This is a genomic window from Bremerella cremea, from assembly GCF_003335505.1.
Lineage (GTDB): Bacteria > Planctomycetota > Planctomycetia > Pirellulales > Pirellulaceae > Bremerella > Bremerella cremea_A.
Genome location: NZ_QPEX01000003.1, coordinates 1 through 57,671, shown reverse-complemented (window position 1 = coordinate 57,671; position 57,671 = coordinate 1). Strand labels below are relative to the sequence as shown.

The following is a 57,671-nucleotide window of genomic DNA, read 5'->3' as shown; positions in this document are numbered from 1 at the left end:
GTTTGCTGCAACACTTCTTCCCTGCGGCCTGGTGGCAGCCGCTGGAAGAATCGAAAGCAGTTAGCCGTTACACCACGGAACTCGACGAGCGCCAAGTGACGATCGAATTCCGCTCGAAAGGGGAAGGCTTTCTCCCGACAGCGTTGGCTTCGATCTACGCGAAATTCCATCGCGAGGTCGCGATGTTAGCGTTTAATCGCTACTGGGCCACCCAGGTGCCCGGAATTGCCGAGACTGCTGGTTACCCCGTCGATGCCAAACGGTTCGCTCAGCAAACCATAGCGGCGCGGAAGCAACTGGGGATCTCGGACGAAATGTTTTGGCGACAGAAATAAAGGAAGCGAACCGCTCGTTGTCGGAATGGGTCTGGGGGAATAAACTAATTAAAGTATGTGAAAAATGTCGAGGCCGTCTCTGGCGGTCGATTTCCCTCAAGCTCACCAACGATTCATGGCCACAATCCAGATGGAATCGCAGTTGGATGTCGCTCGCATCCGTACCGATTTTCCGATTCTCCACCAGAACGACGACGAAGGTCAGCCGCTGGTTTATTTAGACAATGCTGCCAGTAGCCAGCGTCCGCAATCGGTAATCGATTGCCTAAGTGATGTCTACCAAAGGTATTACGCCAACGTGCATCGTGGCGGACACCGCCTGAGTTCGGAATCGACCGAACTGTACGAAGCGTCTCGCCGGGCAGCCCAGCGGTTTATCGGGGCAAGATCGGATAACGAGGTCATCTTTACCTCCGGCACGACCATGGGCATCAACTTGGTCGCCCGAAGTTGGGGAGATGCCAACCTTGCGGCCGGGGACGAGATCTTGCTGACCGAGATGGAGCATCACTCGAACTTGGTTCCCTGGCACCAGTTAGCCGAACGAACCGGCGCCACCATCCGGGCGATTCCCGTTACCGGCGAAGGCCTGCTCGATCTGGATTATCTGCCCCGATTGCTTTCGGAGCGGACCAAAATTGTCGCACTCTGTGCCGTTTCTAACGTGTTGGGAACGATTAATCCGGTCGAGCAAGTGGTCGAGGCCGCGCATGCGGTAGGTGCCAAGGTGCTGGTCGACGCCGCCCAGGCCGTGCCGCACGAGGCGATCGATGTCACCAAGTGGGACGCCGATTTCGTCGCCTTTAGCGCTCACAAGATGCTCGGCCCCTCTGGCGTAGGCATTTTGTACGGCAAAGAGGAACTGCTCGATGCGATGCCACCGTTTTTAGGGGGCGGAAGCATGATCGACCATGTTGCGATCGATCATTTCACCCCGGCCATGCTGCCGTCGAAGTTTGAAGCGGGCACCCCTCCGATTGCCGATGCGATTGCCTTGAAGCCGGCCATCGAATACCTCGAAAAGGTTGGTCTCTCCCAGATTTTGCAGCACGAACAATCGTTGGCCGCGTATGCGCACGACCTGCTGGCCAGTATTCCCGGCTTACGTTTCTTGGGGCCAAGTGTCACGGAAAAGGCTGGAATTGTCAGCTTCACGATCGACGGCTTAGCTGCCAGCGACGTGGCCGCGTTTGTCGATGGGCATGGAATCGCCGTACGCGAAGGGCATCACTGCACTTTGCCGCTGCATAAGAAACTCGGCATCAGTGCCAGCGTGCGGGCCAGTTTCTACCTGTACAACACCCGAGAAGAAGTCCAAAAATTAGCCGATTCGGTGAAAACGACGGTCGCATTTTTTGGGTAGTTTTGTAGGTTGGCTTACCAGACATCCTGTCTTCGATCGGATAGACTGGGATTATCCCTAGCCTGAGTATGACAATGCTCTATTCAGGTCAGGCAGCACTCTGGTTGCCAATTCACAACCCAACAGGCCCCTCGAACATCTCGGTAGGAGAGAGATTGCCCATGGCTCGCAAAGATTACACTCGTCGTGATTTCCACAAACTATCTGCGGCCGCGCTCGGTGGCATGATTTCGGCTGGGGCGATTGGTTGCGGTGGCGAAAAGAAGCCTGCCGATGATGGCGGGGAAGCCCCTCCGGCTGAGGCGACCACCACCGTTGCCAAGCACGCTTGCCGTGGTTTGAACGAGTGCAAGGGGAACGGTGCTAAAGGCAAAAATGATTGCGCCGGGGCTGGCTCGTGTGCTACCATCGAGCACCACGCTTGTGGCGGCCAAAACGAATGCAAAGGGCAGGGTGGCTGCGGTGAAACTCCAGGGGCCAACGAGTGTGCTGGCAAAGGGCATTGCGCCATTCCGATGACCGGTAAGATGTGGGAAACGGCCCGTAAGATCTTCGAGGAGAAGATGAAGGAGAAAGGGGTCGATCTGAAGCCCGCTCCGGAAGCCGCCGCCTAAGAGCCGCTTGAGAGTCTGCACATGCCTCCGCCACAAAATGCCGAGTCTAGGCAAGCCAAGCCTCGGCTCGGTTTCGAGAACCTCGGTCTGGGCGTGGGGCTGCGAGCGCCTCATTTCGGTTATCTGCTCAAGCATTGGCCGGCGGTCGATTGGTTCGAGATCATCTCGGAAAATTACATCGACTCGCAAGGTCGGCCACGCTATGTGCTCGATCAAGTGGCCGAGCGTTACCCGGTCGTCATGCACGGGGTTTCGCTTTCAATTGGCAGTACCGACCCGCTCGATTTCGAGTACCTGGGCAAGTTAAAGAAATTAGCTGGCGAAATCGGGGCACGTTGGATTTCGGACCATGTCTGCTGGACTGGGGTGGCTGGTCAAAACACGCACGATTTGTTGCCGATCCCGTACAACGAAGAAACCTTGCGGCATGTCGCCCGGCGCGTGACAGAAGTGCAAGAGTTTCTTCAGCGGCCACTCGTGCTGGAAGATCCCAGCAGCTACGTCACCTTTGCTGCCTCGACCATGACCGAGTGGGAGTTTCTGACCGCACTAACACAAGAGACCGGCTGCGGGCTGCTGCTCGACGTGAATAACGTTTATGTTTCGTCCGTGAATCACGACTTCGATCCGGTCGAGTACATCGAAAACATCCCCTGGCAAAACGTCGTCCAGTTCCACCTGGCCGGGCACACGAATATGGGGGATTATTGCATCGACACCCACGATGGCCACGTGATTGATCCGGTTTGGAAGCTGTATCAACTGGCCCACCAGCGAACCGGAGGCGTCTCGACACTGCTCGAGTGGGATGCCAATATCCCTGATTTTCCGACGATGCACGCCGAAGTGCTCAAGGCTCGGCAGTTGATTCAGGGAGAGCCGATCGTCGCCGCTCAGCCGCAGGAAAAGCAGCCCAAAACGAGCACGGTTGTGCCGCATCCTGCCCATCATATCGATCACGAGGTGGGCTAGGCGGATGGAAAAACAGACGACCAAGCCCAGCGATTTGCCGGTGCTGCAAAAATGGTTTCAGGCCGTTATTACCAACGTGTCTGGGGTTTCTGGGGGTGTTGCTTCGCCGGAAGCGCGCAGCTGGATCGATATTGCCCCTGACGAGCTGGAAGCCGTCGTTTTGCCCAGCCAAAAGCGGAGCAGCGTTCAGCGGTTGGAAGTTTACGCCAACGCCTACTTCGCTCGACTGTGCGAATGTTTGAAAGCCATTTTCCCGCTCTTCGCCCAAACGGTGGGGGACGAACTGTTTGACCAATTTGCCTTGGGCTATTTGCAGCAGTATCCGTCTCGCTCGTACACGCTGAACCGTTTGGGGGATCGCTTTGTCGAATTTCTCAACGAAACTCGCCCTGCCGAGTCGGGGGACGAGCCTGGCTGGGCGGACTTTATTATTTGCCTGGCCCGTTTAGAGTGGGGGATCGATCAGGTTTTCGATGGCCCTGGCTACGAAGGGCAAGCGGTGATTGGCCCTCTCGCGCTCAAGCAGTTGTCGCCAGAAGATTTCTGGACATCCCAGCTTCAATTGGTCCCTTGCCTGCAGACGTTCGCGTTTTCGTTTCCGGTAAATGCTTACGTAACCGAAGCCAAAAAAGGGACTGTCGAAGTGGCAATCCCTCAGCCGCAGCCTACTTGGCTGGCTCTCTCGCGACGCGATTTCGTTGTGCGACGGATTCCCTTGTCGCATTTTCAATATGTTTTGCTGGCTTGTCTCGGCGAAGGGATGACGGTGGGGGAAGCAATCGACGAAGCACTTCATGAAACGGGCGAGCCGGAAGATCTGCCCCAGGTGCTAGCAGCCACATTTAAAAAACTAGCCACTGAAGAGCTTATTCTCGCGATAAGTAGCGGGGCATAGCGAACTACGGAAAGGCGATCCGCCGAGCGGCAAGGCATTTTCGTTGCCGATTACGGGATCGCGAGAATGGGTAAATCTTATGTAAGAAGCAAGGAAATGGAGGGGGAATGGGGGCCCTGCTGCTTGTGAACGGCGAGTAAGCCCCTACAATCAATAAGTTATATTTTGGTGCCGATTCGTCAGCACCGCCGCTAGGATGGATTACCAAAACGGCAATCCCCTCCCCTTGCCCGATCTAGTTCTTTGAGGGCCGCAATGGCATTGGTTAGCTGGGTTCGAGGTCGCGTCTTTAACTTCGTCCACCGTAATAACTTAGTTTACAATACATGCTGGGAAGACCCCCGTTTGGATCGGGTCGCCCTGGATATCCAACCCCACCACAACGTGATGGTCATCACGTCGGCAGGTTGCAACGCCCTGGACTATGTCCTGGCGGGCGCAAACCATGTTTACGCGGTGGATATGAATCCACGGCAAAACGCCCTGCTCGATTTGAAGAAAGCAGCGATCCAGAACCTGGAGTATGAAGACTTCTTCTCCATGTTCGGTAAAGGCCAGTTGCTGAACTTCAAAGAGACCTATAAGTCACAACTGCGTGGTGCGTTGCCGGAATGGTCGCGCAGCTACTGGGATAGGAAGATCAAATATTTCAAGCCACGCAAACGCAAAAGTTTCTACTTCCGGGGTACCTCCGGTGCGTTTGCCAAAGTGGTGAATATGTACGTCGATAACGTCCTGCGGATGCGTCCGTTGGTACTCGACCTCTTAGATGCCAATTCGATTGACGAGCAGCGCGAAATCTTCGAGGTGATCGACCGCAAGCTCTGGACCGGCCCCCTCAAGTTCGCCATGAGCCGCGATACCACGTGGAGTTTGGTTGGCGTGCCGCGAGCCCAACGCGAACACTTGGAAAAGCAATACGCCAACGGGATTGCCGAGTTCGTCCAAGACAACATGCGGGCCGTCTTTGCTGAGTTGCCGATTCAAGACAACTACTTCTGGCGGGTTTATGTAACCGGTCAATACACCGAGGCTTGCTGTCCCGAATACTTGAAGCCAGAGAACTTCCAGTTGCTGAAAGACGGCTTGGTGCATAAGGTCAGCACCCATACCGATTCGGTGCAACACTTCCTAGAGAAGCACACCGATCATCCGCTTCACCGCCTGGTGTTGCTGGATCACCAAGACTGGCTGACCGACAAGCTGTACTTTGCCTTGGTCAACGAGTGGCAGGCCATTGCCGAACGCCTACAGGGCGAGGAAGATGCGCGTATTATTTGGCGTACCGGTGGCCTGAATACCGACTTCATCGACGAAGTCGAAATCACCCACAACGGCCAGAAAAAGCAGGTCGGCGAATTGTTAACCTACAATCAGCCACTAGCAGACGAACTGCACGTCAAAGATCGGGTTCATACCTACGGGGCGTTTCGGATCGCGGACATCGCGGCCTAGTTCGCATTCGCAACCACCTGAAGGAGCACCTGATGAGCTTGGCCTCGGACCTGAAAGTTCTTTATCACCTGGCAGTCAAACCGGTGCGTGGCAAGAATCACGCCGAACGGTTAGACAGCTTTTACAGTGGCCAAGCCGGCGCCTACGACGACTTCCGCAAACGCCTGCTCAAGGGGCGGGAAGAGATGTACCAATCGATCCAACCGCCGGAAGGTGCCGTCTGGGTCGATATGGGAGGGGGCACTGGCTCGAATCTGGAATTCATTTCCGATCGGATCGAGCGGCTGAAGAAAGCGTATGTGGTCGATCTCGCCTCGTCCCTTTTAAAGGTGTGCGATCAGCGGATCGAAGAACGGGGCTGGCAGAACGTGCAGACCGTGGAAGCAGATGCCACGACCTGGACGCCGGAAGAAGGATACGCCGATGTGGTGACCTTCTCGTACTCGTTGACGATGATTCCGGACTGGTTTTCGGCAATCGACAACGCACTGCGAATCCTCAAGCCAGGCGGCACGATCGGCGTGGTCGATTTTTACGTTTCGCGTAAGTTTCCCGACGAATCGATGAAGCGGCATCCTTGGTCGACCCGCAGCTTTTGGCCGGTATGGTTTGCCTCGGACAATGTTTTTCCGTCGCGCGATCATCTCCCCTATTTGCGACGCCACTTCGATACGACCAAACTAGAAGAGAATCGCGCCAAGGTGCCGTACTTGTTGTGGTTTAAGACCCCCTACTACATCTTCACCGGCACGAAGAAAGAAAGCTAAGCGGCGCGGCTTGGCATGTGGTCGCTCGATCTCTCAGTAACGCAATTTAGAAACGAAACAGCAAAGTCATGGCGAAATCGGTTCTCTCACCATCCTTCCTGTTTCAGTACTCTGTTCCGCTGACCTATCGGGAAAAGATCTGGCACGATCGTCCCCTAGGCTACACCGATGATTACAAGCTACGCGGCTTCGGCGAGTTGGATGGTCGCAAGCAGTTTGCCGATGTGCGTGGCGGCTGGAACGAACGGGGTGTGTCGTTTTCGGTGTTGGTGACCGGGAAACGCCAGCCAGTTTGGTGCCGAGAAAGCCGCGTCGACGAGAGTGATGGCTTTCAAATCTGGCTCGATACCCGCGCCACGCACAACGTCCATCGTGCGACCCGCTTCTGCCATCGCTTTGTCTTTCTGCCGATCGGAGCTGGTCCGAGCTATCGCGACCCGGTCGGCGACCAGATGCTAATCAACCGTGCCCGCGAAAACGCCAACCCCGTTCGCCCTGGCGACTTACGGGTTCGTGGTACGCTGACCAAAGATGGCTACCTGCTGGAATGCTGTGTGCCGGCCACCAGCTTAACCGGCTTTGACCCGCACGAATACGACAAGATCGGTTTCTTTTACGCGGTGATGGACCGCGAACTTGGCTGGCAAACGCAAAGCGTTAGCACCCAGTTCCCCATCGACGAAGACCCTAGTATCTGGACCACGCTGGAACTGGTTCGCCCAGCGAAGAAGTAATTGCTTCGTTAGAAGTCACGCAAGATTTCGACCGCGGCGTTCTTACCACAAGCCCCCATCACGCCTCCGCCTGGGTGGCTGGCCGCGCCGCAGAGGTACAACCCTTTTACAGGCGTCCGATGATCGGCCCAGCCGGCGATAGGACGGGTAGCGAAAAGCTGGTGGAAATTCATTGCCCCTTGCATGATATTTCCCCCTGTCAAACCGTAAACCCTTTCCAGGTCCAACGGCGAAAGTACCTGGCGGTGCATGATCGCCCCTGGCACGTTCGGGGCGTACTCGCCGATCTTGGCGACACAGCGATCGGCGAACGATTCCTTAATGTCGTCCCAGTTGGCATCGCGTAGCTGGTAAGGGGCATACTGCACGAAGATCGACAAGATATGCTTGCCATCGGGGGCAATCGTCTTGTCGACCGAGGTCGGCATCGTCATTTCCAGGATCGGTTCTTCGCTCGGCTTGCCATACTTGGCGTCGTCGTAGGCCCGCTCGATGTAGTCGATTGTGGGCGAGATGTGCATGGTCCCGCGATGCAGCGGGCTCAGCCCTTGCCCTGGGTAAGCGGTGAACTGAGGTGGCTCGGCCAGCGCAAGATTGATCTTGGCCGAGGCCGAAGCATAGTCGAGGTTGGAAATCGCCCGTAGGAAATCAGCCGGCAATTGCTCGGGCTGCAGGAACTTGCGGAACGTCAAATTGGCATCGACGCTCGAAGCCACCACCTTCGCTTCGTACATCGTGCCGTCGGCCAGTTCGACCCCTTGAGCACCGCGCTCGGTCGTTAAAATCTTCTGCACCGGGGCTTCGCGGACGATAGTCACGCCCATCTCTTCGCAGGTTTTGGCCAGCGACGCGGCAATGCCCCCCATGCCACCTTCGACAAAGCCCCACACGCCCCGCTTGCCGCCAGCTTCTCCCATCACGTGATGCAGCAGCACGTACGCCGTGCCAGGAGCCGAGATGGAAGCGAACGCCCCGATAATCGCGTCGGTGGCCAGGGTGGCGCGAAGGGGTTCGCTTTCGAACCAGCGTTCCAGGATCGGCCTGGCCGCGCCGGCGAGAAGTTCGATGGCCTCGGGGATTTCGTTTCCGAGCTTGCCGAAGTCTTGGTAAAAACCCCACAGCCGCGACATATCGCGGACCTTCTTGGTAAGCGGGATGCTCCGCCAATCTTTGGGCATCGGCAGCGGATCTGGGGCCGTCTTCATCAAGATCGGCTCGACCACTTCCGCAATCCGTTCCAGCAGGGCGTTGTACTGCGGGTACTTCTCCGCATCGCGTTTGCTGAACTTCGAGATCTCGTTGGCGTTCGAGGCCACATCGTGCCCCAACAGCAAGTATTGGCCATCTGGCGTCGGGGTGAACGAAGAGGGATCGCGCGGCAGGATCTTCAGGCCGTTTTGTTTCAGCCGCAAATCGTGAATGATCTCTGGCAGAAGCAGACTCACCACGTACGAAGCGGTCGAGACCTTGAAGCCAGGCCATAGTTCTTCTGTGGTCGAACAGCCACCCAGGACGTGGCGACGTTCTAAGACCACCACCTTTTTGCCCGCCTTGGCCAAATAGGCAGCCGTGATCAGGCCGTTGTGACCGGCGCCGATAACGACGCAATCGTAATTGCCACCGCGGGATGCCATGGGCGAACCATTCCTTGTTCAAGCAGCCGATCTGAGAAAATCAACAGACTGCTAGGTGAAAAGTCGAGAGTCAATCTGCTATCACCTATTGGTTCGCCCAGCACGGTAGGAAAAGTTTACCGAGATAACGTCAATCGGCGTGACCCGAACAACCAGAACAAGTGCAGCCCCCAAAAGGTAGCCTGCGTCCTGTTTCGTTCCAGACAGGCCGGTTTGAACTGCGTGCCCCGGGCATCTTGCCCGGGTGAAGTAGGTACCAGGGACGCCCGGGCAAGATGCCCGGGGCACACGGAGAAAGATGCCCGGGCACCCGCTGATTCGGCTTGGTGCTAGTTGCTGACGAACAGGCGGCCAATTTGCATGCCGGTTAAAATGGCGGCGATACCTAAGGTCACGTTGAGCAAGATGTTGGCCGCTGCGAAATAGATTTTGCCGTGCGGGGCGTTTTCGTACAGCAGGACCGTTTCAAAGCCGAAGGTCGAGAAGGTGGTAAACGAACCCAAGAGGCCCGAAAGAAGAATCGTGCGCCATTCCTGCGGGATCAGCCCGTGATGGTGCCCAAGATAGCCCAGGCAGCCAAAAATCAAACACCCTAACACGTTGACGGTGAGCGTACCCAAGGGAAACTTGACCGACGTTTCTTCCGGCATGAAGCCTTGCACGAACCCGCCCAGGTAAACGCGAGCCAAAGCACCCATCGCACCGAACAGGGCGATGCTTAGTATCAAGAATACCTTCGTCATAGGACGGCTCGCGCTTCCTTCCTGCATTCACATTCATAACGTCGGCACTCAGCCTAGCCGATTGCTTGCTCTCTGGCGAGTGTAATCAGCATCGACGGTGGCAACGACTCGACCCCACTGTGCCGCAGCATGTTCACCGCTTGAGCGGTGGTGTACTGGGCGTGTGTGCAAACATGCAGTAGCACATCCATCGCCGAGGTCGCCGGGATCTTACCTGGGGGATTGCTGGAGCTCTGCTTATAGATCGTTTCGGTTAGTTGATCGGGGGTCAGCTTGCCCAGATAATCTTCCCAGCGTTGGTCGAGTTCTTCCCAGCGTTGGAAGAGTTCCTGCACGGTTTGGACAGCCCCTTCCCCTTCCTGATTACCGGACAGCTTGCCAGGGGCATCCCCAGGGGCGAGGGCATCGGCCACACCGCTTAACGCTTTCAACCAAACGTACTCCGCCGCGTACATGTGACACAGCGTCTTCCATAAGCTGCCTTGCCCGATGGGGTGCTGTTGTCGGAGTTGTTCTTCGCTCAGTAAGCGGCAAGCTGCCATCAGGTGCTGATTGGTCCAGCGACGATGTTCGTGCAGACGTAAAATGGGGGTAACGGCGTTCATTGGTTGTCCTTGGGGGCACAAAAAAAAGAACGACCCTGAATTCCAGGGCCGTTCTGACGATTGTAGGAGGTGTTGGTCCCGGAGCGAGCGATTACTTATCGTCCAGTACGTCCACGGCTTTGAACGCCTGACCTTCCAGCATCGAAAGGCTGGCCCCACCGCCGGTCGAGACGTGAGTGACCTTGTCGTCCAAACCAAACTGACCGATCGCTGCGGCGCTGTCACCACCACCGATGATGCTGATCGCGTCGGAAGCAGCAATCGCGTCGGCAACGGCCCGGGTACCGGCGTCAAACGGAGGCATCTCGAACACGCCCATCGGCCCGTTCCAAACGACTGTTTTGGCGTCGGTCACCAGTTGAGCGTACATCTTGGCCGTTTCGGGGCCGATGTCGAGCCCTTCGAAGTCGTCCGGAATTTCGCCAGACTTCACCGTAACTTTATTGCAGTCGCCGCTGAAGGCATCGCCGCAGTGGGTATCAACCGGCAAAACGAGCTTGTCGCCGCCAGCTGCGATCAGCTCTTTGGCCAGATCGACTTTATCCTTTTCGACCAGGCTCTTGCCGACTTTGCCACCTTGAGCGAGCGAGAACGTGTAGGCCATCGCCCCACCGATCAGCACCTTGTCGCAGATGCCCAGCAGGTTCTTGATGACCATGATCTTGTCGGAAACCTTGGCACCGCCGAGGATCGCGACGAAAGGACGCTTGGGGTTGCCGATGGCGTCGGAAAGATAGGTGATTTCTTTTTCGACCAGAAAACCAACCACTTTCGGCTTGCTGCCCATCGCTTCCGGCACGGCCACCATCGAGGCGTCGGTCCGGTGACACGTACCAAATGCGTCGTTGCAGTAGATATCGGCGAACGCGGCCAACTTGCCAGCGAACTCGGCGTCCCCTTTCTTTTCGCCCTTTTCAAAGCGAAGATTTTCGAGCACGACCACGCCCCCATCGGTGAGTGCGGCGACCTTCGCGGCAGCATCTTCACCAACGGTATCGGTCGCGAAAGCAACCTCTTTGCCAAGGATTTCGCCCAAACGCTTAGCAGCCGGAGCGAGGCTGTACTTCGAGTTATCAGCACCTGGCTCTGGGCGTCCAAGGTGGCTCATCAGAATCAACTGACCGCCACGATCAACAACCGATTTGATCGAAGGAATCGCCATTTCAATGCGGCGATCGTCTGTGATTTCGCATTTGTCGTCGAGGGGCACATTGAAGTCGACCCGCATCAGGACTTTCTTGCCACTAACATCGACGTCGGCGATCGATAGCTTTGCCATTTGAATCTCAGCTCCTGGAGTGCGTATTTCTTACTTGCTGGTAAACCGCCAATGTACCGTTTGCCAAGACATCGCAAAAGATGACGCCCCCAGGGAGGCTAGGGGGACTTTGTCCGCAGTAAACGCAAACTATTGGCAATTACTGCCAGCGAAACCCCAGTATCGGCCAAGATGGCCAGCCATAAGTTCGACCAGCCAAACATGGTCAGCAGGACGAAAATTACTTTAATACCGAGGGCCGCGAAAATGTTTTGGCGGATCAGCGATAAAGTCCTTCGCCCATGGCTGATGAGCCAAGGAAGTTTTTCGATCTCGTCCGACATCAAGGCAACGTCCGCAGTTTCGATCGCCGTATCGCTTCCCACCGCCCCCATCGCAATGCCTACGTCAGCCGCAGCCAGGGCTGGACCATCGTTGATGCCGTCTCCGACCATGGCCACCAATTGGTGCTGTTTGCGCAGCCGGGTGACCGCTTCGATTTTGTCTTCGGGAAGTTGTTCTGCCTGCCAAGCATCAACCCCTACTTCCTCGGCGACTTGCCGTACCACTTCGGCTCGATCGCCCGAGATCAGTTCGATACGCTGCACACCCAGACGATGCAATTGCTCGACCGCGTGAACGGCCGTATCGCGAAGCTGATCTTCCAGGTGCACCATCGCCAACAACGAGCTACCCTGCCCCAGCAGCACAACATTGCTGGTCGTTTGGGGTAGTTGGTCTTTGCCGACCCCTTTTTCTTCCGCCAGACGAATACTCCCTAGCCAGATGTCTTGGCCGTTCACCAGACCGGAAATTCCTCGGCCAGGAATTTCTGCCACGTTGGCGGCTTCCACACGGTTGCCGGGAGATTGGTCGGCATAACGCAAAATGGCGCGGGCGATTGGGTGGGTACTGTGCCTTTGTAGACTTGCTGCCAGCGAAACGGCTTCTTCCTCGGCAATACCATGGAAGCTGGTTACTTGCGTCACCGCTGGCGTGCCGGTGGTAAGCGTTCCGGTTTTGTCGAGCACGATCGCTTGGACTTTAGCCAGGGTTTCCAGCGAAAGGCCACCTTTGACCAGCACCCCGTTGCGTGCTGCGGCCGTCAATGCCGAGACGATGCTAACCGGGGTGGAAATCACCAATGCACACGGACAAGCGATCACCAACAAAACCAGCCCGTTGTAAAACCACCGTCCGCCGGTGTCTTGCGACCAGCCAACGATGGTGGGAGGGATAACCATTACGGCGACCGCCAGCAGCATCATGGTCGGCGTGTAGTACCGCGCGAACTGATCGACCCACTGCTCGCTGGGGGCCCGGCGTTGATAGGCCTGATCGATCAATCGCACAATGCGATCGAGCAACGTCGAACCTGCAGTTCCCGCCACGCGGAACTCGAGACTACCGCTGCCGTTGATCGTTCCGGCGTAAACCGGATCGCCGGGCTCTTTCTCGACGGGAACCGATTCGCCTGTGATCGGCGCTTGATCGACCGCCGAGACGCCAGAGACAACAGTGCCATCCAAAGGAACCCGCTCGCCAGGGCGGACACTGCAGACATCGCCGTCGACGATCTCGTCGGTGGACACTTCCTCGTAGTCGCCAGAAGCGGCTTTACGTCGCGCCGTGTCAGGGGCGAGCGACATCAGCGATTGAATCGAGCGGCGAGCCCGGGAAACGCTCCGTTGTTCCAACACTTCCGACAAGGTAAACAGAAAAGTGACCATCGCCGCTTCGAAGGTCTCGCCTAAAAAAATCGCCCCAGCGACCGCCACGGTCATCAGCACATTCATGTCGGCTGTCATCCGCAGAACCGACTTCCAAGCCTTCGGCAGTATCCAGCGAATGCCTAATCCGATCGAGATCAGGTATAAAAACATCGGCAGTAACGAGAGCTCGTGCGCGGAATCGCCGTAGCCAAACAGGGCTGCTGGGGTGCCTGCTTCCCAGGCTTGCACGATTATCGCGACCAACAAAAACGCCCCACTGCGAGTGAGTGCCCGTTCTCTCAGTTGGCCTGTGGGGGCGGGAGACGCGGTGGTCTCTGCGGTGTTTTCTCGCACCGGCTGGGCAGTCATGCCGAGCTTGTCGACGGCATCGATCAAGCCTCGTGTCGACCATTTGGTGGTGTCGTAGTAGACATCCATTCGCCCTCGCATCACGTCGAAGTCGAGCCGCGCGATACCTGGCTGACTGGCCAATCCTTCGGTAAGGATACGGGCTTCCTCGGCGCAGTCGAGTTCCACCACCTGGAGGGTAACCTGAGAGCTATTGTTGAGGGAATCGCTGGATGAGGGCTCAGGCATGCGGAAGTGCTTTTCGTAACAAGGCTTACAAAAAAAAGAGCGTCACCGAATCGTAACGCCCAAAACGTGCCGGTCAAAGCCCGGTTAGCACTTGGCAGGCGAGACAAGTGCATCTAAGCTGAAACGTTTCCCCGCGATTGGCAGATACCATTAGGGGAATTGCTGTTCTTATTGGTGTAAATCGGTTCATGTATTCCATTGCGTTGATTGTCATCTACTGCGTGCTGATCATCGCCGCTTCGCTGCTGGGGGGATGGCTGCCGATGGTCGTCCGCTTGACCCATACGCGAATGCAACTGCTGATGAGCTTCGTGGGGGGGCTGATGCTGGGGGTGGCCATTTTGCACATGCTGCCGCACGGCATTACCGATAGCGGTTCGGTCGATTGGGCCATGGCTGGCTTGCTACTGGGGCTGATGATCACCTTTTTGCTGATGCGGTTGTTTCATTTTCATGAGCATGCCCCGGTGGAAGTGGAATATCCTGGCACGGTCGCCGGAGATCACCACCACGGCGGCCACATGCACTGCGATCATGGTCCGGCTGACGAGCATCCTCATGAACACGATACCGCACCGAGTCATCACCATGGTCATTCCCACACGCATTCCGCTGAGGAATCCCGTTCTGGAATGCGCTGGTTAGGGGTGTTCTTGGGGTTGTCGCTGCATACATTTCTGGATGGGGTCGCTTTGGCTGCTGGGGTAACGGCCGCCGCACATCATTCGACAACGTCGGTGGTGGTGGGGCTGGGGGTGTTTCTGGGGATTTTCCTCCACAAGCCGCTCGATGCCCTTTCAATCACGGTGATCATGCGTCGCAGTCATTGGCCTGTCAGCACGATCACTATTGTCAACTTAGGTTACGCGTTGATGTGTCCCCTGGGGGTTGTACTCTTTTTTATGGGTTACAACGGCCTAGAGACCTCGAAGCAGTTTATGATCGGCATGGCCTTGTGCTTCTCGGCCGGCGTCTTCTTGTGCATCTCGCTGGCGGACATCTTACCGGAAGTGCAGTTTCATTCGCACGACAAGGGAAAACTGACGATTGCGCTTTTGTTGGGAGTTGGCTTGGCATACCTAATCGGATTTACCGAGCCAGGCATGCACAAGCACGACGATACCCCGCCTGCGGCAACCGTGGAAGCCGAGCAGATGCCCGCCGCGCAGCTGCCAGCGGCATCTTTGCGGAAATAGTTAGGGTGTGCGGCGAATGCGTTCGTCGACCCCTCTTCGCTTGCGTGGTTTCGGGTTTACCGGCATGGTCATGAAGACAATCAGCATCACGCCAAGCAGGATGCCGACAAAAACCATCGTCAGAAACGGAAACGGCCAGCTGAGCGTTTCAAGGCCGTGCCGCATCGAGGTGCCGAAGATGGTGGCCAAAGTTACCACCGGGAAAAAGAACGCGGCCATCACGTTCAAGCGGTGTGCCGAGATCGCCATGCGGTGGCTGCTGGCCGCTTGTTGTTCGGTTCGCTGAGCGATTAAAAAGTCGAGCTCGTTTTTCGCTTCATTGAACAGCAACTCGGCCGAGCGTTCCAGCTCGTAAGCACGATCGCGATAGTTAATTGCCGCTCGGTCGTTGCCGATCAACTCGCGGGCTTTTTGCAGCGTGCTGTGCAGGTTACGCGTCGCCCGCAGCAGTGGCGAGAGCTCGCTGATGACACGAAAGTAATCTTCGCTCGATTGGGCGTCGGCTTCGGCCTTTTCTAACTTGTTGACTTCCGTGGTGTACTCTTCCAAGTGCTTCAGCATGGCATTGGGCCCTTGGCCGAGGTCGCTGCTGATCCACTTTCCTTCTGGGGTTCGCCAGAAGTAACGCCCGCTCCGGACCCGTTCGCCTTGTCGAGGCGGGCGATGGGTAACCAGCAGCACGTGCCCATCGGCCTGCATTACCCGCTGGCGACCAGGGCCATCCCCCAATCGCAGACGAAAGATTTCCGGCACTTCCCAGCTTAGCGGCAAGATCGAGGCGTTACTCATGATCTGGGGGCTCCACGCCTAAAAGGCGAACATGAAAGGGTAAATTGAGAATCTTTCCAAGAGTCGATTCGTCGCAGACCTAAAAAAATAGCGGAATTTCAGCCTGAATCCACAAAAAGAGCGCACGAATCCAGAGGAATCTTGTCGGCGTGGTTCGCTTCAACCAAAATCGGTGGTTACGAAATAGCGTTTTCCTGACCGGAAGGTGGAAGCTATTCGGTTGGATCCCCCGTGAACGCATTCGTTTTATCCATTGGGAAGACGAAGCTTAAAATTCAAAAAAAGGAACACTCCATGTTGAAGCGTTTGACTGCTGGAGCCGTGGTTGGTTTGTTGTTGGTTGGTGTTGTCTCGGCGGCGGAAGGTGAATGGAAGCCGTTGATGGATGGCAAGACGTTCGACGGCTGGAAGATCAGCGAGAACCCTGAGTCGTGGTCGATTGAAGATGGGGCGTTTGTCGCCAAGGGAGATCGTAGCCACTTGTTCTACGTGGGGGACGACAAGCCGTTTAAGAACTTCGAGTTCAAGGCCAAAGTCAAAACCGATAAGAACAGCAACGGTGGTATCTACTTCCACACCAAGTTTCAAGAGAAGGGGTGGCCCAAGTATGGTTTTGAAGCCCAGGTCAACAACACCCACGGCGATCGTAAGAAGACCGGCGGAATCTACTCGGTGAAAGACGTGATCGATAACTCACCTGCCAAAGATGGCGAGTGGTTCGACTACTACATCAAGGTCGACGGCAAGCACGTCGTGATCAAGATCAACGGCGAAGTTTCGGCGGACTACACCGAACCGGAAGGGGCCAAGCCTGGCAAGGACTTCACCCGCGTCCTCGACGAGGGAACCTTCGCCCTGCAAGCCCACGACCCCGGTAGCACGGTTTGGTTCAAAGATATCGAAGTCAAGCGTCTGCCAGAGTAACCTTTCCTTGGTGCAAGCCAAACAATGAAAGGCCGCGATGTTTGTCGCGGCCTTTTTCTGTTTCTGTAAGGAGTGCCGGTTACGAATACTCGGCCGCGTCTCCTTCTACCAATCGCCGGAGCGTGTGCGGGAAGTCGGGGATTGCGCTGCGGACGCGGGTCCAAGTGGGCATCTCGTGGGCGATGATCGGGTTTTCGAAGAACTCTTGCCCACACTGTGTAATCAGGCGGGCGAATCCTTCGACCGATTGCTCTTCGCTGTGACGGTCAAAGCTCAAGCCATTGATCACGGCATCGGCATGGTACTGACGAATCGCATCCTGGGCGGCCCGTAAGTAGGCCGATTCCAGCGTGTTAAACATTCCCATGCTAAACACGATTCCGCGGCTAGAGAGGGTGCGGAAGATGCTGTGCAGGATATCGGCGGTCATCTTCATCAAGCCTCGCTGGGCATCTTCCAGCGAAATCGGTTGATGCTTGTGTTCGTAGGGATGCCCCAGGTCGATCTGGCAAATACGCTTGGGGGATGTATTGCGAAACACTTCGGCCAGCGTACCAACTTCCAGCCCCCAATCGCTCGGGATACGATTGGCCCGCACCAACGTCGAGGTGATCGCGAACTCGCCCGAAAGTGGATAGCGGAAGCTGTTGAGAAACACCAGGAAGTCGTCGTTGCCGATCACTTGGATCAACGAACGCAGCAGAGGTGTCATCAGCAAGCGAACGACACGACCATGCATCTTGTCGGTAACCCGGGCGTAGTACGCTTTGCAAAAATCGAAGTCAAATGCCCGGTGAGCCATGGGCAGGCAAAGCCGCATCAGCATGTCGCGGTGGTAGTTGACGATGTCGCAGTCATGTAGCGCCATCGCTTTGATGTCTGGATCGGCCAGCAGGTAGCCGAACGCGGCCCACACAGCCCGCCCCTTGCCAGGGACTGAAACATTGAAGCCCGCGTCGGTAAGCTGTTGCAGCGCCGCCTGACCGCGCGGCCCGTCGGTCCACAGCACGCGGCAGACGTTGCCTAGTTTGGCCGTCAACTGCCGACACTCTTGATAGTCGCTGATTTCGGGTGCACGATTCAAAACAACGACAATCGTTTTCAGAAACTTGGTGCCTTCCAGTTCATCCATAATCCGAGCGAAGGCCGGGGCACGCATGTCTCCGGCGGTTACCGGCAGGATGAGCCCCATCGGGTATTCGCTGGTCGCATCAACCAAGGCTTGCTCTAACTGCTGGGAATCGACGGTGCCAAAATCGTGCAGCGTGGAAATGGGACCATGTTGGATAAAATCGGACAAGCTGTGGGCTCCTGCGGGGGTTAATAAGTAGGAGAGGGGGGGGCGGCCTAAACAGGAACGTCGCGACTAGTCAGGCTCGGTCAGCCAGACAATTTGATAAGGATCGAGCGTGAGCCCCTGACCTTCGACAACGTACTGATCGCTGATCAGATCGTACGTCAGGGTGTGGCTTTGCGATTCGCTCAAGGACAACTGCTGCAAACGATCGGTTAGGTTCGCGAGTACCAAAATCGTTTGCTCTCCGTCGGGGGAAGTACGCTGGAAACCAAAGATCGCAGGGTGGCCGGTCGGGAAGACTTTGCTCGGGCCGTCGGGATGAAACGCTGGTTGCTCGATGCGGGTACGTAAGAGATTCTGATAGCCAGTGAAGATCCGCTGCTGCAAGGAGTTGGGAGCGGCAATCTGGTTTTCCAGTTCCAACCGCTCGAACTTGCGTCGATTGATCCGCCGCGGTATGCCACTCTCTTCGACGCCAGCGGTGTAGTTCCGCGTGCCGACCAGGCTATGGAAATAAATGCCGGGAATTCCCTTCATCGCCAGCATGATCGCCTGCGAGGCCAAAAAACGGGCGGCGTGATGTTCCGGGCTCAGGTCGCCTGGCTTCCCCATCGCATCGACGTAAGTGATGTTCAGTTCGTAAGGACGCTGCGAACCATCGGGCATGGTCCGCATGCCCACCAGACCGCCTCGATCGTTGGTGGCGGTCACTAACTTATCGAGATGCTCTGGCGGTACCAGCCCTTCCAGCGGACGCACGCCAATGCCATCGTGCGAAGCAGTGAAGTTGAAGTAGGTGGTACCTGGCGGAATGTCGTATAGCGATTCCATCCAATGGGAAAGGACCGTTGCGTCCTCGTTCAGGTAAGCATCGTACAGCAGCGGTGGCAAGCTGAATTGATACACCATGTGCGCTTCGTCGGCTTGGCCGAAGTAGCTGATGTTCTCTGGATGAGGAACGTTTGTTTCGGTTAGCAGCAGGACATGCGGAGCGACAATTTCGTTAACCGTGCGGAGCAGCTTGACCGCTTCATGCGTTTCGTCGAGATGGAGGCAATTGGTGCCAAGCGTCTTCCAGAGAAACGCGATCGCATCGAGCCGAATGATGCGAGCCCCGTTCTGCACATAGAACAACAGCACATCCGTCATCGCCAACAAAACTTCCGGGCTGCCGTAGTTCAGGTCGACCTGGTCGGGGCTGAACGTGGTCCAAACGTGCTTTTCGCCGTCGGCGGAAGGAAACGACGTTAACAGGGGCAACGCGCGCGGCCGCACGACCATGCTTAAATCGGTGGCCGGATCGACATCAATAAAGAACTCGTCGTACGGTTTTTCGCCTGCGAGGTACTTTTGAAACCAACTGCTCTGCTGCGAACAGTGATTCGCGACCAGGTCGAAAGCCAGGTTGAAGTCTTCGGCCAGGCCCAGCACGTCGGGCCAATCGCCTGAGTTGGGATCGACTTGCTTGTAGTCGACCACCGAGAACCCATCGTCCGAAGTGTAAGGATAGAAGGGCAACAGGTGGACGGTGTTGATGCAGTTCTGATAGCCGTGATGAACGAGGAACTCTCGCAAGATGGCCAGCGGCGGCTGGGGGCTGTCGTCGGGGCCGTGAAGTTGATCGGCATAGGTGATCAGCACCACGTCGGTTTCGTCCCAACCGGTTCGTTTGGGTTCGGGGATTTTGGTGGAATACGATTCCAGTAGTTCTAAAAGACGCGGCAGAACATCCGTGGCGACCGACTCGCCATACATGCGAGCCAAGTGCTGTTTTAGTTGATTGTGTTGTTCCGACGAGCCGACCATGGAACCTCCCTATTCGGTTTCCTTGTCGAGCTGCTTGGTGACTTACAGGTCGTCCATACCGGTGAAGTTCGTCACCAAGGCCCGCAATTTCCGTTTGAGCACTGAGTAGCTGAAAAATCGCTTGCCGAGCTCGAAGTTGTGCTCGACGACTTCCTGGCGATACGCTTCATCCTCGATCAGGTTTCGTACCTGAGTAACGACGTCCTTGGTGAGGTAGCCGTTCATCGTGACCACTTTGAACCCCTTCGGTTCGATGTCGGTCACGAAAATCGAATACCGATTCACGAGGATCGGTTTTTTGAAATAAAACGCTTCGATCAACGCGTTGCCGAAGCCTTCGTATAGGCTGGGGTAGCTGATAAAGTCTGCTGCGGCGTAGCAATCGCCCAGCGTGTAAAGCTTCTTGCCATCGGGGCCGATGCTGCGTTCTTCGCCGACACGCTCGGCAACGAAACGGATGTCGACATTTTGTCGATCGGCCATCTCTTGCAGGGCGTTCTTGTATTCATCTCCTTCGTCGCCAGATTCGTGCGTGACCACCAATTTGTACTTGGGGTTGTTCAGCGAATTGACCAGCGCGATCGCATGCTCGATCCCTTTGCGCGGCACCACGCGGGTGGGCTGCAAGATCACGATATCATCATACGACAAACCGATGTCTTCTTTAAACGATTCGTGATAATCGTCGCGGACCGGGGGATCTTCGAAGTTAAGGACGTTGGGAACTAGGATCGATGATTGGCCTTTACGGTGAGACAAATCCATTTGCCCAGGCAAGTTAATCGTGACATGCTGCATCGAAGGAAGCGTCGGGGGAAAGGCCATCGAAAGGATGTCACTGACCGCGTTGACGCTAAAACGATCGCGTTCCCAGTAGAAATCGTGATGGTGCGCGATGGTCGGAAACCCGGTTTCCGCGATAAACATCGTAATCGCAACCCCCAGCGGAACGTTCATCGGGATGCAAAGTGCGTTTTGCACGATCATCACTTCGATATTGAAACGCCGGGTAAACTCGTACAGCGTGTGCTTTAAGTATTCTGCCAACGCGAAAATGCGCCGCGAAACTTCTGGATCGCGGGTGGTGGTGCCGAAAATCCGGCGATTGATCCATTGAATGTCAGGATGCCCAAAATAGGCGTGCGGTACCAAGCTGGTAATATCAGGATGGGTATCCATCTTGCCGCCGTACCAATAACTGACGTGCTTGTTGTCCCAGAGGACTTTGGCCCATTTAGCCGCTTCAAGCGAAACACCATCGGTGCCGGCAAAACGGGTTCCTACAAAGCCAATATTATGGCCTGAGATTTCAGGTACGGTCATCATGCGTTATCTCGGAAGGCAGGCCAAAATGTCTGGAAGACTTGTGAGCGTAACATCAGGTTGAATTGGCAACATTCGAGCATCGTCCTTCCGCAGTCGAAGACTGCGCTGGTCGCCGGCGAATAGTGCAGTTTTCATGCCAACTTGCGCGGCGGGCTGGACGTCGTTCAGCATGTCGTTGCCAACATACAGAATATGACACATATCAATCCCCGCGCCGGCCAGCGTTTGGGCAGCGGCCAAATAAAGGTCTTTTCCGGGCTTGGCGACACGATGCTGGTAGGAAAAAAAACAGTTCTCCGGCTGGAAGCCAATTTCCTCAAGGGACGATCCGAGGAAGTATTCCATGATTTTCGGCGTAAAGAACTGGGCATTGCTGATAATTCCCAGGGTAATTCCGCGCTCTTGGAGGGTGTCTAGCACTTCTTTCATATGAGGCATCGGCCACACCGGATTCACCCTCGATTCAAACTCGAGGGCGAAAACGGCTGGGTTAAAATCAGGGGGGACGGTAACCTGATTATTGTCGATCGCGGCGGCAAAAACTTTTTGCCAAATTTCTTCCACAACGATCTCGGGATAAGAAGTGCCTCTTTTAGTGGCAGTTTTGTGATCACCCTGGATCACCGCATAGAACTGCTGCACCATCTCCTCGGCCGGGATTTGGCTGGTCACGCCACAGGCCTGCCACGCCGCTTCTAAGGCATCCCCCTTGGTCATCTCCATCGCCGTGCCCACATCGCCACTGCCACTGACCAGCAGCGTGCCATAGATATCGAACAGCACGGCCTGAATGCCTGGAAGCTCTTTCAATTGCGAAGGCAACTCGGTGGCGATCGGTTCCAGCGGGTGACGGTTGCGATTGAGGATTTCCGTGAAGGGGTTCATGAGCTTTCCAAACGCACAGGATGAAATCGAGTGAGAGCGACAAACTGTCGTAAAATACTGCCAGCACTTTCCAGGCCACTGACCGGGCCCACGGCTTGCTGCATCAGCCGTGCGTATTGATCGCGTAGACGTTCGCCGGTGTCTTGCAAACCGAAGCGGCTGAGGACGACTTTCGCGTTGGCTTCGATGGTGGCATCGAAGTTTGCATTCGGTTGAATCAAGGGACGCATGACTTGTTCGTTCGCGTCGACAATGGCCTCGGCCAAGTCTTTGTCCCGCACAACCGAGTCGATCACTTCACGCTGGGCTGCGGTGGTCAGAAAGGCGAAATCAATCCACTCTTCGCTGAGCCGCTGGTCGAGTTGCTGCTCGACGGTGGTCATCTCCGATAAGTCCTGGCCAAAGTCGCTCAGGACATCTCGATAAAGCTCGATCAAACGCTGGCGATAGTTGGCCAGGGAAAAAAGTTCGCAGCCGCTAATCGGAGAGCGAACAGGAATCCAAATCGCTGGAGTTAAGCTATCGAGCCGCAAGCCGGCCGCTTTGAAGTCGGCAGAAATCTCTGGTAGATCGCGGCCAATGAGTAAGTTCTCGGTCAGCCATGCTTCCAGAAATACGAGCCCAAAACCTTCCGCCACGCTGGTATTGATGATCGCATCGGCTGCGGCCAGGTTCTCGTGAAACGTGAGCCCTTCTTCGCCACCGACATCAAACTTGCAAGGCAGGTTTTTCTCTTGGGCAAACGCCTTCCACATTTCGTACGAAGTCAACTCGGCAGGGTTCACCGGGGCCAAGGTAATGCCAAAGGTGGCTGGGCGGGGGCAAAGTGCCGACCAGAGAACCAGTTCCCCCACATTCTTACGGCGAATGCCACGCACCGGGTAAACCACGTATCGATCTTGTTCCGACACCTTGAACTTCTCCCGTAATTTCTTACGGGCGTCGGCGTAGTGTGGCAGCGGAGGAAATGCGGGCACCGGATTGGGCAGCCAGGTCAAACGATTCTCTTCCACGCCAGCTTGCCGCAAGATGGCGCGATCGCGCGAGTTGAGTACGGCATATTGCACATGCGAGGCTTGAAAGTAAACCTCTTGCATGCCGCTCTGTTGGTCTTGGTAATAAGCGACTTGGCGGCGGTAGTTTTCTGGCCGAAAGTCCTCGGCAAAGTCGTGCAGTTGCAGCAGCAAGCGATACCCATCGCACGCCAACTGCCGCAGCGCCGCCGGCCACGCGACGTTTTTGCCGAGCGTATGGTTGTGGACATGCAGCAATGTCGACTCTGGCGAAAGCTCTAAGCGACGCAGCGCTTCGGCCATGGCGTCGTACGGGGGCGGTTGGTCGGGGGGAACTTCCGTGTCGTAATCGATGCTGGGGATCGCTTCCAGTTCGACGCGGGCGAGCGCTGGCTCTTTCTGCGTCGGCCAACCGGATGCCCGGCCGCCGTAGAATACGACAATTCGTTCGTACTTTTCTCCGGCACCCGATTCATGGAGCGAACGTAGATGATTCAAAATCACTTGAGTCACGCCACCACGATTCAGGTGATGATGCACGATTGCCAGATTCATCGCTTGGTTCCGTCATTGCGAGTCATTTTCGGGCAGTGCATTCTCTGCCGCCTTGTGGACTGTTAAGCTAGACGTGGTAGGGCGGAGAATCAAGTCGGCCCCCCTGCTCTGCCCCCTCTCAGGAATCGGACCTTCATGAGTGACGATGTCGAAAGCTTGCTCGCTTCTCTTTCCGAAGGGAACCAGGCCGCAGCAGATAGGCTTCTCCCGGTGTTGTACCAGGAATTAAAATTGATCGCCAATCAGCATATGCGCAACGAACGGGCCGATCATACCTTGCAAGCGACCGCCCTGGTACACGAAGCTTTCTTGAAATTGGTCGATCAAAATCGGGTTCAGTGGCAGGGAAAAGCTCATTTCTGCGCGGTGGCTTCCAATATCATGCGGCGGATTCTGGTCGATCATGCACGCACGAAGAATGCCGCCAAGCGGGGCAAAGGGGCACAGCGAATCACCCTGGAAGAAGGTCTCGTCGCAGGCGATCCACAAAGCAACGTCGACCTGGTCGAGCTCGACGAACTGCTCACCGAACTGGGCAATCTCAATCCGCGGCACGCTAAGATTATCGAGATGCGCTACTTTGCCGGCATGACGGTCGAAGAGACAGCAGCGGCGCTGGACGTGTCGGTTTCAACCGTCAAAGGAGATTGGCGCATGGCCAAAGCCTGGCTGACTTCGCGTTTGGAAAGCGACCAAGATTCAACTACGGGTTAAGACGGATCACCATGACGCCGGAGGATTATCAAAAACTATGCGCGGCCTTTGACGAGGCAGTCGCTTTGCCACCAGAAAGCCGCGAGCCGTGGTTGGCCAGCCAGTTTGCCGCGCAGCCAGAATTGGCCCAGCAGCTGCGCGAGATGCTCTCGGCAGACGAGAACTCGGTCCTCGATGTTTCGCCGCTGCATCAGCATCTGGCCGCCGACGATCTGACCCCGGCAACCATGCCATTGGACCCTGAAAAAACAGCGATTTCTCGCAACGATAGCGACCCGCTGCACAGCTTGCCCGGTTATCAACTGCTAGATGAGTTGGGGCGTGGGGGAATGGGGGTTGTGTTTAAGGCACGCCAGCTTTCGCCTGAGCGGATTGTGGCGGTGAAGATGATTCTGTCTGGGCAGTTCGCTTCCACGCAAGAGATTCAACGTTTTCGGGCCGAAGCAGAAGCTGCCGCGAATCTTTCGCATGCCGGGATTGTGCCGATTTACGAAGTGGGGCACTTTGAAGGGCGGCACTTTTTTTCGATGGGCTACGTCGAAGGACGCAGCCTGGCCGACATCATTCGCGAAGGGGGGCTCAGCTTCGAGAAGATCGCCGAATTGGTGCTCGAAATCGCGCAAGCGATGGCCCACGCCCATGCCGTTGGGATCGTGCATCGCGACTTAAAGCCTTCCAATATTTTGCTCGATGCCGACAATCGCCCGCGCGTAACCGACTTTGGCTTGGCTAAGCGGATGGATGGCAATTCCGATATGACCTACTCTGGGCAAATCTTGGGTTCGCCTGGCTATATGGCACCTGAGCAGGCTTCAGGACGCAACGACCAAGTCGGCCAAGCGACCGATATTTACGGCTTAGGTGCGATTCTTTATGCCCTGCTGACCGGCAAGCCACCCTTTTCGGCTGGCAACATGATCGAGGCGATCGACCAGATCTGCACGGTGAATCCGATTCCGCCTCGCAAGCTCAACTGGCACGTTCCTCGCCCACTGGAAACGATCTGCCTGAAGTGCATGCACAAAACGCCTTCCGCGCGGTATCGCAGTATGAAGGACTTGGCGGACGATTTGGACGCGTTCTTGCGGCACGAACCGATTAAGGCCAAACCGCTGGGCATGGGAGAACGCATTGTCTATTGGGCCCGTCGCAAGCCAGGCTTAGCGAGCCAGTGGGCCTGTGTGATTTTGTTTTTTCTTTATCACGCGGTTAGTTCGTACATTATCAAAGAGAAAATCTCGGCTGAACCGTGGTTCCGAGTGTCGTCGGTGGTAATTGCCTTAGCGGCAGGCCTGGGGGCTTGGTTCTTTCAGCGAATGTACGAACGCCCCAGCACGCGGAAGGTCGCGATTTACGGCTGGATGACCTGGAATTTCCTGCTGCTGACCGGGCTGTTGTTCTTGGTGCAAGGGGCGGCGAGTCCCCTGTCGCTGGTCTATCTGCTGCTAACGGCTGCCAGTGCCACGCTGTACGAGAAAGGTCTCGTCGGTTACACGATGAGCCTGGCCGCGATTGGCTATATGACGCACGTTCTGGTCGGAGCCACCATTCGCCCCAGCTCTGGCGTCGACTTCTATCAGGCCACCTGCATGATGCTTTCGATTCTCGTGCTAGGCATGATTCAATATTTCGTCGTCCGCCGCATTCGAAACACGCTGGAATCGCAGTAATCAAGCTGCCTGAGAGCAGTCGCCGAATTCAAGGCCCGCGAATTTTTTAGGGTCGTAACTCTAGCAAGCATTCTGGCTTAGCACGACACGCCCGGCGAACTGGCCAAAAAATCTTTCGCCTAGTGAACACTTCTTTTGTAAACAAGCGTTCACGTGTGAGGCAGGCCCAGTTTTGGTGTTGGCAAGCCTCTGTCAGGTGCGTTCGTCGCACCCAAATCGACTCCGGTGCGCACCGTACCCTTCCCAGGAGATGAAGCATGCAAAGTTACGCCATTACCACCGAGCATTGGCAAGCGGCCCTCGAAGTTCCCAAACAAATCGCCCTCGACCTGGCCGCTCCTTTGAACTTGCGTCTGCAGGCCGTGCGGATGGTGCAAGCGATTTTGAAGGTGATCCTCAGCGATGCCAAAGACCGCGAGAAATCGAAGCCGTCGCGCCCATCGCCTAAAGCATCAGAGGTCACGCCGAGGGTGACGGCTTCACCGTCTGTGGATGAAGCGAACCGCTTGGCACCTGTGTTGTCGCAACAAGCTTTGCCGGACCAAGAGACGCACAAAGAGGAAGAAGTGCCCCCGGTGGCTGCGAGTACGGAAGAGGAAACCGAGACCTACGAAGCCGATTCTGCCCCGGCTGCTGACATCGAACAGGTCGAGACGCGGCCACGTTATATTGGCCGCGTCGGACCGCGAAAGTTTCGAGGGAAGCGGAAGAAGTAACCGCTTCCCTAGCAGCCTGTTGAATTTCTCAGATCGGCTACGTTATTGAAATTGGACCGATTGCGGCGTTGTGAATTCCTCGACATATCTCGTGGATATGCCTGCGGTTTCACGCCTTGCACTCACTCCAATCTCAATGACTCGCTCACGAAGCAGAAAATCAACAGACTGCTTGGGCAAACGGCTGGCGGTTAGGGACCGCCGACCACCGTGTACTGCGCGGTTGAGTCACTCGGTTTGGTGACAACCGCCCGGAAGGTTGGCTCGGTCAGTTTCCGTTTGTCTAAGCGGAACGTGATCTTGTGCCGACCAGGCAACACGTTGGCAGAGATGGGCTCACTTCCTTGGAATTCGTTGTCGATAATCCAAACCGTGACGCCAGCTTTCTGGTTCAGTTCGATCCCGATCTTGCCCCCCTCAACGACTTCGATTTCGGCCTGCAGAAACAGAACCGGGCTATCGATTTCGCTCAGTTCGCCTAGTGGCAAGTCGCCGTTGACTTTGCCGTAAAACGGTAGCCAGGCGTCTTCGCCAAGATCGGCGATTTGCGATTCAAACTCGCCAGTGGAAGGAACGTTTTCGCCTTGCAGCGCCGTCGGTACTTCCTTCATCACGCGCCACCGCTGGATGGTTGGTTCGCTACGAATGCCATACGGACCAGGCTTGCCTAGTTCCGCCACGTAGCGGACCAAATCCAGGAATTCGTCTTCCGTTAAGAAGTTGGCCAGCCCTTTAGGCATCAACGAACCTCCTTCCTTTTCCAGGTCGATATCGTCGGTGGGGATGATATCTTCCTTGCCGTTGGCATCACGCAAAACCACGCGGTCGTCGTTGGCATCGACAACCACGCCTTGGTGAATTTTGCCGTCGAAGTCAATGATTGTCTTCATCAGATAGGCCTCTTTCACGGCCATCTCAGGGAAGAGAATCGAATTGATCACGTAGTCGACCGGGCTCGTGGCACCGACTGGACTGAGGTCGGGACCGATCTGCCCACCGGCACCGCTGATTGCATGGCACTTCAAACAGCTTAAATCTTTACGGCGGAAAATCTCCTCGCCTCGCTGTGGATCTCCTTTCTCAAGCACCTTCGCTACAAGGGCTTGAAGCTGTTCGTCGGTGAGCGGATCGGGATTGTTGTCGATGCCAGCGGCGGCGCTCAACACGTTGACCAAGGCCTGATCGGATCGCCCGACCGAGTACATTTGACGAAGGCACATCTTGGCAATGTCGGCGTCTAGCTTCTTGCCTTCTAAGGCTTTCGCCAACGCATCCGGACCTTTAGTATCGGCCAGAAAAGCGTCGATCATTTCTGCCGGATCGGTCGAGGTATCGGCAGTGGTCAGCACCTCGGCGGCGGCCTGGGCGGCTTGGTCGATGTTGATGTTCGCCAAGGCAGAAACCCCCAGGTAACGGATAACCAACGGTTGGCTGGCATCGGTCAACTGGGCAACCGTTTCTGCCGTTTGACCGCTGCCGGTTTCTATCAGCGAATCAATCGCGAGGCGGCGTAATGTGCGAGGCTGGTTTTGGTCGAGAGCGATTTGGGCGAGCGTGTCGGCGGTTGCTTGAACCTTCCAGAGGCCAGCTAGTTCGACCCCCAGCTTCTTGAGGGCCGCATTGTCGCTGCTGATAAGCCCGCTCACCGCAGAAAGGTCGCCAGCGGGAGCTAGGTTACGGCTTTCGCTGGCCTTTTTCAATTGCTGCAAGGTTTCTAGCTTGAGCGTGTCGTTGAAGCCAGCGGGCTTGGTTGCCTCGTGAAAGAGGATGCCCAAATTCTCGGCGTTGCCCCGTTCGGCGATCATGCCAACCACGGTGCCCACGCGAGATTCGGGAAGCTTGCCACTTTTCAGCAGACGCACCATCCCATCGGTTGCGCCTTGGGCAAATGCGTGCTGGGGGGCTGCCGCTACCAACACGAGCGCGAGCAGGCAGCCAGAAAGAAAGAATCGATTCAACATGGTTGTCAGATCCAAAGGGAGGCGGGAAATCGATCGAAAAAAAGAGTCATCCTCGCCGGGTGAGGATGACTCTCGTTTGAGTCACACAACGTACGTGGGAACTACTCCTGGTTGGCACGCTTTTCGAGCGTTGCCAACGTTTCCTTCAACGTGTACTCAAGGTAGTAATCTTGATCGTGAATCAAAGATTGAAGAGCAATCTCTTGGGCGCGGTCGAGATCTTCGCCGTCGAAGAAGCTCAGGGCCCGAATCGCTTCCAGGCGAACACGTGGGTGTTCGTCGTTGACTTGCACTTCCAACAGGTCGAGTGCGCCAGGGACGCGGTCACGCCAGTAGCACAGCACGCGCGTCGCCGCAGCGCGGGCACGGAAGTCGCCGTCGGTTAGCATGCGCTTTAGCAGTTCGGTATCGACCACGTCCAGGTTCTGCTTCACCCACAAGCCTTCCAGCATGTTATGGCTGTAGTTCGGATCGTTCTCGTCCAGTTCGCTTATCCATGTGTCGACCGCAGCAGAAACCTTGTCGGGATCATGGTTACGAAGTTCACGCCGAACGCGATAACGTGTGCGGTATTCTGGTTCCTTGAGCAGTTCCAACAGTGCTTCGATCGGTTGATCGGCAATTTGCGGAGCTTTGACAAGGTCGTTGCCGGTGTAACGAATACGCCAGATTCGACCATGGTGCTTATCCCGTTTCGGGTCACGCAGCGAGTGTTGCATGTGACCGACCAGCGGGTTGTACCAGTCGACAATGTACAAAGCCCCATCAGGGCCGAACTGAATATCGACCGGGCGGAAGCTGGTATCCTTCGAGACTAACAGTGGATCGACCGGGTCGGCATGGAAGCCGCTACCGTCATCCTTCATCTTGTACTGCAGAATCCCTTGGAAACCAATGCAGTTGTTCAGCAGGTAATTGCCTTGGGCCGATTCGGGGAAGTTGCGGCTGGAGACCAATTCGCAGCCAGCGGTTGGCCGCCACTGCTTCTTGAGGAACTGCTGCATGCTGCCATGCTTATGGGGATAAACCACATCGCCACTAAAGGCCGTGCCGTAGTAGTTGGCGCCACCGGAAGCGTCGGCGACGAAGTTTTGTCCCCAATCGTCAAACGTGTGTCCCCAAGGATTGGCGAACCCGTACGAGACAAAAACATCAAGCTTGTCGGTCAGTGGCTCGAAGCGGAAGATGCCGGCGTTCTTCAGGCGTTCCGGCCCGTAAGGGGTTTCGACTTGCGAGTGATGGAACGTCCCTTCTTGGAAATAAAGCCCACCACCAGGCCCCCACGTAAAAGCGCTGATCGAGTGGTGCGAGTCGGCGGAATCGAAGCCATGCAGAATGAGCGTTCGTTCGTCTGCTTTATCGTCGCCATCGGTATCTTTCAGGAACATCAAGTTCGGCTGCTGGGCGACGTAAGCTCCGCCGTCGCCGATTTCGATACCGGTGGGAACATGCAAGCCGTCAGCGAAGGTGATGCTTTTGTCGGCGGTTCCGTCGTTATCGGTATCTTCCAGAATCAAGATCTTGTCGTCCGGCGGTGTACCAGGCAGGTACATCGGGTAGTTTTGCATGGTGGTGACCCACAGCCGCCCTTTCGCATCGAACGCCAGTTGAACCGGGTTTTCTAGTTCGGGAAATTCGACTTCGGATGCGAACAGATTGATTTCGTACCCTTCCGGCAGCGAGAACGTTTTCTGCTCGGATTCCGGCGAGAAGATATCTACTGGGCGATTGACGTTCGTTTCGATACGAGTGAACTCGCCGGTGTTGCTATCGTCGATCTCGGCTGGCACGCTTTCGCCGTTTGCGACTTGCCAGATTCGGTGGTCGCGATTGACGATCATCTTCCGCAGTTTTTCAAACTCCGCCGGAAAATTCACCACGCCGAAGGGATTTTTTCGGTCACCATAAATGTAGTAACCATTGACCGCGCGGTGATCGTAAAAGAACTGCAGGTCTTTCTCTTTCACTTCCGGGTAAAGTTTGGCCAGCTCGGTTTTGTACTGCGGAGCAGGGCCGAAGAGGTCTTCATCGAGCAGTTTGCCGAAGACTTGATACCCTTCGTCGTTTAAGTGAACGCCGTTGATCGTCAGATTGGTATCTTGATCCATCGCTGGCTGCATGGCGGTAAACATATCGGCGAAGGGAACGTTATTCCGCTCGGCCACGGCTTGCATCAACTTGGTATAAGCGGCCAGGTTTTCGTTGTTTTGTTTGCCATCGGGCAGGAACCGCGAGTGGAGGTCTTCGTGCGGGATCGGCGAGACGAGGACCAGTTGTGGGGCCTTGCCGTTGTACTTCGTTTCTTGCGTCTTTTTGATGAATTGCTCGAGGTCTTTCTCGAACTTGGGCAGCCCTTCTTTGCCGGCGAACGATTCGTTGAAACCAAAGAAGGCGAAGATCACGTCTGGCTTATGGTCTACCAAGCGGGTGCCGTGATCGTCGAAGTTTTTGCTACGAGGGCGAAGCGTCAATTCGTCGGCCGACCATCCTAAGTCGCGCACCGTCAGATTCAGTTCCGGAAAGCGGGCTTGCAGGCGTGTTTCAAAGTGGGGGAAGTACTGCATCCGTTCGGCCAGCGTGTTGCCGATGTAGACAATCTTGTCTCCCTTCTTCAGTTCTAACTTGGGGGCCGCAGAGGCGACCGAAGAAGCAAGCAACGACACGCTGAGGCCCAAAATCAAGGCCGCGAAAGACGTGGGTCGGGTCATAATGTTCCTGTGAGTTCCAAGGGGGTGAAATGCAAGCATGGACGAGGATGGGAGCCTCTGTGCCTGAAACGCTTGTTGGGCTTCGGCTGCTCATCGCTGGTAGGTAGGTTGGTTCGTGGCAAGTGCTAGGAAACCGCCTGTAAAGGGACTCTCTGACGCGCGTCCCTTCTTTTCGGGGTACTCTCTTACCTCAATACGAACTTCCCGATTATAGCCCTGAAAATACCCAGCTTGAAAGATTCTGCGGTCTATTTGAGAACGTTAGCAATTGGGAGCGAACTAGGCAAATGTCTCGCTAGTGCGAGAAAATACGGCCTAAATTCCGTGATGCCACGTGATAGAGGAAGGGCTTTTGCCGTGAAATTGTTTTCAGAATGTATTTTGAAAAAAACTGGCAACAGCATGCGCGATCGTTGCTTGGGGGACTAACCCGCGAAGGCTGGCTTCGTGCCATGCACACGCAGGATGCGGAGGACTTCGCAGACGGTGCCTGCATCGCGGTTCAAGTGCGTGTGTTTCGAGTTGACCATGATCTCGGTTTGAACGCCGGGGAGGCGAGCACTGGAAACCGGAACCACGCCATCGCTTTGCCCATCGTGGATTGTCCACCAGCCGTTTCCCAGGATAGTGTGCGTGGAAACGCCACGAGGAAGCGGTAAGCGGTAAATGCCTTCCAGAAGCAGGCTATCTGGGTTCACCACGTCGAAGCTGGTGGGGAAACGGGTTCGCATTTCCTTCCGAAACGCGGCCGGGTTGTTTTCGATTAACTTTTTGTGGGCTTCGATCAAGGAAGGATCTTGATGAACCAGCGCTGCCGAGACATGTCCCAGTTTGCCGCAAGCATACGAGGAGCCTTGGTGTGGCGTGCCAATAAATACGACGCGTCCTACGCTGGGGGAATGGGTGAAGTAAAACATCCGCCGCAAATAGGCGCTCATCTTCGGATCGGTATCGAGCGTGTTGACCGGCTGGAAGGCGACATGCTCCCAGAGCGTGTTGCCGCTATCGGTGATTTGAAGCTTAGCCAGCAGACCACCCATGCTATGGCCGACTAGCACGACGTTTCGGAGATCGCGATCGAAGCCGCTGGGGTCGATCTCTTGGATCAGGTCGTGCAGCTGTTCCCGCATGATGGCCGCCGTTTCCATGAACGGAGCCCCAGTGGGATAGTGGAACGCCCAAATTTCGTAGCGCTCGGCCAGGTCGGGATTGCTATCGATTTCGTTGGCGATGCCTGCCCAAGTATACGGAGCAGAAAGCAGCCCATGGACGAAGACCACGGGGATCTTGCCTTTGCGATGCGGTTCCATGACGAACAGCCCGCGATCCTCGACGTTATCCATGGGGTGCAACGCTTCAAGCGTCGATTCGCCCCGTGTGTTACTGAGTAGGAACGCGTAAGGAGCGGTCGTGTCCTTGGCCAAGGGGACTTGATGGCAGTTTAATTCGACGTCGCCCGATTGTTTGGGATCGTACAGTTCCAGGCGAGCAACCACTTGTTCGACATGGGTGCCATCCGGGATGGCTGCTTCGGTGGTGGCATCAAACGCTTCGACTTCGCACTCGGGACGCAGGATGGCGGTTGCCGCGAAAGGAAGACGATCGGGGTACCAGCGATCGCCCGGTTTGCGCACACGCTCGACGACCAACGGCACACCAAGTCCTGGCGTCTTGTGCTTGGTGAGGAGGTAACGCGACTGGTAATCTCCGACAACGTGCCAACAATCGAAGTCTTCGGCCGTGCGTTGGAAGTTGATGTATTCGAATTCGACGATGCGGTAACTACCGTTGACCGGCAGCTTGATCCCCACCTTCTTATCGATATGCCCGGTCCGCTCGGCGATGAAGATTAGACGGGCAATCGACGAGTGGTAGACTTCCCAGGCCCGCCCGGTAGCCTTGGTGGTTTTCGGTTGTGGGGGAACCAGTTGCAGGTAGCGATACGCAGCGATGGCGGCATCGAGGAACATATTCATTGCCGACTCGTCGAGCTGCTTGTCGGCGTCGACCGCCATCGCGTAGTAGGTTTCGGCCTGGCGTAGCTGCACGTCTGCCGATTCAGTTTGCGGGATCGGCTGTTCGCGAATGCTCGGCAGGTAAAGCGTTTCCCCTTCTAACAGGTCGCCTTGAAAGAACTCTGGCCCAGGTTCCAAGAACGGAGCTTCGAGCTGAGGGGCTGGACTCCCCTGGGGTGTTTCAATCTGCTCGCCACCTTGGTTGACGGCATTGGGCATCGCGGAAGAACGCCCGATAGGCCGACCAATGACTTCTTCGGCGGCGGCATTCGAGGAAACGTTCTGCAAGGTAACGCCGGGAAGGAACGCTTCCTCGTAGGCACACCGTTGGATGGGACTAGCGGTTTCTGCAGGGGCGTTCCACGAAGCGAGAGAAACCGCTTGATCATCAGGCGAAAAGGTTTCGAGCGAGGTTACATCGCACGGATTGCACCAGATACCAAATGGGTATTGCGACTTGGGATTCGATTCTGGGCAGGGGGCGACCATTTTCGGATCGACCCAGCGTCCCTTGCGGCACATTGCGCAGCCAGAGGCGATCTGAATAATCAGAATCGTGATGCCCAGCGTGGCGAATGTCGGCTTCCAGCGGACCACGGAGATTGCTTCCTGCGATTGAAGGTGGGGGAGTGCGTCGTGCAGAACACGACATCGATTGGCTTTGTCCCGAAGGCAGTCGACCTCAGGACGAACCAAACCGCACAAGGTTACCCCACGATTAAGGTCCGCGCAGACAAATAGAACGACGCAGGCGAAAAAATCACCCTACCCCGCTAAGGAAAGCGTCGATCGTAATGGTGCTAGCGTTTGTGCGAGATTGACAGCCGGTTAGCTGACAGACTCGGAGCGTTGTTTGCTGAATAGGGCCGACTGCCAGCGAGCTGCTCGGTCGATGTGTTGTTGCACGATGGTGCAAAGTGCCTCGCGTTTGATCGGTTTGAGCAGGAAGTCGGAGGCCCCTTTTTCGACCGCTTCGGTCACCAGCATCCAATTGGAATGGCCGGTGAGGAAGACAACTTGCGTCCAAGCGTTGCGCTGCTTGGCGAACACGAGAATCTCCATGCCGTTGATATCCGGCATTTCGATATCGCTGATCAACAGATCACAGCAATTCTCCGATATCCACTTCTGCGCCTCTTGCGAGTCGGTAAAGTCGATTAGTGTCAGCTCGTCGCCAAAATTTCCCCGCAAGATGGTTTTCAGCAAGCGGACAATCCCTGGGTCATCGTCCAAGATAACAGTGGTGAGCTTGCGGTTTGACATGGTGATGTTGACCCTTGAAGTTTACGAAAACGCCTTTGGCGGGGTGCAAGTGTATGAGGTAAAGTTAGGTTACAATTACCTAAATAGTGGCTCCGGCGTCGGGAGCCCGCAATGATTAAAGCAATCCCAGTTTAGGGCGGAGTAGCGATATTATGGAAAATAACGATTTGGTGCCGGTGCGGACTTGTCAGAGCCACGAAGAAGCGACCATCATTCAAAATGCCATGGAAGGGGAGGGCTTTTCTTGCGTTTTAGATAATGACCACCAAGGTGGGTTAACCGGCGTGTTGGCGATTCGCCTGATGGTTCCTGCCGATCAGTTGGCGCGAGCGAAAGCCTTCCTGGACGAACACCACGCCGACTAGCGGCGCTGGCGAGCTAAGCGACTACTGAATGGCTTCGACCGCTGCGGTAACTTCGGTGATCGCAGCGGTCATGTCGTGCCCGGCCAGGCAAAGAAGTGGGCCATGCACGTTTTGCTGAACGGCTTCTCTCAGCCGTTGCTCTAAGGCATCTCTTGCCTCAGGCGGCCACCAGGCGCGTTCGATTTCGTCGACCGACTCCGGGGCTGGTAGCCACAGGATGACTAACCGGGGCAGCGTTGGCAGCGAAGCCCCCGGCGCCGATGTTCCTGAAAGGACGTCCGGTAACTTCGACCACCACGGTAGCAAGCTTACCGCATAGCCAGGAGGTGGCCCCCAGGCCGTGGCTGCTTGACGCAGCGAGCGATCAAGCAAGCTGGGAAGCTGATCGACCGATTCTGGCCAAGCTTCTGCCGGCGGTGTGAACACGACTTGCTGCCCCAGTTTGTGTTGAACTTCTGCACACAATCGCCAGGTCGTAGGACCAGGGGGGGAGGCAATTTCAACAACGGGGGGCGAGTTGGCGAGCTGTTGCCATAGCTGGCCAATAGTCGCGCCGAGTTGCGGATGAAACATTTCCGCAGCGATCTCGGCAGCAGGCTGCATCACGAAGCGGCGAAAGCTCATGCGGGGATGAGGAAGCGTGAGTCGTGGCGTCTGCCGGATCTCGGTATCGTACAGCAGTAGATCGAGATCAAGACTACGAGCCCCCCAACGCAAGTTGCGGACGCGGCCATGCTGATGTTCGATTTCAATCAGCTTCTGGTGAACTTGCTCTGGCGAAAGGGACGTTTCGTACTTCGCCGCCGCATTGATAAAGTCTGGCTGACCTGCTGGGCCGCCGACCGGCTTGGTGACGAGCAAGCTGCTTTGGGCTATGCGTGTGAAATCGGGATCTGCCGCGAGCTGATCGATGGCTTGGGTGACGGTTTCGCCTCGATCGCCAAGATTCGCGCCCAAGGCAATCAGGATAGTGGCCACAATCGTTTCTTCACCGGCCGCAAAGGAAATGTTAGCTCATCGCGTTCAAGGATACCATCGCCAGAAAAACGCTAAAAAGCTTGAAGGGATCTCCGTAAACAAGGCCCGCAGGCCTGTCGCAGTCGTTCCGTCGGTCGTCGCCCTTCATGCTTTTTAACGGAGAGGTTACTAACCTTGTGCGACAAATCCTTTTGCCGGAAAGCAATTCTCCCGCAAGACTTCTATCGCCTCAAATCTCTACTACCGGGCTGGCGGTTGGCCGCTGGCAAAAGCTTGTTGTTGTCTGGCTCTATCCCGGCGCGCAATAAACCCATCGGAGGGCCTTGTATGCGAGCTGGGAACCATCGGTCAGAACGACCAATTTGTAACAAACAACTAACAAGTTAAGGAGGAGGAGAGAGGCGTTTCAGACGTGATTAGCGTCTTGTGGTTCCAATCAACATAGGGACTAATTTTGCGAAGCGACGACGAGTTGTCAAGCAACCATGGTAATCTTTTTTCCATAAACAATGATCTACGAGTTTTTTGGTGTGGAAAAAAGACAAAAATGAAATCGAGATCTCACGTGAAAAGTTTTACAAGTAATAAAGTGTGTAGTTGTTAATATGATATTGTTAAGGAGTTGTTGCGTTATGTCGCCGGTTCTAATCGGGTTCTAAAGGGAAGCGTGATGTGCCGTCAGCGAGGTCGTCAGGCCATGCGGCGGTGTTGCAGTGCGGGCAGCTCTTTGCGAAGTCGACGCTGCTTGCCTAGATCGATCTCGGCAAAAATAATTCCAGGCTTTTCTTGATCCGCGCGCGCAAGAATCGTGCCCCACGGGTCGACGATCATCGAATTGCCATGGCAGCGAATCGAATCTCCGTACATGCCGCACTGGTTGGCCGCGATGACATAGACCTGATTTTCAATGGCCCGCGCGCGAACGAGAACTTCCCAGTGGGCTTGGCCCGTTTTATCGGTGAACGCGGCCGGGAGCAGGCAGATTTGCATTCCGTTTTCGGTGAGCCTGCGAAAGATCTCTGGGAAGCGTAAATCGTAACAGATCGCCTGGCCGACATGCCCAATGGAAGTCGAGGTGTCGACCAACTGACTCCCTGCTTTGACGAAATCGGATTCAACCGTTTTCACGTCCGCTAGGTTGATGTCAAAGCAGTGAATTTTGTCATAGGCTGCCAATACTTGACCGTGGGGGCCAAAGATGACGCTTCGATTGAGGACTTTGCTGGGGTCTTCGGTCGAGGCGATCGCCATGCTGCCGGCGCAAAGGACCAGGCCATGTTCGCTGGCCAGGGATCGCATCTTTTGCAGCACGGGACCGTCCATGGTCTCGGCGTGTTGTTTGAGGGTGACCAAGTTTCCTAGGTAAGGGAATAATTCTGGCAACACCACCAGCTTGGCACCTTGAGTGGCGGCTTGGACGATCAACGCTTCCGCATGCGCCAAATTGACCGATTTATCCGTTCCTGAGTCCAATTGTATGGCCGCAGCCAGATAAGGCGTGTTCATGCGGGTATCTCCAATGTTTCGTTTATCGTGAACTATGTTCTATACTGAAACAGGGTTTTAGCGTCCGTAGCCTACCCCACCCCTTCCCTTGGACGGTGCGTCATTCTAGCGGAAATCACCAAATCCATGAGTATCCATACTGAAAACGAAATGACCGAGCTGAATCATCTGCAACAGCAGTTGATGCTTGCAGTAGAAGACGATTCAAGACGGGTCGAGATTCTGGGCACCCTGCTGGGTGAAGCGGCTTGTTACCGCTTAGCGATTTACCAGATTCCAACCGACTTTGTCCTCTCGGTGGTGATTCCGGTTTACAACGAAGTCAAGTCTTTGCAGCAAGTCATTACGGCGGTACGTCGGTGTGGTTTCAAGTGTGAAATCATTTTAGTCGACGACGGCAGCACCGATGGCACGCGAGACCTGTTGGATTCGTTGCGAGGCGAGCCTGACCTAAAGATTATCTTCCACGAGAAGAACCAAGGCAAAGGTGGAGCCCTGGCAACCGGTTTTCGCCTGGCGACCGGCGATGCGGTGATTATTCAGGACGCCGACCTAGAATACACGCCCAACGATTACCGTGCTTTGCTGCAGCCGATTATCTGCGAAGGGGTCGATGCCGTTTATGGCAGCCGGTTTATCTCGGGACATCGCAACGTACCTCGCCTGAGGCATTACCTCGCCAACAAGGTTGTGACGATGTGGTCGAACTTGTTTACGAATTTGTTGCTGACCGACATGGAAACTTGCTATAAGGTTTTCCGCCGCGAAGTGATTCAAGAGATCGGTCCTACCCTGCAGGAAAAGCGGTTCGGTATCGAGCCAGAGATAACCGCGAAGCTGGCGCGACGCAAAGGGTTACGCATTCGTGAAGTCCCGATTCGTTATTTTCCGCGAACTTACGAAGAAGGTAAGAAGATCGGTTGGCGGGATGGTATACGGGCCCTGTGGTGTGCGATAAGGTATTAACCAATTGACCTCGACACCGGCAAAGTTATTTTGTCGGTGTGGGTGTCGATAAAACAACCAATCGGCTCCACCTGACTCGTTCTTAATGAATGATGCCCCATCGCACGAAAGTGGATCTTCTCCTTTAGATCCACACCTCTACGAGAAAACCCAACGCGCGACGCGGCTGACAATGTTAGGCCAGATCGCGGGGCAGGTCATTTCGCTGGTGGTGCTGGCCGAACTGTATCGCATGGTCGACCCCGTCGAGTTCGGGCTGTTGGGCATGTTCATGCCGATCACGCTTCTCGTCCGTTCGTTCGGCTCGCTCGGGATGGATATCGCCACCGTCCAAAAGCGAGGGCTTACCAATGAACAAGCGACCTCTTTGTTCTGGTATCAAATCATTACCGGCGTCGTGCTGACCATTATTCTGGCGGGGCTAGCGCCGGTGTTGGCTAGTTTTTTTGACGCCAAAAGACTTTTGCCGCTGGGCATTGTGATGTCTGGCACGGCCCTGCTTTACAACAGCTATTCGCAGCATAAGTCGCTGGCCGAGAAGAAGCTGTACTTCGGGCGGTTAACCCTTGTGCGTTTGCTTTCGCTGCTGATCAGCGGAGGCCTAGCGATTGGGGCCGCTTGGTATGAATTTGGCGTGTGGGCGCTGGTCATTCAGCAGTATGCCGAACTGATTGTGCTGAACATCGGTTTTTGGATGATCGAACCATGGCGACCAGGCAAGATGGCCCCTTTTTCTGAAGTTAAGCACCTGCTGCACTTCAGTGGGTTCTACACGCTGAGCGGTTTGTTTTTTGCCTTGGGGCAAAACTTCGACAAGATCATGCTGAGCTTCTTGATGGGTAGTACCCAGCATGGGCACGAGTGGATTGGTTATTACACGCAAGCTTATAACCAGATGATTCGTCCGGTCTATTTATTGACCTCGCCGGTTACCTCGGCCATGTTGCCTGCTTTGTCGCATGCGAAAAAACATCTTGAAGTGTTCACGCAGTTGACGGCGGGATTCTACCGCATGGTTGGCATCATGCTGGCCCCTTGCTCGGTAGGAATGTTCCTGGTGGGCGAGCGGTTAATGATGGTGCTGGGAGGAGACGAGTGGATGGAGTCCGGCGAGTTGCTCGCACTAATGGGGCCGATGATTCTCGCTCAAAGCTGGATCAACATTTCCGGGACCTTAATGAGTGCGGCGGGGCGGACCGGTATGCTGGCGATCGGTGCCTTGGGAAATATGATCGTCCTGGCGGTGGCATGTGCTGTCTCGTACTGGCGCGTCGGAAGTGATCCGACCGATCTGACGCTGGAATTAGCCATCGTGGTCACGATCGCCACGGTTCTTATGAGTGGGCCTTACCTGGCGTTTTGTTTTCATTTTGCCGGCCTTTCGGTCCGCCGGGTCTTTCTGCCGATGTTTCCCGCGATTGGTGCGTCGCTGCTGATGGGGGTCGTGGTTTGGCTGGTGACAGCTACCGATGATTTTTTCCCCGAGGTGGTTATGCTGACGATGCAAGTTGGGGTAGGAGTGATTGCCTACAGCGTGTTTGCCATGCGGGAAGTCCGCTGGCTGTGGAAACAACTGCGCGGCGGCATCGAAGAAGATGGGCACACCTTAGTCGAATAGCCAGAACGAGCCTGACCTGGTTAGAGCTGCGCTAGAATCGAGGTACCACGATAAGCCGGCCGAGCCATGACTAACTGGCTGACACCAATTTGCCGCTCGTCGAAGCCTGCTTCGCAGTACGCCAAGTAGTATTCCCACATCCGCAGAAAGTAGTCGTCCATCCCCAGGGCTCGAATGCGGGGTAGGTTGTCGTGGAAGTTCTTCTGCCACGCTCTCAACGTTTGGGCATAGTGCGGGCCGAAATCTTCGGCATGGATGATACGCAGGTTGGTCTTGCTGGCCAGCGAACTGGCGATCAGACCGTAAGAAGGAAGGAAACCACCTGGGAAGATATATCGTTGGATAAAATCGATCCCGCTGGCGTACCGCTGAACTCTTTCGTCGGGAATGGTGATCGCTTGCAGGAGCATCGTGCCGTTGGGCTTCAAAAGCTGGCAGCACTTCTGGAAATAGGCGTCCAGGTATTCTCGCCCTACCGCTTCAATCATCTCGATGCTCACCACGTGGTCGTATTGCCCGGTCAGATCGCGATAATCTTGTTTCAGCAGCGTAACACGATCGGCCAAGCCAGCTTGCTCGATTCGTCGCTGCGAGAACTCGTACTGCTGCTGCGAGATGGTTGTGGTGGTTACGCGACAGCCGTAGTTCTTCGCGGCGTATTCGGCAAAACCACCCCAGCCGGTGCCGATTTCCAGCACGTGGCTTGCAGGAGAAAGGTTCAGCTTACGGCAAATTCGCTCGAGCTTGGCCAGCGAGGCTTCTTCCAGCGTGGCTTCGGGATGTTCGTAGATGCCTGAGGAATACATCATCGTGCGATCGAGCATCAGGGCAAAGAACTGATTGCTTAGATCGTAGTGGGAAGCGATATTCTTGCGGCTGCCACTGCGCGAGTTGCGGGTGAGCCACTGTTGCCAGCGGCGGGCTGGGGCTAACCAAAAAGCAGATTTGCGTTCGATGCCTTGCAGGGAATCGAGATTTTGGGCCATGATCCTCATCAAGGCGGTTAAGTCGCTGCAGACCCACTTGCCTTGCAGATAAGCCTCAGCGGCGGCCAGCGTACCGCCTAAGAGCATCTGGCGATAAACGCGTAAATCGTCGACCCGTACGACGACACGCAGTTCTACATCGTGACTGGGGCCAAATGTTTGTTGCCCTAAGGGGTCGACAATTAGGACGTGACCGGAGGTGATGTTGGCCAGCGTTTCGTGCAGAATGTTCCGACATTGCCGCGATACCCAGCAGTAAAGTCCCTGAGAGAAGCGGCCAGCGAAGCTCGGGCGATGCGATATCGGGCCTTCCCAAGCGGACTCGGCGGACTGGCTACGGTGGCGGGTACACGGCGAAGGGATGTGAGTGAGATTTATGGATGTGGGAATATCGGACATCGCTTCCACCAAAGTTTCCAGGCTTCTAAGTAGATTGCTGCCACCACTTTCAGGCTCATGGCGGGCATATTTCTGCTAAACCGTCGAAGCGTAGCAGGTGTTAACGGTTTTTTATCTAAAATCATACCAGCATGGAACACTCTGCGCCCCTCTTCCCAGTTTTCTAGGCCAACTTTCAGCCGATCGCCAGGCTGCTGGAAGGTCCAGCGATAACGTTGATCCATGGGCATGAAGGGGGAAACGTGCATTTGCTTGGCATGCTCGTCGGTCCAAGCAGACTGGGCTTCGTCCCACTTGGGGGTTAACAAATAGGCGTGCTGTTCCCCCCAAGGGATGTTGTTTACTTCGGCGATGATATGCTGAGGAAAGCCTTCTTGTTGGCCATCGACAAGGAACAAGTTAAGCGGGCTAAAGTAGACACCGAAGTGACGCAACTGGGTCAGCAGGCGTATCCCGCCGGTAGGCCGCGTGCCGGTTTGGTGTTCGATGAAATCACGCACGCGATTGGTGAGATTGCCGACTTGGCTCCGCAGATGGACATTCTGCGGAAAGGAGATGGCCGCGCTGGGATGGTCAGAAAGCAGCCCCCGCGGCCCGACAAGCGTGTCGATTTCAGCCAGATCCAACGAAGCCATCGTCAGGCGATATTCAAACTGGTGCTCGATGGGCGTATGCCGAGTGTGGGTGACACGTCCTTCGTAGAGACAGCTTCGCATGCGTCGAGGTTCTTATGAAAATGCTGGGCGACGGCCAAGGCACTCTTTACGCCGTCTTCGTGAAACCCATAACCGCACCAGGCTCCGCAAAAATACGTACGGTGCTTTCCCTGAATCTCAGGCAACCGTTTCTGGGCGGCATCGCTGTGACGGTTGTACGCTGGATGATCGTAACGCAGCGTTTGCAAAATGGTAGTGGGATTTATGTGCTTGGCGGCATTTAAGCTGAGTAAGATTGGCTGCGGTGAGGGGACACTCTGCAAGCGTGATAAGTCGTAGGTGACGTTGGCGGTCTGCTGATCTGCTTGTGGAATCAGGTAATTCCAGCTTGCCCATGCATGACGATGCCGCGGCAGCAAACTGGTATCGGTGTGTAGGACCGCTTCGTTGGCCTGATAAGGAAAATGGCTGAGGAGCTCGTGTTCCAAAGGGGTAGGGGCTTCGAGCAGCTTGAGCGTTTGATTGGCATGCGTGGCGAAAACAACCTCGTCGAAGGGAATCACTTCGCCCGACACCGTCAGCACTTTAACTTCATGCTCGCTTCGCTTGACGGACTGGACCGGGCAATTGAGGCGAACGCGATCGGCGAGCGGGGCGAGTAGCTTTTCGACGTAGGCCTGCGAGCCTCCGACGATCGTCTTCCACTGGGGGCGATTGCGGATTGCCATCAGGCCGTGGTTATCGCAAAAGCCAAGGAAGAACTGGGCCGGAAAGTCGAGGATTTGTTGGGGCGAGGCCGACCAAATGGCGGCGGCCATCGGCAAAAGATATTTCTCGCGAAACATGCTGCCGACTTGGCATCTTTCGAGAAACTGCCCCATCGTTTCGGCGTAGCCGAGCGATTGCTGCGCAACTGCTTTCGTGCCGGCTGCGTTGAAGCGGACAATGTCACGCAGCATCATCCAGTAGCCAGGCGAAACGACATTTCTCCAAGAGGGAAACAGCCCCCGGAGGCTACTGCCTTGGTATTCGAGCCCACTCTTTTCGCAGCGCACGCTAAAGCTCATGTCGCTATCTTGCGATGCCACGTCAAGCATGTCGAGCAAGCGGCAGAAGTTGGGATAGGTACGCTGATTGAATACCATGAAGCCCGTATCGACGGCAAACGACTGCCCCGCGACTTTGCAGGTGACGGTGTTGCTGTGCCCGCCAGGGTAATTGGCCGCTTCAAAGAGGGTGACCTCGTGTTCGCTATGGAGCAATCGAGCAACTAAATTTCCGCTGATTCCTCCGCCGATCACGGCGATTCGTAAACGCTTCATGATGGCCGTGGCTCCTGCGGATGCGCGGATCCCGAACTTGATTCGATGGATGATGTCTGCTGCGGAGACGGTGGCCACGGAAAGAAGGGACTAGTGCGGCGAATGTAATCGGCGTAAGCCGGACGACGTGTCTGGATGTGTTGTTCCAAGTGGGCAACGCCAGAAAAGTAAAGTAAGCAAAACGACATGAGAGCCGGTCCAACAGCGGTCCACCAGGCACCACTATCCGCAGAAATGGCCAGCAAATAGTAGCCCCACCAGATCAGAAAGTCCCCGAAGTAATTGGGGTGCCGCGTGTAACGCCACAGCCCTTGATCGAGAACTTCGCCTTGCTGGGATGCGTTCGCTTTGAAGCGAGCAAGCTGATAATCACCGACCGCTTCAAAGGTTAAACCAATCGCCCAGCAGGCAATGCCAATCGCCGAGATGGCCGAGAAGGAACCTGATAACGTTGGTAGGATCTGCAAGGGAAGCGAGACAATCCACATGATGGTCCCCTGCAGGCCGAACACCACGACCAAGCTGAACAGAGCAAAGTTGCGGCCTGGTTTGTTGCGCATCTCGGTGTAGCGTTTGTCCTCGCCATGGCCTAGGTTGCGCCAGGCGAGGTAGCCAGCGAGTCGGCAGCCCCAGATCGTTACCAAAATGGTCGTGAGCCAAGCGAGCGTTCCGGGCGAAGCCGCGCAGAGTGTCGAGACCCAGGCCACCACAACAAAGCCAAGCCCCCAAAAGATGTCAACAATGCTGGCATCCTTCAGCCACAAACTAAGTAGCCAGAGGGCGAGCATGCAGCCAGCGATCGTGACTGCGTTGACCAGTAATAGTGAGGGAAATTCCATAAAAACGCTGCGATATTAAACCAAAGGATGAGGACCTATTAGTAAAAAACCGCAGCATCTGGTGGGATGCAACGATGGTTTCCCAATTTTTCTAGGAGGACTTCTGCTGGGCAATCCAGCGATCGATCACGCGTTCCAAGATGGGCAGCGGTAAGGCCCCGTTGTCGAGTAGGGCGTTATGGAACTGGCGAATGTCAAAGTCATCGCCTAGTTCTTGTTCGGCCTTGGCACGCAGCTGTTTGATCTTCAGTTCGCCAATTTTGTAAGCCAATGCCTGACCAGGCCAGACGATGTAGCGGTCGATCTCGACGGCGACTTCCAGCGGGCTCTTGCCGCTATTCTCTTGGAAGAAGGTGATTGCTTGCTGGCGACTCCAGCCCATATTGTGCATCCCGGTATCGACTACCAGGCGGCAAGCTCGCCACATCTCGAATGTGAGTTGGCCAAACTTGTCGTAGGGGGTTTGGTAGAAGTCCATTTCTTCCCCCAGCGATTCCGCATACAACGCCCACCCTTCGACAAACGCGGTGTAGTGTCCATGTCGGCGGAAGCGTGGTAGGTCGGTTAGTTCCTGGGCACGCGCAATTTGCAGATGATGACCGGGAACCGCTTCGTGTAGGGTCAACGCTTCCATTTCGTACTTCGGACGGCTATCTAACGCGTAAGTGTTGGCCATAAAGAAACCGGCTCGCGCGGCTTCGATCGAGCCTGGATAGTAACGGGCCGAAGTCTGGTTGGGGGCTTCGTAGTCAGGGAATGTCCGTACGCCGTACGGCAAGCGAGGCAATGTGACGAACAACTTCGGAAGCTGAGCATCAACACGCTTGGCGATATCGCGATAGCCCAGCATCAGATCGTCTGCTTCGGTGTAATAGAACTGCGGATCTGATTTCAGAAACTTGACGAAGTCGTCGAAGTCGCCCTGAAAGCCCGACTCGCGAATCACTTTTTCCATCTCGCCCCGAATCCGCTTCACTTCGCTGAGACCAATCTCGTGAATCTCTTGCGGCGTCAGGTCGGTCGTCGTGGAGCTACGGGCTTTGTAGGCATAATATTCGCGACCATTGGGCAGGGCAGCGGCACCAATCACGTCGGCTCCGTTGGGCAGATACTCGTCCTCGACAAATTCCTTGAACTTGAGCATCGCGGGGAAAACCTGCTGAGCGATGGCCTTTTTGCCGGCTTCCTTCAGCCGAGCTTGGTCGGCCTCGGAGATCGACTCAGGGAATTCCTGAAACGGCTTATACAACGGGCTATCGGTCGCGTCGGCTTTCAATTGTCCGCCGATTTGCTTCGGAATGCTGGCCAACGGACCAGGCGGCTGCACCCAGCGTTTTTCGATGCCTTCTTGCAGCAGAGCGGTGATTTGATCGAGAAATTTCGGATAGCTGCTTAGCCGGGCGAGATAGTTTTCGTAGTCTTCGACGGTGTCGAAAGGCATTTGCTCGGCCGTCTGCGGCAAGCGAAATTGGGGACCATCTAGCTGGTCGAGGGCCAAGAGCTCGGCAGGAAACTTCTCGCCTGCAAGTTCGTTGTTGAGTTCGTACTCGAACAATTCGTACGAAAGGAGATCTTGCCCACTGAGTTGGCTCGGATCAATTTGTTTGAGCTTTTCCAGCAGTTCGTGCGGATGCTTCTGGCGAAGATCGATCGCCTCGCGCGACATATCGGTCCAGCGATCGTTGCCCCGTTTGTCCCCTAAGGCGGTGCCCCAAGTGGGGTAGTTGTCCATTCGCCACTGCCAGTCTTCCTCGAACAAGGCATGCAGCTTGGCCGAGGCACTGTTTTCGGCAGCCGGTTCCTGCCCCAGCAACAGAGGCGAAATCAACGCGAAAATCGTGGTGGTTAGTAGGGCCAGACGAGCGGAAAAATTGGGCATCGAAGTCCTCGCGGTTAAGGGCAATTGGACCAGCACCTTCTTCGATACTGCCCCATGCCGTTCCATTTTGATAGAAGCCGCACGCAATGCCAACCGTCTAAATGTATAATTTTACGAATCGTTGTCGGAAAAGTACCGCGCCGTTCCCAGCGAAGAGATCGCTTCGCCGATGCGGGAAAGGGCCACGGCATAGGCTGCCGTGCGCATATCGATCTTCTTTTCGATCATCCAGTCGTAGATATGCGCGAACTCGCGGCACATCATCTCGCAAAGTCGATGCTGCACCTCGTCAAGAGGCCAATAGAAACCCTGTAGGTTCTGCACCCACTCGAAGTAGCTAACCGTGACGCCCCCGGCGTTGGCTAGGATATCGGGAACGATCAAGATCTTTTTCTCGTGCAAGATTTCATCTGCTTCGCTGGTGATGGGGCCGTTGGCGACTTCCACGATCACGTCGGCCTTGATGTTGGCCGCGTTGTGGGCGGTGATCACTTCTTCCAGGGCAGCCGGAATCAGGAGGTCGACATCCAGTTGCAAGAGTTCTTCGTTGGTGATTGTCTTGGCCTGGATCGCCTCGCAAACCGAACCACTACAGTAGACGGCTTGGAGCCGGCGGGATTGATTCTTGTTTTGAATCAAGCTCGGCACGTCGAATCCATCGGCTTTGTAAATCCCTCCTTGCGAATCGCTGACGGCCACGACTCGGTAGCCATCGGCATGTAAGAGGCGAGCGATACTTTGGCCTGCGTTGCCAAAGCCTTGGATCGCGACTTGAATTTGCGTGGGGTCCCAGTCCCGCTTTTTGGCCAGTTCTTTGATGCAGTAGTAAGCACCCCGCCCAGTGGCTTCGTCGCGGCCTTGGCTTCCGCCGAGGGGAATTGGTTTGCCGGTAATGACCGCAGGTGTGCGACGCCGATTGATTTTCGAGTACTCGTCCATCATCCAACCCATGATCATCGGGTTGGTGTACATGTCTGGGGCAGGGATGTCGGTTTCAGGTCCAATAAAATCGGCGATCTGTTCGACGAACCCGCGTGAGAGTCGTTCGAGTTCCAAGCGTGAAAGCTCTTTGGCGTTAACGCAGATGCCTCCTTTGGCGCCGCCGTAGGGAATGTTCATCACGGCACACTTGAACGTCATCCAAAACGCCAATGCTTTGACTTCTTCGAGATCGACGTGAGGGGAGTAACGTAGCCCTCCCTTGGTTGGCCCGCGGGTGTCGTCATGGCGAACGCGGTAGCCGGTAAAGACACGCAACGAACCATCGTCCATCCGCACGGGAATCGAGACTTGTAAGATTTGTTTAGGGTGTTTTAGACGTTCGAGAGCCTCGGCGTCGATATCGGCGTAAAGGAAAGCTTTATCAAGCCGAGAGATGGCACCAGCAAAGACGCTTGGTTGGGATGGGGCATTCATGCGGAAATTCTCTAGGCAAAAATGGTGCAAGTCTTCCGGGCAGCGGAAGTTATCAAACGACCACGGTTATTATTCCGCGAGGGCGCGCGGAAACAATAATGAGGGAGAACTCTATGTACAGTTTAGAGCGCAGAAGTGATCTTGCGAGGCAGAATCGGAGCCGTAGGTAGGACGGGGGAGATCTTCAATGAAGCGACTTCCCGTTTCATCACGCGGCGAATGACATCCGAATAGATTTCTTCGTGGCGGATAACGTTGCGATCGTTATCGAACATTTCTTGAAAACGTGCCTGGCCCGCTTGGCCAAACTGCTGAGCCAGTTGGTCGTCGGAAAGCACCTGGATAATTGCTTGCGATAGCGCTGGGGCATTTTGGCTCGGGACGAGCAAGCCGTTCACGCCGTGAGCCACGCTTTCTACCAAGCCGCCGATACGTGTGGCAACGACCGGTTTGCCGGCTGCCATCGCTTCTGGGGGCGTCAAGCCAAAGGCTTCCTGCGTGGGGCAGGCCACCAGTAGATCGATTGCCCGCATCACGGCTGGGATATCGGCTTGGAAATTGATAAAGCGAAACGCTTGTTTCAGCCCCAGCCGCTTGACTTGCGAGCGAACCTTTTTGATGTAGATCGGGCAACGATTGCCGATCACGGCTACTTTGGCCTCGGGCACTTGCCGTAAAACTTCAGGCAGGGCCTTAAGAAGCAGCAGGTGGTTTTTACGCGGACAAACATCCCCCACAATCCCAATCAGCTTATCACTGGGCGAGAAGTCGTTATCCTCTCGCCATTGTTGCCGGAGTTGTTCACTATTTTCAGGGATCGGGGCATGATCGATCAGGGCCCGGACCGTTTCTACCTTCTTGGGGTGAACCCGATTCCAGGTCAGCTCCATTTGGCGGGTATGATCGGAATTGGCGATCACGAAATCTTTCAACGCCCAATAAGCGTGCATCTTGGTGTGATGCGCCGTGGCAACCACGGGGATTTTCGTGAATAGCTTGAGCATCAGCCCAAAGATCTGGGCACTGGTGTTATGGGTGTGGACGATATCGACTTGCTCGGCGTCGATCCAGCGAGCCATCTCTCGCAAATCACGCAGCGGCCAACGTTTGAGCCGCGACGGCATGAAGCGAACTCCGGTCCCTTCTAGTTGTTGCTGAATCCATGAATCATTGCGTCCTACCAGGATTACCTCGTGGCCACGTTCTGCTTGGGCGACGGCCAGCCGAAGGCACTGGATAATCGCTCCATTGACGCCGAAGCCAGAGATGATTTGGAGAATTTTCATGGACAAGTTGCGAAGTTTAAGTGAGAAAGGCAGACGCGGTTCATCCACCAGCAGCCAGCTTGGGTAGCGTTCTTAACGAAATCCCCCATTTCAAGCAATACGAACCTGTGAGGGGCCCCCAACAGCGGCAGCCAGTTGTGGTAAATTACGGCAAGTTGACAATATTGATTGATTTAAGGCGAAGATAGGCAGCAATGACGCACTATTCTGGCAGCGGCGGAACTGAAGGGGGAAATATGGTCTTGTATTGGCCAGAGAACCTTCCTGAGAATGCAGAGACGCTGTTGGAGGAGGATCCGGTCACCTTCTTGGACAAGATGGCCGAAGAAGGACGAATTATCTGGTTTCTTAACGATGGGGACGGACAGTTTACGGTTTCCGTTTACGTAGACGAGATCCCCCCTGCTCCGCTCAAAGATTTTCTGGGAGAAGAGGAAAACTATTCCGACGTCCACGTGAAAGGGCCGACTTTTTTTGGCGGCTTAGAATGCGTAGGCGAGCAAGAACCGCAGCTATCGGACGAATACGAAGGGTTGTTTACGCCGATGGCAATTCCTGAGGGAACCTACCACGGCACCGTCTACCGTACGTTTATTCCTCCGGCGTTCACTCGCCGTTGGCTGATCGAGCGGTTGGGGAAGCGGCGTTATCGAATTTTGCATTGGCAGCAATTGCTATCCAAGGCCTCGTTTTTAGGCATCGTGGCTTGCCTGTTTGCGTTTTTCTTTTTGCAGTTACCGGTCTGGTTGTTGTTGGTGGCGATTGTGGCAGGTAGCTTTGTCGCTGCCGTGCTGTTGGCCCGCTCCGAAGCGTGTCGTGAGGCAATTGTGGCGATCGATGAGTTTACGCAGCTTTATCCGGAATTCGTGGTCGTGTTGTCGTCGACGGATGGGGCGGAGAGTTCCGATCCAGAGGCCAGCCAGTTGGCGATGCCGGTCGGCTCGACGTAGGGAACTAGTATCGTGAAGCTGAAATGTCCCAAATGCGATCTCCTGCTTCCTGCTCGTCAAATGAACGTTGCGGCTGATGTGGCCGTTTGTCGAGAATGCGACGAGGCATTTAATATCTCGACCTTATTAGGGACCGAGCCGGTCACCATTCGCAACGCTGGCTGGGTGACCGACGCGCCAGATTCGTTCGATATCCATCAAACTCCGCCTGGGATTAGCTACGAAAATTACGGCTTGGGGTGGCGCATTGCAGCGACAACTCGCAACGGGGCGGCCTTCTTCTTGGTGCCGTTTATGTGCGTTTGGTCGGGAGGTTCGCTGGGGGGAATCTACGGCACGCAAATCTTCAACGGCAAGTTCGAGTTAATGCAATCGTTGTTTGGCATTCCATTTCTGTTGGGAACGCTTCTGTTCGGTTCGATTGCCCTGTTGAGTGTCGTGGGGCGAACGGTCATTCGCAGCGACGACATGGACGAGGATGCCGGCAGTATCTTTTTAGGGATCGGCCCAATTGGCTGGACGACGCGATTTCGTTGGTCGGAAGTGCTGCGAGTTGAAGAAGGATCCAGTGGTAATAACGCCAAGCAGTTGACCTTGGTGCGCGACAAAGGAGACATTCATTTCGGCTCGATGCTTTCCGAGCAACGTCGCCGCTATGTGCTGCATGCCTTGAGGCAATTGCTGTCGAATCGAACGTATTGAGAGCAAACCTATGAAGCTTCAATGTCCCCAGTGCGAGACGGAACTGCCAGCTGATAAAATGGACATCAACTCGAACGAGGCCGTTTGCCCGCGGTGCGGCGAGCGAAGTTCGATCTCGGAGTTGTTGGGCAAAAAGCCAGAGGCTGTTGCCACAGCGGAAATCCCAGAGGGATTCGATCTACGGCAACCGCCCCCTGGTGTCCGTTACGAAAACGACGTGCTGGGATGGCAGATAACGGCGACCATTCGCAGTTGGACAGGCTATTTTATCGCCATCTTTACAGTGGTGTTTGCCTTGTCCACGTTGGTTATCTTCTTTGGACTAGAGTCGGCAGAAGGAGATTCGGAATATGCGCAGATATTCTTGGGAATTCCGTTTGTCATCGCAACGTTGTTCTTAGCGGGAAGCGCAGTCCTGCTTTTATTTGGCAAAACGGTTATTCACAGCGACGCAATGGACCAAGATATCGGCCTCGTCTTCTTCGGGGTCGGCCCACTTGGTTGGAAAAGTCGGTTTCGCTGGTCCGAGGTAAAACGGATCGAGGAAACCGATTCCGGGGCCGAGATGAACGACAAGCCAATGAAACAGATCACGCTTTTTTGCGACCGAGGAGATGTTCACTTCGGAACGTTGTTATCCGCAGAGCGACGCCGCTATATCTTGTTTGCTTTGCGGCAGTTGGTTGGTTAGCGGTTGCGATAATTTCTTGGCTAGGCTATTGGATCATGCATGCCAAGCTTCTACCAGAGAGCGGGCCGCATGGCCACGATGGCCGACCACCGCTGTTTGGTCTTCGCTAAGTTGGGCCAAGGTTTGCTGCAGGCCGGCAACTTGAAACAAGCTGTCGTAACCAAAGCCAGCCGATCCGAGTGGTTGCTCTAAGATCTTACCGGGGCAGATCCCACGGGTTTCCAACAGAAGGTTGCCGGATGGATCGGCCAGGCATAAGTGGCAGACAAAACGAGCCGCCCGGGCTTCTTCAGGAATATCTTGCATGTGCTCGATCAGCCGAGCCAGGTTCATTGCTGCAGTGGCGTTTTCGCCGGCGTAGCGGGCCGAATGGACGCCAGGGGCACCTCCCAGGGCGTCGACTTCCAGCCCGGTATCGTCCGCCAGGACCCAGCGTTGCAGTTGACTAGCATAGCCAATCGCTTTCTTGCGAGCGTTCTCGGCCAAGGTGGTACCATCTTCGACAATCGGGGCGAACGTCATATCGGATGGTAATGCCAGCACCGGGATGCGAAGCGGGATCAGCAGCGAGCTCAGCTCGCGCACCTTGTGCGGGTTCGAGGTTGCCACGATCAATTCTTGGCATTCGGTCCAGGGACGTGCCATCGAACGGTCCTTTGCGAGGGACGAATCAAATGATCGCTAACGGGTCGCGGTCATGTTCTAGTGTACCACGCGTTACGCCCACGCGATTGAGTGCGCTGAGCTTCGACCAAACTTCTTCGCCCGTGACACGGCCAGCGAGAAGGTCTCGGTACAGATCGATCACGCGGGCAATTTCGTGTGGCGGATCGTCGTTCAGCAGTTCGACACGGAAGTTCCGTACGCCTAGCTCGATCAGCGGCTGCACAATTTCGGCACCACTTTGCGGCGTTTTGTTGAACAGCGTGTTGCGGCAACCGACGTCCGCTTTCAAGGGATGCTCGGCCCCGACGCGATCGCGCAGCTTGACTTCGTGCTCGTCGCAGGGGCGACCGCAGTTGGTCTTGTTGGTACCGGGGGAAAGGACACTACAGAAGACACAGTGCTCCATGTGGAACATTGGCATGTGCTGGTGAATGACTGGTTCCAACAGATGGGCAGCACAGTTTTCGGCCATGACCAACAATTGGTCGCGATTCAAATCGTACGACGGCGTGACGCGAATCGCCCCGCGCTGACGCAGCGAATCGACGGTCAGCTCGTTCGCCGCGTTGAACGAAAAGTCGGCCACGCAGGGCAGGCCGAGTTGCGTGAAGAACTTCAGCCCAGACAGATTTCGCGTAACGATTCCATCGGGAGCATGCTTGGCCATTGCTTTGAAGATGCCCATCTCGCCCGGCTTTTGAATGCGGGGCGTGACCAGCCATGTCTGGGCGCCGGCTTCCCGCGCCAAAGGAACGGCCTGTTTGTACTCGCGAATGTCTTGGAAGTCGGCATACACGGTCTTCATGCCGGTAGCCAACACCGCTTCCAGTTGATGCAGGGAACGTGTCAGGACGATCAGTTGGGGTTCGGTCGGTTCGACGCGGGCTGGTTCGACATCGGCTCGGAGAGGACCGAGAACCAGGTCGCCGGTGATTTCACGGCCGCGTTTGGCCATTGTGTGTCGGGCTTCATCGAGTTGGGCGACCATCTCCTTGCGGAGCTTGCCGAGGATGCTCAGCGGAACCATCGGGTTGCCAGCGATCTTGGCGGAAAGTTGGCTGAGGATATAGCCGCTACCACCCAGCCGCGCGAGTTGTTCTTGCAGCGAAGCTTCGCTTAGTGGGTGCTTTCGGGCTTCTTCCAGCGGTTGTTCGGTTTGCAGGGAGAAGGTGCCGAGCGTTTCGCAGTTGACCACAATACGTAGCGGTTGACCGACGCGGGCTGAGGCTTCGATCGTGAGGGGAAGGTCGCGGCCATGCAGTTCGCCGCTGAACGATTTGCGTAGCTCGCGGGTGAGGGCTGGATCGTCGCTTTTCCAAACTTGCAGGCCTGGCTGCAGGAATTGAAAGTCGACCGAACCGCGGGGGAAGTCGACTTCGACCACGCCGCTGGCGACTTCGCCGGTGACGCGGCGTCCTTTTTGGCTGACGGTGAAGACGCGTCCCCCCTGCTCTTTCCCGGCGGCGCGATCGCCTTGAAAGACGATTCCATCGCCCGCTTTCAAGCGGCCAAAGAGTTCGAGCTTGACCCGTTTACGCCGATCGTCAATTGCCACCACTTCGGCGACCAGCACGCCCCGTTTGGCGCTGCTGGTGGCAGGGACCAGCATCTTGTGATCGCAGCCTTGCAGCCAACCGGGGGAAAAGCCGCGCGAAAAGGAGAGCTCCATCTCTTCGACCTGGCGAGGCGTGAACGTCACCGGTTTGCCAGCCAGAGCCGAGTCGATTGCTTGGCGGTAATGCCGGGTGATGTTGGCGACATACTCTGGCGTTTTCAGCCGCCCTTCAATCTTTAGCGATACGACCCCAGCGGCCAGCAGTTCCGGCACCAAGGCATACGCGGCCAGGTCTTGCGGGCTGAGCAAATACTTTTGATCCCCCAGGTCGATGTCGGTGCCATCGCAGATCAACTCGTAGGGCAAGCGGCATGCCTGCGCGCACTGGCCGCGATTGGCACTGCGTCCGCCGAGCGATTCGCTGGTGAGACATTGCCCGCTGTAAGCGACACATAAAGCCCCGTGAACAAACGCTTCCAGCGGCATGGTCGTGTTTTCGTGGATCTTGCTGATCTCGTTAACCGAGAGTTCCCGGGCGAGCACAACCCGTTCGATGCCGAGATCTTCAATCTCCGCGATGCACTCGGCGCTGGTCATCGTCATTTGGGTCGACGCATGAATGGGCAGATCCGGGGCGGTGCGGCGAATGAGATCGACTAAGCCGAGGTCTTGGACCAGCACGGCATCGGTGCCTGCTTCAGCGATGCGGCGGATGATGGGCTCGATGGTGGTTAGTTCGTCCGAGAAGGTTAGCGTGTTGACGGTGGTATAACCGCGGACGCCATGCCAGTGGAGCATCTCCATCAACTGGGGAAGGTCGTCGAGCGAGAAGTTCTTCGCCCTGGCCCGGGCATTGAAGCCGGTTTCGAGACCGAAGTAGATCGCGTCTGCCCCGTTGGCAATTGCGGCCCGGGCACAATCCCAGTCCCCTGCCGGAGCCAAAAGTTCCGGTCGTGTCGCTATCGCAGCAGCAGAAGAATCGCCCATCGAATTCGCGTTTCACCCAGTGAAGTGGAAAGAGTGCCCTGGAATCGGTTGATTTTACCGGGACAGCGGCAAATCCGATAGGGAATAAAAAGGGGAAAGCGGCAATTCGCAGACGATCCTCGGCAAGAAATAAAAAGACGGCGAGAGGGTAGGAGATGAACCCTCTCGCCGTTTGCAAACCGCAGAAGTTGCCACACTGCGGTACTAACTTCTTGGGGGACTCTTACAAAAGCTCCACGTCTGGGTTCGCCACCCACCCGGTTGCTCCGTCAGGAGTCTGGATTTGCACCCAGTTGCCGTCGACCTTCAGCACATCGAGCGATTCCCCTTCCTTAAGCGTCTCGTTGCCGATTGCTGGGAACTGATCGCCGGGGGCTTCACGGAGCACAGCCGTTTGACTGGCAACAATCGCTCCTGGTTCGTCGGCGGTCGTCAAGCGTTCCAGGTTTGCCACCCCAACGCCGACCAGCAGTAAACAAGCCAGCGAAATCGAGGCTGTTTTCCAGTAGCGGCCAGGATGGACCAGCGAACCCAGCAGCACCAAGCACAAGGCCAGCCACAGGGTCACGCACACGGTTGTGGTCACCAGTGGAGGCGTCATCGCTTGCAGCTTTTGGGCCGTTTGGCTTAGCACGCTACCAAGCGAAGTTGCCGTTTGGGGTTCGTTCATACCGCCGTTAAGCGAGGTACGAGCGATCGACAGGTTGTTGCGAGCTTGCCAGTTCGAGGCGTCGTGATTCAACGCGCGTTCGTAGTTGGCAATCGCTTTGCCGGTGGCTCCGAGTTGAAGCTGAGCATTGGCCAGGTTCGTGTACAGGTTCGTGTTTTGCACACCGTTTTCGACCAGCTGACCATACTTAGTCACCGCTTTGGCGAAGTCTTCCTTGGCGGCCGCAGCATCTTCGGCGGATGCTTTCTGGCCTGCTTGGTAGGCTTCGTTTGCTTCGGCCAAGATGACACTCATTTGCTGATCGCTCAGTTTCGGCATTGCCGGTTGTGGCTCTGCCGGGGCTTGGGCCAAGGCGTCTTCATTTTTGCCTTGTCCTGCGAAGTGGCTGGCAACCGGCACGGCAACGGCCAGGACTGCCAACACCAAGCAGGCGGTAGCAATCATTTGGCGGCGACCAAAACGAGGTGCCGACGATCGCGGGGCACTTTGCGTTGCGGCCTGGGCCATCTGATCGAGCAAGTCCGTGGCCTGGCTTTTCAGCGTGGACAACTGTTGATCGCTTGAACCGCTGTAGGCGGCTTGATCGCACAGATTCACCAACTGGTTGAGCTGTGCTGACGGAGCGGACCCTCGAACCTCGGCGGCGAAGCCGTTGGCGACCGAGGCAACTTCTGCCGTGGAGTCGGCAGCTTGCAGCGAGTGACGAGCCGCACGGATTCGCTGTTGCAGCGGGCTACCGCTTGGCGAGACGAGGTGCCCGTGGTTTTTCATCAGCCAAGCAGCCGCCACTGCCAGGGGGGGCAACACGATCACCAAAGCCCAGGGCCAATTGGCTTGCGAGCTGGCGGTGACCAAGGCGTCGTTGCTGGTGTAGTTTTGCAGATCGAGCGTGGGGGAAGCGGACGCTTCAGGGTTTGTTGCACGATCTTGTGGATTGGCATTGCCCACGATCGAGTCGAGCGCCAAACGCTCGGCTTTGCTGACGTGGATGGAAATCGGTTCGCTCTTCACGGTGACGAACTCTTCCTTCGCGGGATCGAAAAAGGTGAGCGGAATGGCTGGAATCTCGGTGATTCCTTCCCGACGCGGACGAATGGTGGTGGTGAACAGCTTCGTATCCCCTTCCACCAGGCCAGCCAAGGGTTCGTTGGCCACTTTGAAGTCTGCGGTCAGTTGCGGCAAGGCAGCCAACGGCGGAGCTTGGACCAGTTCCATCGGGCCATCGCCGCGGATACCAATGTGCAAGGTGATCGGATCCCCAGCTTTGACATCGGTTGGCAACGCCTGGGTCACGATTTGATATTGTCCCACGGTTCCGCGATAGTCGGCAGGCCGACCGGCGGTTGGGACGGGCTTAACTTCAATCGGAGCAACGGTCGCTTCGGCAACCACCGGACGACTGGCCGTCACCGACAGCGTGTTCCGGCGGAACGGCGAGAAGTCGCGATCCGCAAAGGGAGACATGCCACCGAAGAAGTCATCGTCGAACATCGAACCGAACGGATCGCGTGATTTGCCCAAGCGAGTCGGGTAATCGACCACGATTTGAAGGTCATCCACTTCGATCTGTCCAGGCCGTTTCGGGTAGATGGTCGCTTCGATTTGGTACAAGTAGTAGGCACGTTCGTCCCCTTGAGAATCTGCCCGTAGCACTTCCTTGCCGCCAGGACGTTGGCGGTTCTCGGCGAGTTCGGTCATGCGTTCGGTGAAAGCACCCCAATTGGTATGCTCGGAGATCATCTGCCACATATTTTCTTCCGACAACGTCAAGTCGAACTCGTTGTTATGATAGGGCTTGATCCACAAGTTCAAGGTGAGCGTTAACGGCTGGCCGACGTAGATCTCTGTTTGTTGGCCGGTGACTTCGGCGAACACTAAGTCTCCTGTTTCGCTTTTGGTAGCAACGAAACGCAAGGGACGTGTCGAGCGAACTTGCCCATCCACTTGGAGATCGATCGGAGGAATCTCGAAGGAACCTGCTTGCCGAGGCGTAATCCGCCACGTGTAAGTGGCGGATGTGCGGCTGGAGCGACGACCGTTGATGATGGTCGTTTGCGTGCTGCGGCTAGGTGGACCGGCGGCTTGAATGTCGAGACCGCGAACCTCGGGAATCGTCGGCTCGTCGTGCGACGACGCGTTGGCGACTTCCAGGTGCAGCATGATCGGCGCTCCGACGTACGCTTCACGCGACGACAAAGCAGCTTGCAGGTCTGCGGCATGAGCTGACGTGGCCACCGAGCCGATCGCGACGGCGACGAGAGCAACCAGGGCGGTCATTAGGGTTCGAGGTTTCATCTTTGCACTCGGGTTAAATGGGTTGTTGACGATTCCAAGTCTTGCCATTGGGGGTACCGTTTCGCTTTACCAGTCTCGATCCACAGGAACGTACCGGCGCTGTTTTTCTTGTTGATGTTGCAAACGACGCATTAGCTCGCGGTCACGAACCGCCTGGAGCATTTTCTGAGCTTCTTCTTTGGTCATGGGACGAGCTTCTTCCATCGCTTGGGTATCGTCTTGACCAGACTGCTGAGCCGCACTGGGCTGAGCTTCTTGGTCTTGAGGTTGCTCTTGCTGTGGATTCTCCTGAGCACCACCAGCTTGCTGCTGGTCCTGCTGCTGGTCCTGCTGCTGGTCCTGCTGCTGGTCCTGCTGCTGGTCCTGCTGCTGGTCCTGCTGCTGGTCCTGCTGCTGATCCTGCTGCTGATCCTGCTG

The 57,671-nt window shown here is 55.9% G+C and carries 46 protein-coding genes and 1 pseudogene (1 of these 47 running past the window's edge); 19 read left to right on the top strand and 28 right to left on the bottom strand.

What is annotated here, in order from left to right; genetic code table 11:
* The 8 genes from DTL42_RS00270 to DTL42_RS00235 form a co-directional block, all read left to right on the top strand.
* Positions 1-335: the 3' portion of a hypothetical protein gene (locus tag DTL42_RS00270; RefSeq protein WP_114366669.1), read on the top strand. 634 nt of this gene lie to the left of the window's left edge; 335 of the gene's 969 nt are visible here — the last part of the coding sequence; its start codon lies beyond the left edge, outside the window; its stop codon occupies positions 333-335.
* Positions 336-399: 64 nt separating this feature from the next.
* Positions 400-1,698, top strand: a complete 1,299-nt coding sequence (locus DTL42_RS00265) for an aminotransferase class V-fold PLP-dependent enzyme (RefSeq protein WP_425305505.1) — start codon at positions 400-402, stop codon at positions 1,696-1,698.
* A gap of 161 nt (positions 1,699-1,859) precedes the next feature.
* Positions 1,860-2,312, top strand: a complete 453-nt coding sequence (locus DTL42_RS00260; RefSeq protein ID WP_114366667.1) for a hypothetical protein — start codon at positions 1,860-1,862, stop codon at positions 2,310-2,312.
* A gap of 21 nt (positions 2,313-2,333) precedes the next feature.
* Entirely contained in the window at positions 2,334-3,284 is a 951-nt protein-coding gene (locus DTL42_RS00255; RefSeq protein WP_114366666.1) for a DUF692 domain-containing protein, read from the top strand.
* Between the two features lie 4 nt (positions 3,285-3,288).
* A complete protein-coding gene (locus tag DTL42_RS00250) occupies positions 3,289-4,179 on the top strand; it encodes a DNA-binding domain-containing protein (protein ID WP_114366665.1) in 891 nt (296 codons plus the stop codon).
* 255 nt (positions 4,180-4,434) lie between these two features.
* Complete coding sequence (locus tag DTL42_RS00245) at positions 4,435-5,634, top strand: DUF3419 family protein (RefSeq protein ID WP_114366664.1); 1,200 nt, start codon at positions 4,435-4,437, stop codon at positions 5,632-5,634.
* 32 nt (positions 5,635-5,666) lie between these two features.
* Complete coding sequence (locus tag DTL42_RS00240) at positions 5,667-6,401, top strand: class I SAM-dependent methyltransferase (RefSeq protein WP_114366663.1); 735 nt, start codon at positions 5,667-5,669, stop codon at positions 6,399-6,401.
* 68 nt (positions 6,402-6,469) lie between these two features.
* Positions 6,470-7,135: a hypothetical protein gene (locus DTL42_RS00235; protein ID WP_234824016.1), complete on the top strand. Its 666-nt coding sequence runs from the start codon at positions 6,470-6,472 to the stop codon at positions 7,133-7,135.
* Between the two features lie 8 nt (positions 7,136-7,143).
* On the opposite strand, the gene DTL42_RS00230 is transcribed toward DTL42_RS00235, so the two are convergent.
* The 5 genes from DTL42_RS00230 to DTL42_RS00210 all read right to left on the bottom strand — a co-directional run bounded on the left by DTL42_RS00230 (position 7,144) and on the right by DTL42_RS00210 (position 13,684).
* A complete protein-coding gene (locus DTL42_RS00230) occupies positions 7,144-8,769 on the bottom strand; it encodes a phytoene desaturase family protein (RefSeq protein WP_114366662.1) in 1,626 nt (541 codons plus the stop codon).
* A 329-nt stretch (positions 8,770-9,098) separates the two neighbouring features.
* Positions 9,099-9,512: a fluoride efflux transporter CrcB gene (gene crcB, locus DTL42_RS00225; RefSeq protein ID WP_158545171.1), complete on the bottom strand. Its 414-nt coding sequence runs from the start codon at positions 9,510-9,512 to the stop codon at positions 9,099-9,101.
* 53 nt (positions 9,513-9,565) lie between these two features.
* On the bottom strand, positions 9,566-10,117 hold the full coding sequence (locus DTL42_RS00220) for a DinB family protein (RefSeq protein WP_114366660.1): 552 nt from the start codon (positions 10,115-10,117) through the stop codon (positions 9,566-9,568).
* Positions 10,118-10,208: 91 nt separating this feature from the next.
* Entirely contained in the window at positions 10,209-11,396 is a 1,188-nt protein-coding gene (locus tag DTL42_RS00215) for a phosphoglycerate kinase (RefSeq protein ID WP_114366659.1), read from the bottom strand.
* Positions 11,397-11,494: 98 nt separating this feature from the next.
* Positions 11,495-13,684: a heavy metal translocating P-type ATPase gene (locus tag DTL42_RS00210; protein WP_114366658.1), complete on the bottom strand. Its 2,190-nt coding sequence runs from the start codon at positions 13,682-13,684 to the stop codon at positions 11,495-11,497.
* A gap of 188 nt (positions 13,685-13,872) precedes the next feature.
* Between DTL42_RS00210 and DTL42_RS00205 the strand changes: the two genes are divergently transcribed.
* Positions 13,873-14,880, top strand: a complete 1,008-nt coding sequence (locus DTL42_RS00205) for a ZIP family metal transporter (RefSeq protein ID WP_114366657.1) — start codon at positions 13,873-13,875, stop codon at positions 14,878-14,880.
* Here the strand turns inward: DTL42_RS00205 and DTL42_RS00200 are convergent, their stop codons facing one another.
* The gene (locus DTL42_RS00200) at positions 14,881-15,669 is read right to left on the bottom strand and encodes a hypothetical protein (RefSeq protein WP_114366656.1); all 789 of its coding nucleotides are present in this window, start codon (positions 15,667-15,669) and stop codon (positions 14,881-14,883) included.
* A gap of 294 nt (positions 15,670-15,963) precedes the next feature.
* On the opposite strand from DTL42_RS00200, the gene DTL42_RS00195 reads away from it, so the two are divergent.
* Positions 15,964-16,593, top strand: a complete 630-nt coding sequence (locus DTL42_RS00195; protein WP_114366655.1) for a 3-keto-disaccharide hydrolase — start codon at positions 15,964-15,966, stop codon at positions 16,591-16,593.
* 79 nt (positions 16,594-16,672) lie between these two features.
* Here the strand turns inward: DTL42_RS00195 and DTL42_RS00190 are convergent, their stop codons facing one another.
* The 5 genes from DTL42_RS00190 to DTL42_RS00170 all read right to left on the bottom strand — a co-directional run bounded on the left by DTL42_RS00190 (position 16,673) and on the right by DTL42_RS00170 (position 23,475).
* Positions 16,673-17,893, bottom strand: coding sequence for a glycosyl transferase (locus tag DTL42_RS00190; protein ID WP_114366654.1), 1,221 nt, complete (start codon positions 17,891-17,893; stop codon positions 16,673-16,675).
* A gap of 66 nt (positions 17,894-17,959) precedes the next feature.
* A complete protein-coding gene (locus DTL42_RS00185) occupies positions 17,960-19,696 on the bottom strand; it encodes an alpha-amylase family glycosyl hydrolase (protein ID WP_114366653.1) in 1,737 nt (578 codons plus the stop codon).
* Positions 19,697-19,738: 42 nt separating this feature from the next.
* Complete coding sequence (locus DTL42_RS00180) at positions 19,739-21,022, bottom strand: glycosyltransferase family 4 protein (RefSeq protein ID WP_234824015.1); 1,284 nt, start codon at positions 21,020-21,022, stop codon at positions 19,739-19,741.
* A gap of 3 nt (positions 21,023-21,025) precedes the next feature.
* Positions 21,026-21,907 carry an HAD family hydrolase gene (locus DTL42_RS00175; protein WP_114366652.1) on the bottom strand — a complete coding sequence of 294 codons (882 nt, stop codon included), beginning with the start codon at positions 21,905-21,907 and terminating at the stop codon, positions 21,026-21,028.
* Positions 21,904-23,475 carry a glycosyltransferase gene (locus DTL42_RS00170; RefSeq protein ID WP_114366651.1) on the bottom strand — a complete coding sequence of 524 codons (1,572 nt, stop codon included), beginning with the start codon at positions 23,473-23,475 and terminating at the stop codon, positions 21,904-21,906. Before DTL42_RS00170 ends, DTL42_RS00175 begins: the two co-directional genes overlap by 4 nt.
* A 135-nt stretch (positions 23,476-23,610) precedes the next feature.
* Here DTL42_RS00170 and DTL42_RS00165 point away from each other — a divergent pair, with 135 nt between their 5' ends.
* The 3 genes from DTL42_RS00165 to DTL42_RS00155 all read left to right on the top strand — a co-directional run bounded on the left by DTL42_RS00165 (position 23,611) and on the right by DTL42_RS00155 (position 26,575).
* Positions 23,611-24,189, top strand: coding sequence for a sigma-70 family RNA polymerase sigma factor (locus DTL42_RS00165; protein ID WP_114366650.1), 579 nt, complete (start codon positions 23,611-23,613; stop codon positions 24,187-24,189).
* Between the two features lie 11 nt (positions 24,190-24,200).
* Positions 24,201-25,859 (top strand): serine/threonine-protein kinase, encoded by a 1,659-nt coding sequence (locus DTL42_RS00160; RefSeq protein WP_114366649.1) that lies wholly within the window; start codon positions 24,201-24,203, stop codon positions 25,857-25,859.
* 257 nt (positions 25,860-26,116) lie between these two features.
* A complete protein-coding gene (locus DTL42_RS00155; RefSeq protein ID WP_114366648.1) occupies positions 26,117-26,575 on the top strand; it encodes a hypothetical protein in 459 nt (152 codons plus the stop codon).
* A 191-nt stretch (positions 26,576-26,766) separates the two neighbouring features.
* Here the strand turns inward: DTL42_RS00155 and DTL42_RS00150 are convergent, their stop codons facing one another.
* From DTL42_RS00150 to DTL42_RS00135, 4 genes are all read right to left on the bottom strand, one after another.
* Positions 26,767-28,536: a hypothetical protein gene (locus tag DTL42_RS00150; protein WP_114366647.1), complete on the bottom strand. Its 1,770-nt coding sequence runs from the start codon at positions 28,534-28,536 to the stop codon at positions 26,767-26,769.
* Positions 28,537-28,637: 101 nt separating this feature from the next.
* Positions 28,638-31,244, bottom strand: a complete 2,607-nt coding sequence (locus DTL42_RS00145; protein WP_114366646.1) for a PVC-type heme-binding CxxCH protein — start codon at positions 31,242-31,244, stop codon at positions 28,638-28,640.
* 425 nt (positions 31,245-31,669) lie between these two features.
* A complete protein-coding gene (locus DTL42_RS00140) occupies positions 31,670-33,856 on the bottom strand; it encodes an esterase/lipase family protein (RefSeq protein WP_114366645.1) in 2,187 nt (728 codons plus the stop codon).
* Positions 33,857-34,087: 231 nt separating this feature from the next.
* Positions 34,088-34,522: a response regulator gene (locus DTL42_RS00135; protein ID WP_114366644.1), complete on the bottom strand. Its 435-nt coding sequence runs from the start codon at positions 34,520-34,522 to the stop codon at positions 34,088-34,090.
* A 152-nt stretch (positions 34,523-34,674) separates the two neighbouring features.
* Here DTL42_RS00135 and DTL42_RS00130 point away from each other — a divergent pair, with 152 nt between their 5' ends.
* Complete coding sequence (locus DTL42_RS00130) at positions 34,675-34,887, top strand: DUF2007 domain-containing protein (RefSeq protein ID WP_114366643.1); 213 nt, start codon at positions 34,675-34,677, stop codon at positions 34,885-34,887.
* A 21-nt stretch (positions 34,888-34,908) separates the two neighbouring features.
* Here DTL42_RS00130 and folK read toward each other — a convergent pair whose 3' ends face one another.
* Positions 34,909-35,865, bottom strand: coding sequence for a 2-amino-4-hydroxy-6-hydroxymethyldihydropteridine diphosphokinase (gene folK / locus DTL42_RS00125; protein ID WP_114366642.1), 957 nt, complete (start codon positions 35,863-35,865; stop codon positions 34,909-34,911).
* A 690-nt stretch (positions 35,866-36,555) separates the two neighbouring features.
* On the bottom strand, positions 36,556-37,371 hold the full coding sequence (locus DTL42_RS00120; protein ID WP_114366641.1) for a carbon-nitrogen hydrolase family protein: 816 nt from the start codon (positions 37,369-37,371) through the stop codon (positions 36,556-36,558).
* 126 nt (positions 37,372-37,497) lie between these two features.
* On the opposite strand from DTL42_RS00120, the gene DTL42_RS00115 reads away from it, so the two are divergent.
* Together DTL42_RS00115 and DTL42_RS00110 are read left to right on the top strand one after the other, a co-directional pair.
* Entirely contained in the window at positions 37,498-38,337 is an 840-nt protein-coding gene (locus tag DTL42_RS00115; RefSeq protein WP_199590000.1) for a glycosyltransferase family 2 protein, read from the top strand.
* An 85-nt stretch (positions 38,338-38,422) separates the two neighbouring features.
* Positions 38,423-39,955, top strand: a complete 1,533-nt coding sequence (locus DTL42_RS00110) for an oligosaccharide flippase family protein (protein ID WP_114366640.1) — start codon at positions 38,423-38,425, stop codon at positions 39,953-39,955.
* Positions 39,956-39,975: 20 nt separating this feature from the next.
* Here the strand turns inward: DTL42_RS00110 and DTL42_RS00105 are convergent, their stop codons facing one another.
* The 7 genes from DTL42_RS00105 to DTL42_RS00075 form a co-directional block, all read right to left on the bottom strand.
* Positions 39,976-41,340, bottom strand: a complete 1,365-nt coding sequence (locus DTL42_RS00105) for an SAM-dependent methyltransferase (RefSeq protein WP_147274103.1) — start codon at positions 41,338-41,340, stop codon at positions 39,976-39,978.
* Positions 41,316-42,056: a DUF1365 domain-containing protein gene (locus DTL42_RS00100; RefSeq protein WP_114366697.1), complete on the bottom strand. Its 741-nt coding sequence runs from the start codon at positions 42,054-42,056 to the stop codon at positions 41,316-41,318. The genes DTL42_RS00105 and DTL42_RS00100 overlap by 25 nt, the downstream gene beginning before the upstream one ends.
* On the bottom strand, positions 41,978-43,318 hold the full coding sequence (locus DTL42_RS00095) for an NAD(P)/FAD-dependent oxidoreductase (protein ID WP_114366638.1): 1,341 nt from the start codon (positions 43,316-43,318) through the stop codon (positions 41,978-41,980). The genes DTL42_RS00100 and DTL42_RS00095 overlap by 79 nt, the downstream gene beginning before the upstream one ends.
* Positions 43,315-44,157, bottom strand: coding sequence for a DUF1295 domain-containing protein (locus DTL42_RS00090; protein WP_114366637.1), 843 nt, complete (start codon positions 44,155-44,157; stop codon positions 43,315-43,317). Before DTL42_RS00090 ends, DTL42_RS00095 begins: the two co-directional genes overlap by 4 nt.
* Positions 44,158-44,248: 91 nt before the next feature.
* Positions 44,249-46,036, bottom strand: a complete 1,788-nt coding sequence (locus tag DTL42_RS00085; protein ID WP_158545170.1) for a DUF885 domain-containing protein — start codon at positions 46,034-46,036, stop codon at positions 44,249-44,251.
* Positions 46,037-46,147: 111 nt separating this feature from the next.
* Positions 46,148-47,452, bottom strand: coding sequence for a Glu/Leu/Phe/Val family dehydrogenase (locus tag DTL42_RS00080; RefSeq protein ID WP_114366635.1), 1,305 nt, complete (start codon positions 47,450-47,452; stop codon positions 46,148-46,150).
* A gap of 122 nt (positions 47,453-47,574) precedes the next feature.
* Complete coding sequence (locus DTL42_RS00075; RefSeq protein ID WP_114366634.1) at positions 47,575-48,738, bottom strand: glycosyltransferase family 4 protein; 1,164 nt, start codon at positions 48,736-48,738, stop codon at positions 47,575-47,577.
* Between the two features lie 194 nt (positions 48,739-48,932).
* Between DTL42_RS00075 and DTL42_RS00070 the strand changes: the two genes are divergently transcribed.
* Genes DTL42_RS00070 through DTL42_RS00060 form a run of 3 tightly spaced genes read left to right on the top strand, consistent with a single transcriptional unit; the run spans position 48,933 to position 51,081 of the window.
* Positions 48,933-49,688, top strand: coding sequence for a hypothetical protein (locus DTL42_RS00070; protein WP_114366633.1), 756 nt, complete (start codon positions 48,933-48,935; stop codon positions 49,686-49,688).
* A gap of 12 nt (positions 49,689-49,700) precedes the next feature.
* Complete coding sequence (locus DTL42_RS00065; RefSeq protein WP_114366632.1) at positions 49,701-50,390, top strand: hypothetical protein; 690 nt, start codon at positions 49,701-49,703, stop codon at positions 50,388-50,390.
* Between the two features lie 10 nt (positions 50,391-50,400).
* Entirely contained in the window at positions 50,401-51,081 is a 681-nt protein-coding gene (locus DTL42_RS00060) for a hypothetical protein (protein ID WP_114366631.1), read from the top strand.
* A 33-nt stretch (positions 51,082-51,114) separates the two neighbouring features.
* Here DTL42_RS00060 and DTL42_RS00055 read toward each other — a convergent pair whose 3' ends face one another.
* From DTL42_RS00055 to DTL42_RS26135, 4 genes and pseudogenes are all read right to left on the bottom strand, one after another.
* On the bottom strand, positions 51,115-51,726 hold the full coding sequence (locus DTL42_RS00055; protein ID WP_114366630.1) for a non-canonical purine NTP pyrophosphatase: 612 nt from the start codon (positions 51,724-51,726) through the stop codon (positions 51,115-51,117).
* A 25-nt stretch (positions 51,727-51,751) separates the two neighbouring features.
* A complete protein-coding gene (locus DTL42_RS00050; protein ID WP_114366629.1) occupies positions 51,752-54,289 on the bottom strand; it encodes a U32 family peptidase in 2,538 nt (845 codons plus the stop codon).
* A gap of 223 nt (positions 54,290-54,512) precedes the next feature.
* A complete protein-coding gene (locus DTL42_RS00045; protein WP_158545169.1) occupies positions 54,513-57,254 on the bottom strand; it encodes a BatD family protein in 2,742 nt (913 codons plus the stop codon).
* Between the two features lie 66 nt (positions 57,255-57,320).
* Positions 57,321-57,671, bottom strand: a pseudogene (locus tag DTL42_RS26135) (hypothetical protein); the annotation flags it as partial.

Coding starts and splice junctions, on each gene's coding strand:
- DTL42_RS00265 (WP_425305505.1), top strand. CDS start 400: ATGTCGAGGCCGTCTCTGGCGGTCGATTTCCCTCAAGCTCACCAACGA.
- DTL42_RS00260 (WP_114366667.1), top strand. CDS start 1,860: ATGGCTCGCAAAGATTACACTCGTCGTGATTTCCACAAACTATCTGCG.
- DTL42_RS00255 (WP_114366666.1), top strand. CDS start 2,334: ATGCCTCCGCCACAAAATGCCGAGTCTAGGCAAGCCAAGCCTCGGCTC.
- DTL42_RS00250 (WP_114366665.1), top strand. CDS start 3,289: ATGGAAAAACAGACGACCAAGCCCAGCGATTTGCCGGTGCTGCAAAAA.
- DTL42_RS00245 (WP_114366664.1), top strand. CDS start 4,435: ATGGCATTGGTTAGCTGGGTTCGAGGTCGCGTCTTTAACTTCGTCCAC.
- DTL42_RS00240 (WP_114366663.1), top strand. CDS start 5,667: ATGAGCTTGGCCTCGGACCTGAAAGTTCTTTATCACCTGGCAGTCAAA.
- DTL42_RS00235 (WP_234824016.1), top strand. CDS start 6,470: ATGGCGAAATCGGTTCTCTCACCATCCTTCCTGTTTCAGTACTCTGTT.
- DTL42_RS00230 (WP_114366662.1), bottom strand. CDS start 8,769: ATGGCATCCCGCGGTGGCAATTACGATTGCGTCGTTATCGGCGCCGGT.
- crcB (WP_158545171.1), bottom strand. CDS start 9,512: ATGACGAAGGTATTCTTGATACTAAGCATCGCCCTGTTCGGTGCGATG.
- DTL42_RS00220 (WP_114366660.1), bottom strand. CDS start 10,117: ATGAACGCCGTTACCCCCATTTTACGTCTGCACGAACATCGTCGCTGG.
- DTL42_RS00215 (WP_114366659.1), bottom strand. CDS start 11,396: ATGGCAAAGCTATCGATCGCCGACGTCGATGTTAGTGGCAAGAAAGTC.
- DTL42_RS00210 (WP_114366658.1), bottom strand. CDS start 13,684: ATGCCTGAGCCCTCATCCAGCGATTCCCTCAACAATAGCTCTCAGGTT.
- DTL42_RS00205 (WP_114366657.1), top strand. CDS start 13,873: ATGTATTCCATTGCGTTGATTGTCATCTACTGCGTGCTGATCATCGCC.
- DTL42_RS00200 (WP_114366656.1), bottom strand. CDS start 15,669: ATGAGTAACGCCTCGATCTTGCCGCTAAGCTGGGAAGTGCCGGAAATC.
- DTL42_RS00195 (WP_114366655.1), top strand. CDS start 15,964: ATGTTGAAGCGTTTGACTGCTGGAGCCGTGGTTGGTTTGTTGTTGGTT.
- DTL42_RS00185 (WP_114366653.1), bottom strand. CDS start 19,696: ATGGTCGGCTCGTCGGAACAACACAATCAACTAAAACAGCACTTGGCT.
- DTL42_RS00180 (WP_234824015.1), bottom strand. CDS start 21,022: ATGATGACCGTACCTGAAATCTCAGGCCATAATATTGGCTTTGTAGGA.
- DTL42_RS00175 (WP_114366652.1), bottom strand. CDS start 21,907: ATGAACCCCTTCACGGAAATCCTCAATCGCAACCGTCACCCGCTGGAA.
- DTL42_RS00170 (WP_114366651.1), bottom strand. CDS start 23,475: ATGAATCTGGCAATCGTGCATCATCACCTGAATCGTGGTGGCGTGACT.
- DTL42_RS00165 (WP_114366650.1), top strand. CDS start 23,611: ATGAGTGACGATGTCGAAAGCTTGCTCGCTTCTCTTTCCGAAGGGAAC.
- DTL42_RS00160 (WP_114366649.1), top strand. CDS start 24,201: ATGACGCCGGAGGATTATCAAAAACTATGCGCGGCCTTTGACGAGGCA.
- DTL42_RS00155 (WP_114366648.1), top strand. CDS start 26,117: ATGCAAAGTTACGCCATTACCACCGAGCATTGGCAAGCGGCCCTCGAA.
- DTL42_RS00150 (WP_114366647.1), bottom strand. CDS start 28,536: ATGTTGAATCGATTCTTTCTTTCTGGCTGCCTGCTCGCGCTCGTGTTG.
- DTL42_RS00145 (WP_114366646.1), bottom strand. CDS start 31,244: ATGACCCGACCCACGTCTTTCGCGGCCTTGATTTTGGGCCTCAGCGTG.
- DTL42_RS00135 (WP_114366644.1), bottom strand. CDS start 34,522: ATGTCAAACCGCAAGCTCACCACTGTTATCTTGGACGATGACCCAGGG.
- DTL42_RS00130 (WP_114366643.1), top strand. CDS start 34,675: ATGGAAAATAACGATTTGGTGCCGGTGCGGACTTGTCAGAGCCACGAA.
- DTL42_RS00120 (WP_114366641.1), bottom strand. CDS start 37,371: ATGAACACGCCTTATCTGGCTGCGGCCATACAATTGGACTCAGGAACG.
- DTL42_RS00115 (WP_199590000.1), top strand. CDS start 37,498: ATGAGTATCCATACTGAAAACGAAATGACCGAGCTGAATCATCTGCAA.
- DTL42_RS00110 (WP_114366640.1), top strand. CDS start 38,423: ATGAATGATGCCCCATCGCACGAAAGTGGATCTTCTCCTTTAGATCCA.
- DTL42_RS00105 (WP_147274103.1), bottom strand. CDS start 41,340: ATGTCCGATATTCCCACATCCATAAATCTCACTCACATCCCTTCGCCG.
- DTL42_RS00100 (WP_114366697.1), bottom strand. CDS start 42,056: ATGCGAAGCTGTCTCTACGAAGGACGTGTCACCCACACTCGGCATACG.
- DTL42_RS00095 (WP_114366638.1), bottom strand. CDS start 43,318: ATGAAGCGTTTACGAATCGCCGTGATCGGCGGAGGAATCAGCGGAAAT.
- DTL42_RS00090 (WP_114366637.1), bottom strand. CDS start 44,157: ATGGAATTTCCCTCACTATTACTGGTCAACGCAGTCACGATCGCTGGC.
- DTL42_RS00085 (WP_158545170.1), bottom strand. CDS start 46,036: ATGCCCAATTTTTCCGCTCGTCTGGCCCTACTAACCACCACGATTTTC.
- DTL42_RS00080 (WP_114366635.1), bottom strand. CDS start 47,452: ATGAATGCCCCATCCCAACCAAGCGTCTTTGCTGGTGCCATCTCTCGG.
- DTL42_RS00075 (WP_114366634.1), bottom strand. CDS start 48,738: ATGAAAATTCTCCAAATCATCTCTGGCTTCGGCGTCAATGGAGCGATT.
- DTL42_RS00070 (WP_114366633.1), top strand. CDS start 48,933: ATGACGCACTATTCTGGCAGCGGCGGAACTGAAGGGGGAAATATGGTC.
- DTL42_RS00060 (WP_114366631.1), top strand. CDS start 50,401: ATGAAGCTTCAATGTCCCCAGTGCGAGACGGAACTGCCAGCTGATAAA.
- DTL42_RS00055 (WP_114366630.1), bottom strand. CDS start 51,726: ATGGCACGTCCCTGGACCGAATGCCAAGAATTGATCGTGGCAACCTCG.
- DTL42_RS00050 (WP_114366629.1), bottom strand. CDS start 54,289: ATGGGCGATTCTTCTGCTGCTGCGATAGCGACACGACCGGAACTTTTG.
- DTL42_RS00045 (WP_158545169.1), bottom strand. CDS start 57,254: ATGAAACCTCGAACCCTAATGACCGCCCTGGTTGCTCTCGTCGCCGTC.